Annotated in this window: 42 protein-coding genes (1 of these 42 only partly in view); 28 read left to right on the top strand and 14 right to left on the bottom strand. The window is 59.1% G+C overall.

Annotated elements, in window-relative coordinates; translation table 11 throughout:
* Positions 1 to 52: 52 nt before the first annotated feature.
* Positions 53 to 1,141: an LLM class flavin-dependent oxidoreductase gene (locus HX807_RS08415; protein WP_177049730.1), complete on the bottom strand. Its 1,089-nt coding sequence runs from the start codon at positions 1,139 to 1,141 to the stop codon at positions 53 to 55.
* A 250-nt stretch (positions 1,142 to 1,391) separates the two neighbouring features.
* Between HX807_RS08415 and HX807_RS08410 the strand changes: the two genes are divergently transcribed.
* From HX807_RS08410 to HX807_RS08395, 4 genes are all read left to right on the top strand, one after another.
* Positions 1,392 to 2,255 carry an ABC transporter permease gene (locus HX807_RS08410; RefSeq protein WP_003211316.1) on the top strand — a complete coding sequence of 288 codons (864 nt, stop codon included), beginning with the start codon at positions 1,392 to 1,394 and terminating at the stop codon, positions 2,253 to 2,255.
* 1 nt (position 2,256) lies between these two features.
* Positions 2,257 to 3,024 (top strand): ABC transporter ATP-binding protein, encoded by a 768-nt coding sequence (locus HX807_RS08405; RefSeq protein ID WP_008435484.1) that lies wholly within the window; start codon positions 2,257 to 2,259, stop codon positions 3,022 to 3,024.
* Positions 3,017 to 4,006, top strand: a complete 990-nt coding sequence (locus tag HX807_RS08400; protein ID WP_008435483.1) for an ABC transporter substrate-binding protein — start codon at positions 3,017 to 3,019, stop codon at positions 4,004 to 4,006. Before HX807_RS08405 ends, HX807_RS08400 begins: the two co-directional genes overlap by 8 nt.
* Before the next feature lie 69 nt (positions 4,007 to 4,075).
* Positions 4,076 to 4,699: a hypothetical protein gene (locus HX807_RS08395; protein WP_177049728.1), complete on the top strand. Its 624-nt coding sequence runs from the start codon at positions 4,076 to 4,078 to the stop codon at positions 4,697 to 4,699.
* Here HX807_RS08395 and HX807_RS08390 read toward each other — a convergent pair.
* From HX807_RS08390 to rfaH, 3 genes are all read right to left on the bottom strand, one after another.
* Positions 4,651 to 4,998 (bottom strand): hypothetical protein, encoded by a 348-nt coding sequence (locus HX807_RS08390; RefSeq protein WP_134326346.1) that lies wholly within the window; start codon positions 4,996 to 4,998, stop codon positions 4,651 to 4,653. The two genes, HX807_RS08395 and HX807_RS08390, sit on opposite strands and share 49 nt — an antisense overlap.
* Complete coding sequence (locus tag HX807_RS08385; RefSeq protein WP_023658750.1) at positions 4,995 to 5,303, bottom strand: hypothetical protein; 309 nt, start codon at positions 5,301 to 5,303, stop codon at positions 4,995 to 4,997. Before HX807_RS08385 ends, HX807_RS08390 begins: the two co-directional genes overlap by 4 nt.
* Positions 5,304 to 5,423: 120 nt before the next feature.
* A complete protein-coding gene (rfaH, locus tag HX807_RS08380) occupies positions 5,424 to 5,933 on the bottom strand; it encodes a transcription/translation regulatory transformer protein RfaH (protein ID WP_003211330.1) in 510 nt (169 codons plus the stop codon).
* Between the two features lie 232 nt (positions 5,934 to 6,165).
* Between rfaH and HX807_RS08375 the strand changes: the two genes are divergently transcribed.
* The 17 genes from HX807_RS08375 to HX807_RS08295 all read left to right on the top strand — a co-directional run bounded on the left by HX807_RS08375 (position 6,166) and on the right by HX807_RS08295 (position 24,279).
* Complete coding sequence (locus tag HX807_RS08375; protein ID WP_032899408.1) at positions 6,166 to 6,606, top strand: low molecular weight protein-tyrosine-phosphatase; 441 nt, start codon at positions 6,166 to 6,168, stop codon at positions 6,604 to 6,606.
* 45 nt (positions 6,607 to 6,651) lie between these two features.
* Complete coding sequence (locus HX807_RS08370; protein WP_177049726.1) at positions 6,652 to 8,880, top strand: polysaccharide biosynthesis tyrosine autokinase; 2,229 nt, start codon at positions 6,652 to 6,654, stop codon at positions 8,878 to 8,880.
* 105 nt (positions 8,881 to 8,985) lie between these two features.
* Positions 8,986 to 10,257 carry a DUF6369 family protein gene (locus tag HX807_RS08365; protein ID WP_177049741.1) on the top strand — a complete coding sequence of 424 codons (1,272 nt, stop codon included), beginning with the start codon at positions 8,986 to 8,988 and terminating at the stop codon, positions 10,255 to 10,257.
* Positions 10,254 to 11,714, top strand: coding sequence for an oligosaccharide flippase family protein (locus HX807_RS08360; RefSeq protein ID WP_177049724.1), 1,461 nt, complete (start codon positions 10,254 to 10,256; stop codon positions 11,712 to 11,714). The genes HX807_RS08365 and HX807_RS08360 overlap by 4 nt, the downstream gene beginning before the upstream one ends.
* A complete protein-coding gene (locus HX807_RS08355) occupies positions 11,711 to 12,862 on the top strand; it encodes a polysaccharide pyruvyl transferase family protein (protein WP_177049722.1) in 1,152 nt (383 codons plus the stop codon). The genes HX807_RS08360 and HX807_RS08355 overlap by 4 nt, the downstream gene beginning before the upstream one ends.
* Before the next feature lie 18 nt (positions 12,863 to 12,880).
* Positions 12,881 to 13,726: a polysaccharide lyase gene (locus HX807_RS08350; protein WP_371316459.1), complete on the top strand. Its 846-nt coding sequence runs from the start codon at positions 12,881 to 12,883 to the stop codon at positions 13,724 to 13,726.
* On the top strand, positions 13,727 to 14,269 hold the full coding sequence (locus HX807_RS08345; protein ID WP_102368815.1) for a DapH/DapD/GlmU-related protein: 543 nt from the start codon (positions 13,727 to 13,729) through the stop codon (positions 14,267 to 14,269). It abuts the gene before it with no gap.
* Positions 14,270 to 14,323: 54 nt separating this feature from the next.
* Complete coding sequence (locus HX807_RS08340; protein ID WP_177049737.1) at positions 14,324 to 15,286, top strand: glycosyltransferase family 1 protein; 963 nt, start codon at positions 14,324 to 14,326, stop codon at positions 15,284 to 15,286.
* 35 nt (positions 15,287 to 15,321) lie between these two features.
* Positions 15,322 to 15,777: a hypothetical protein gene (locus HX807_RS08335; protein WP_023658755.1), complete on the top strand. Its 456-nt coding sequence runs from the start codon at positions 15,322 to 15,324 to the stop codon at positions 15,775 to 15,777.
* Positions 15,778 to 16,254, top strand: coding sequence for a glycosyltransferase (locus tag HX807_RS08330; RefSeq protein WP_177035422.1), 477 nt, complete (start codon positions 15,778 to 15,780; stop codon positions 16,252 to 16,254).
* Between the two features lie 54 nt (positions 16,255 to 16,308).
* A complete protein-coding gene (locus HX807_RS08325) occupies positions 16,309 to 17,736 on the top strand; it encodes a mannose-1-phosphate guanylyltransferase/mannose-6-phosphate isomerase (RefSeq protein ID WP_177049720.1) in 1,428 nt (475 codons plus the stop codon).
* Between the two features lie 12 nt (positions 17,737 to 17,748).
* The gene (locus HX807_RS08320; RefSeq protein ID WP_177049719.1) at positions 17,749 to 19,092 is read left to right on the top strand and encodes a UDP-glucose/GDP-mannose dehydrogenase family protein; all 1,344 of its coding nucleotides are present in this window, start codon (positions 17,749 to 17,751) and stop codon (positions 19,090 to 19,092) included.
* Between the two features lie 179 nt (positions 19,093 to 19,271).
* Positions 19,272 to 19,556, top strand: coding sequence for a hypothetical protein (locus HX807_RS08315; RefSeq protein WP_003211359.1), 285 nt, complete (start codon positions 19,272 to 19,274; stop codon positions 19,554 to 19,556).
* An 85-nt stretch (positions 19,557 to 19,641) separates the two neighbouring features.
* A complete protein-coding gene (locus HX807_RS08310; protein WP_177049718.1) occupies positions 19,642 to 20,754 on the top strand; it encodes a polysaccharide export protein in 1,113 nt (370 codons plus the stop codon).
* Between the two features lie 14 nt (positions 20,755 to 20,768).
* A complete protein-coding gene (locus HX807_RS08305; RefSeq protein ID WP_032899416.1) occupies positions 20,769 to 21,428 on the top strand; it encodes a YjbF family lipoprotein in 660 nt (219 codons plus the stop codon).
* Positions 21,425 to 22,192, top strand: a complete 768-nt coding sequence (locus HX807_RS08300) for a capsule biosynthesis GfcC family protein (RefSeq protein ID WP_177049717.1) — start codon at positions 21,425 to 21,427, stop codon at positions 22,190 to 22,192. Before HX807_RS08305 ends, HX807_RS08300 begins: the two co-directional genes overlap by 4 nt.
* A complete protein-coding gene (locus HX807_RS08295; RefSeq protein WP_008435435.1) occupies positions 22,189 to 24,279 on the top strand; it encodes a YjbH domain-containing protein in 2,091 nt (696 codons plus the stop codon). The genes HX807_RS08300 and HX807_RS08295 overlap by 4 nt, the downstream gene beginning before the upstream one ends.
* Positions 24,280 to 24,542: 263 nt before the next feature.
* Here HX807_RS08295 and HX807_RS08290 read toward each other — a convergent pair whose 3' ends face one another.
* The 5 genes from HX807_RS08290 to HX807_RS08270 all read right to left on the bottom strand — a co-directional run bounded on the left by HX807_RS08290 (position 24,543) and on the right by HX807_RS08270 (position 29,499).
* Positions 24,543 to 25,937, bottom strand: coding sequence for an undecaprenyl-phosphate glucose phosphotransferase (locus tag HX807_RS08290; protein ID WP_087694227.1), 1,395 nt, complete (start codon positions 25,935 to 25,937; stop codon positions 24,543 to 24,545).
* Between the two features lie 220 nt (positions 25,938 to 26,157).
* A complete protein-coding gene (locus HX807_RS08285; protein WP_008435430.1) occupies positions 26,158 to 26,847 on the bottom strand; it encodes a winged helix-turn-helix domain-containing protein in 690 nt (229 codons plus the stop codon).
* A 32-nt stretch (positions 26,848 to 26,879) separates the two neighbouring features.
* Positions 26,880 to 27,635 carry an EAL domain-containing protein gene (locus HX807_RS31510; protein WP_087694228.1) on the bottom strand — a complete coding sequence of 252 codons (756 nt, stop codon included), beginning with the start codon at positions 27,633 to 27,635 and terminating at the stop codon, positions 26,880 to 26,882.
* Positions 27,628 to 28,356, bottom strand: coding sequence for a winged helix-turn-helix domain-containing protein (locus tag HX807_RS08275; RefSeq protein WP_003211381.1), 729 nt, complete (start codon positions 28,354 to 28,356; stop codon positions 27,628 to 27,630). Before HX807_RS08275 ends, HX807_RS31510 begins: the two co-directional genes overlap by 8 nt.
* A gap of 291 nt (positions 28,357 to 28,647) precedes the next feature.
* On the bottom strand, positions 28,648 to 29,499 hold the full coding sequence (locus HX807_RS08270; protein WP_003211383.1) for a helix-turn-helix domain-containing protein: 852 nt from the start codon (positions 29,497 to 29,499) through the stop codon (positions 28,648 to 28,650).
* Positions 29,500 to 29,608: 109 nt separating this feature from the next.
* On the opposite strand from HX807_RS08270, the gene HX807_RS08265 reads away from it, so the two are divergent.
* Entirely contained in the window at positions 29,609 to 30,019 is a 411-nt protein-coding gene (locus tag HX807_RS08265; RefSeq protein WP_003211385.1) for a hypothetical protein, read from the top strand.
* On the opposite strand, the gene HX807_RS08260 is transcribed toward HX807_RS08265, so the two are convergent.
* On the bottom strand, positions 30,013 to 31,008 hold the full coding sequence (locus HX807_RS08260) for a LacI family DNA-binding transcriptional regulator (RefSeq protein ID WP_177049716.1): 996 nt from the start codon (positions 31,006 to 31,008) through the stop codon (positions 30,013 to 30,015). The genes HX807_RS08265 and HX807_RS08260 overlap by 7 nt on opposite strands.
* A 167-nt stretch (positions 31,009 to 31,175) precedes the next feature.
* Between HX807_RS08260 and HX807_RS08255 the strand changes: the two genes are divergently transcribed.
* The 5 genes from HX807_RS08255 to glsB all read left to right on the top strand — a co-directional run bounded on the left by HX807_RS08255 (position 31,176) and on the right by glsB (position 36,328).
* A complete protein-coding gene (locus tag HX807_RS08255) occupies positions 31,176 to 32,306 on the top strand; it encodes a Gfo/Idh/MocA family protein (RefSeq protein ID WP_177008700.1) in 1,131 nt (376 codons plus the stop codon).
* Positions 32,307 to 32,320: 14 nt separating this feature from the next.
* Complete coding sequence (locus HX807_RS08250) at positions 32,321 to 33,373, top strand: sugar phosphate isomerase/epimerase (protein ID WP_177049735.1); 1,053 nt, start codon at positions 32,321 to 32,323, stop codon at positions 33,371 to 33,373.
* A gap of 42 nt (positions 33,374 to 33,415) precedes the next feature.
* Positions 33,416 to 34,642 (top strand): nucleoside permease, encoded by a 1,227-nt coding sequence (locus tag HX807_RS08245; RefSeq protein ID WP_087694232.1) that lies wholly within the window; start codon positions 33,416 to 33,418, stop codon positions 34,640 to 34,642.
* 104 nt (positions 34,643 to 34,746) lie between these two features.
* Positions 34,747 to 35,232: a DUF2199 domain-containing protein gene (locus HX807_RS08240; RefSeq protein WP_003211394.1), complete on the top strand. Its 486-nt coding sequence runs from the start codon at positions 34,747 to 34,749 to the stop codon at positions 35,230 to 35,232.
* A gap of 187 nt (positions 35,233 to 35,419) precedes the next feature.
* Positions 35,420 to 36,328 carry a glutaminase B gene (glsB, locus tag HX807_RS08235; protein WP_003211397.1) on the top strand — a complete coding sequence of 303 codons (909 nt, stop codon included), beginning with the start codon at positions 35,420 to 35,422 and terminating at the stop codon, positions 36,326 to 36,328.
* Positions 36,329 to 36,443: 115 nt separating this feature from the next.
* Here the strand turns inward: glsB and HX807_RS08230 are convergent, their stop codons facing one another.
* The gene (locus HX807_RS08230; protein WP_003211399.1) at positions 36,444 to 36,791 is read right to left on the bottom strand and encodes a DUF6124 family protein; all 348 of its coding nucleotides are present in this window, start codon (positions 36,789 to 36,791) and stop codon (positions 36,444 to 36,446) included.
* Between the two features lie 563 nt (positions 36,792 to 37,354).
* Here HX807_RS08230 and HX807_RS08225 point away from each other — a divergent pair.
* Positions 37,355 to 38,041, top strand: coding sequence for a M24 family metallopeptidase (locus tag HX807_RS08225; protein ID WP_087694233.1), 687 nt, complete (start codon positions 37,355 to 37,357; stop codon positions 38,039 to 38,041).
* Between the two features lie 62 nt (positions 38,042 to 38,103).
* On the opposite strand, the gene HX807_RS08220 is transcribed toward HX807_RS08225, so the two are convergent.
* The 3 genes in view from HX807_RS08220 to ehuD are tightly spaced (each overlapping or abutting the next) and all read right to left on the bottom strand, a layout consistent with a single transcriptional unit that may run on beyond the window.
* Positions 38,104 to 39,369 (bottom strand): FAD-binding oxidoreductase, encoded by a 1,266-nt coding sequence (locus tag HX807_RS08220; protein ID WP_177049715.1) that lies wholly within the window; start codon positions 39,367 to 39,369, stop codon positions 38,104 to 38,106.
* A complete protein-coding gene (locus tag HX807_RS08215; RefSeq protein ID WP_087694235.1) occupies positions 39,366 to 40,118 on the bottom strand; it encodes an amino acid ABC transporter ATP-binding protein in 753 nt (250 codons plus the stop codon). Before HX807_RS08215 ends, HX807_RS08220 begins: the two co-directional genes overlap by 4 nt.
* Positions 40,115 to 40,642, bottom strand: the 3' portion of a protein-coding gene (gene ehuD, locus HX807_RS08210) for an ectoine/hydroxyectoine ABC transporter permease subunit EhuD (protein ID WP_008435412.1). Its footprint extends 141 nt past the window's final position; the window shows 528 of its 669 coding nt (coding positions 142–669); its start codon lies off the right edge, out of view — the gene reads right to left on this strand; the stop codon is at positions 40,115 to 40,117. Before ehuD ends, HX807_RS08215 begins: the two co-directional genes overlap by 4 nt.

Below are 40,642 nucleotides of genomic sequence, written 5' to 3'. Positions count from 1 at the left end.
AACCATAAGCCGCCGTTACCGAAGAAACGGATATGTACTCGGTCCCCCTCCCTCAGGCCACTTTTCCAGCCGCCTGGCGCTCCCGCTCAGCCACCAACTGCCGAGTCAGCGGAATCAGCCTCTTCCCGTAATCAATAGCATCATTCAGCGGATCAAACCCACGAATCAAAAAGGTCGTGATACCCAGGTCGTAATAGTCGAGCAGAGCCTCGGCCACCTGATCCGCAGTACCCACCAAAGAAGTAGAGTTACCCTGGGCCCCCAGCAACCCCGCAATCCCGGTCCACAACCGCTTATCCAACCGCGACCCCTGGGCCGCCGCCGCCAACAGCCGCCGCGACCCCTCATTCGGCGGTTCACGCCTCACAAACCCATTCTTCTGCGCCAGCGCCGTCGCCTGCTCCAGAATGCTATCCGCACGCTCCCAAGCCAGCGCTTCCGTCTCTGCCAGAATCGGCCGCAACGACAAACTGAAGCGAACCGTACGCCCATGCCTGGCCGCCTCAGCCCGCACCTGGGTGACCACTTCCTTCACCTGCTCGTAGGTCTCACCCCACAGCGCATACACATCCGCATGCTTGCCCGCCACCGCAATGGCCGCCGCTGAAGACCCGCCAAAATACAACGGTATATGCGGCTGCTGCGGCGACTTCACCGTCGAAAACGCACCCTCGTACCGGTAGTAAGTGCCGTGATGGTCGAAGGGCTTTTCACTGGTCCATTCCTGCCGCACCACGCTCAAGTACTCGTCGGTGCGCGCATAACGCTCATCCTTGTCGATATGACTGCCATCGGCCCGCAGTTCACGGTCGTCGCCGCCGGTGATGATGTGCACCGCGGTGCGCCCGCCGTTGAACACATCCAGCGTGGCGAACTGCCGCGCAGCGAGGGTGGGTTGGACGAAGCCGGGCCGGTGGGCAATCAGGAACTGCAGCTTTTTCGTCACGCTGGCCGCATGGGCAGCGATCAACGTACTGTCCGGGCTGTTGGAATGGAAGGCCACCAGCGCGCGGTCGAAGCCGGCCTCCTCGTGGGCGCGGGCCACGGTCTCCACGTAATCGGGCTGCAAGGTCGGGCCGCTGCGAGGGTGGATCTCGGAGGCGTGGTGGCCGCCGATATAGCCGATAAATTCGATGCTCATGGTCAGTCCTTGTTGAGGGCAGGAATAAAGCTGCTATCGAAAATAGGGGCCGCACCCGGGCCTGTAAAATGCCGATTGGTTCTATCCTAATTATAAAAATACAGAATCATATTTTTATATCGTTATCAGTAATACGCATTTTAATCGTATTAGGTTATTCCCAAATAGAATTTCACTGAGGTTTTTTATGCGAATAGCATGAAACCGCAGCGGCGCTCCTGGCCGTGTTCTTGATGAGGAAGGAAGCCCGATGACTGAAAAGTCCCTTAACGCCAGTTCGTTTTCCGTCGACAAGGCCGAGGGTCAAGCCGGCGTTGCGTCCCGCTTGATTCCGCGCTGGCTGCGCAACTGGCGCACCCCCGATGTGTTGCTGCGGCTGGTCAGCCCGATTGTGTTGCTGTTGCTGTGGGAACTGGCCTCCGAGCTGGGCTTGATCCCGGCACGGATCATCGCCGCGCCGTCTCAGATTGGCGGCACCCTGTGGGCAATGATCGTCTCCGGAGAGCTGGGCAAGCACCTGCTGGTGTCCCTGCAACGGGCGCTGCTGGGCTTGAGCATCGGCGTGAGTATCGGGGTGGTGGCCGCGTTGATCACCGGCCTGTCGAAGCGCGGCGAGGTAATCCTCGACTCACCGATGCAGATGCTGCGCACCATTCCTTCCCTGGCTCTGGTGCCGTTGTTCATCCTCTGGTTTGGCATCGGCGAGTTCACCAAGATCGCACTTATCGTGACCGGCACCACCTTTCCGGTGTACCTCAACCTGTTCGCCGGCATCCGCAACATCGACCCCAAACTGATCGAGGCCGCCAACACCCTCGGCCTCAACCGTCGCGAGCTGATCTGGCACGTGATCCTGCCGGGCTCGTTGCCTTCGTTTTTTGTCGGCCTGCGCTATTCCCTGGGCATCTCCTGGCTGGCCCTGGTGTTTGTCGAGCAAATCAACACCACCGCCGGTATCGGCTACCTGGCCAGTGATGCGCGGGACTTCATGCGCACCGACGTGATCGTGATCTGCCTGTTGATCTATAGCGTGCTGGGCCTGCTGATCGACGGCTTGATCCGCACCCTGGAACGTTTTGCCCTGGCCTGGCGCCCATCGTTTGTGAGGAACTGACATGTCGATTCTCGAAGCTTCAACAGCACCGGTGCAGTTGCGCAATGTGGTGCGCCAGTTCGGCCAGCAGCGGGTCATCGACGGCCTGGACCTGGATATCGCCCCGGGGGAGTTCGTTGCGTTGCTGGGCGCCAGCGGGTCCGGCAAGACCACTTTGCTGCGCAGCCTCGCGGGCCTGGACAGCATCGACAGCGGCCAGTTGCGCGTGCCCAAGGCCCGGGCGGCGGTGTTCCAGGAGCCGCGCCTGATGCCGTGGAAGCGCGCCTGGAAAAACGTGATTCTCGGCCTGCGGGTTCCCGACGCCAAGGCCCGTGCGGTGCAGGCGTTGACGGAAGTCGGGCTGGCCCATCGGCTGGAGGCGTACCCGGCGACCCTCTCCGGCGGCGAGGCCCAGCGCGTGGCATTGGCCCGCGGCCTGGTGCGCGAGCCCAAGCTGCTGTTGCTCGACGAACCCTTCGCCGCGCTGGATGCGCTGACCCGCATCAAGATGCATCGCCTGATCATCGAGCTCTGGCGCAAACACACGCCGGCCGTGTTGCTGGTGACCCACGACGTCGACGAAGCGATCCTGCTGGCCGACCGCGTGATCGTGCTGGCGGAGGGCAAGATTGCCGAGCAACTGCGCATCGACCTGCCCCGTGCACGGGATACCGGCCAGGACGGTTTCCAGGCGATTCGCGCGCGCTTGCTGAGCCTGTTGGGGGTTGAAGTGGACGCCCCGGCCGCCCAGCCTGCGAACGCCAGCGTCAGGCGGTTTGCCCATGGTTGAATTCAGAACCCTTTGCCTGTTGGCGGCTGCACTGCTGATGGGCGGCTGCGACAAAGCCGCTGAAGCGCCGAAGTCTGCATCGGATCTGTCGGGTGTGACCTTGATCCTCGGTGACCAGGCCAAGGGCTTGCGTACGGTGGTGGAGGCCGCCCACGCCCTGGATGGCATCGACTACAAGGTCCAGTGGGCCAACTTCCAGGGCGCCGCGCCGCTGTTCGAAGCCTTGCGCGCCGGCGCCGTGGACCTCGGCCCGGCCGGGGATACACCGGTGCTGGCGGCTGCCACCGGAGGCACGCCGCTGCGTATCGTTGCGGTGCGCCGCAGTCAGGCGCGCAGCATTGCGATCCTGGTGCCGCCCGATTCACCGATCCACAGCGTGGCCGATCTGAAAGGACGCAATGTGGTGGTGTCGTCAGCCCGTGGGAGCATTTCCCAGTACCTGCTGATCCGCGCCCTGGCGAATGCCGGCGTGGATGAAAAGGACGTCAACGTCGGCTTCGTGCTGCCCACCGATGCATTACCTGCGTTCAACGCCGGCAAGATCGAAGCCTGGGCGACCTTCGGGGTGTACCAGGCGTTCGCCGAACAGCAGGGCGCGCGGGTGCTGATCAGCGGGGAGGGCATCAATACCGGCCTGACGTTTATTACCGCGTCCGATGAAGTGCTCAGCGACCCGCTCAAGCGCCAGGCGTTGCGTGACGTTTTGCAGCGGTTCGCCAAGGCTTTTGAATGGGCGCAGCAGAACCCCGAGGAATACGCACGGGTGTTTGCCACGGTCAACGATATCCCGCTCAAGGTTTCACAGTTGCTGCGCACATGGGGTGATGAGTCGCTGCTGCCGGTAGAGGAGCGGGATGTGCAGGCGTTGCAGCAGGTGGATGATTTGTTTGTGGAAAAGAAGATTTTCCCGCACCGGGTAGAGGTACGGAAACTGACGGATACCGAGGTGTTTTCGCCGCAATCGCTGGCTGGCGCGCCCTGAAGTCGTTGTGTTTTGCCCGGACCTGAGGTCTCATGGGTCCGGGAAAAACTTGCGGGTAGGGAACAGCACTTGATACGGGAAGAACTGGCGCAATATGGCGGTATCACCGTCATGATTCCGGCCGCAGTGGTGATCGCCGTCTGGCTCTGGTATTCCCGGCCCCAGGCGGTCAAGTGGTGGCTGATGACCATCGCCTGCACCTATTCCATCGTGGCGTTCAGCAAGTTGCTGTTCAAGGGCTGGGGCGTGGCGCTCCAGCAGCTGGATATTGCGGTGCTCAGCGGTCACGCCATGAATACGTCGTTGATGGTGCCCGTGGCGATGAGCCTGGTGGCGCGCCGGGTCAACCCCGAGTGGCGCTGGCCCGCAGCTATCGCCGGGATGTTTATCGCCGGCTGGTTCAGTGCCTATTGCGTGGCACCCTATATTCACCCACTCAACGAAGCACTGGCCGGTGGCTTTTTGGGCGGCATGGCGGCACTGGCGTTTCTATGGCGCCTTGAGGTGGTTGAAGTGCGGGTTTCCCCATCGTTGATCGGTGGGGGAATGGTGATCCTGTTGTTAAGTGCGATGGCACCCAAGTACAACGCCGAGAAGCTGCTCAACCATGTGGCAGTGGCCGTATCAGGTGCCGACCAGGCCCATCAGGAGCCTTCCTGGCGGGCCTCTTCCATGCAGTTGAACGCCGAGTAAGTGGCCAGGTCCAGGGCCAGGTTACTTTCCACCAGCAGCTCCAGCAGGACCGTCTGGCAATTGAAGCGCCGGGCATCGCCACGGCGCTGCGAACGCTTCATCTGCTTGAACAACGTGTCGGTTATGTCCTGCGGTGAGTTGCCGCGCAACTGATCCAGCCAGTGGGACATGATCCGGGTGTTGTGCGCATATTGCTCCGCCGGCAGTTGTTCGTGCGGTGCCAGGCCCACGAAACCTTCAAACGTGTTCGTCAGCCTTTTCAAGGCGTAGGCCCGTTTCAGATCCTCATAAATGCTCATGGCCGCTCCTCGGTGCAGGAAATATTCGCCAATAGTTCGGCCGTCTTCATTTGCATCAGGTGGCTGTCGCCGCGGCTCTCCACGCACAGGCAGATGGACAGGGGATTGCTCACCTGCAACTTGAAGCGCCAGTCGGCAAACACCATTGAAAGCCCGGTACAGGATTCGTCACTGTCCAGGGAATGGCCGGCGTATAACACCTGCATGCGTTCTACAACGGTGGTTGAACTATTAACCTTGACGTGAATGTTTCCCGAAGAAGGAAACAGGCCGATACGCTCTACCAATAGCTTTGAACTTTTCATGGCCGTCCCTCGCTGTTAATTCACGTATTACTTTATTCTCAAGAGGTGAAAAAGTAAGCGGATGTTATTTTTAGTCTGTTATTAAGTTGAATGTTATTTCTTGTCTGTTCAGCGCCGCTATCAGTCACTTCTTTGCACTCGGCTGATTTCTGCCAATGGCAAGTTGATGCGTTGTTCCCGTTGCAGGAAGTTCATCAGCAACACCACACGTTCCTCACCGTCCATGGCCAGGAAGACCGCTTCAAGTTCGGCAAACGGCCCTTCATTGATGCGCACGCTTTCGCCGGGCTGCAACAGGGCGCTCACCACGGCCTGGTGGTCGCGCTCCTGGAGTTCGTCCACCAGCGTGTCGCTGATGGGCAACGGGTGCGCGCCGAATGCCACCACCCGCGACACACCGCGGGTCGAGCGCAGTGAGCTCCAGCTGTCCTGCTGGCTCATTTGAATAAACAGATAGCCTGGAAACAACGATTCACGGGTGGTCCTGCGCTGGCCCTTCAACAGCCGTTCGCGTTTATAGGTAGACCGGAAGCAGGTATAGCCCTGGCGCTGGAGGTGCTCCTCGGCGCGCTCGTCCTGCCGGGATTTGCACTGGACCAGGTACCAGGCTTTGTTGGCATTTGCGCTCATGGGCGTTCCTCTTCCTATATAGGGCGATACGTGACAAGGCTGTAATTTAAAGCCGATGGGAGTGACGAAGTAATGAATGTTATAAATTGTCGGTTTGAAGGCGGTGGTTGTTATTTTTCGTCCGGAGATAATTTTGGGGGAAGTAAGGGTTACGTGTTAATAAATACTGCCGTGAAGTAATGAAGTTGAAGATGTTGCGTCATGGGGTAATGGATGGCCCGGGGATAGTGCCTTGTTTAAAAGAGTGTTGATTGTCTGTATTGGCAATATTTGCCGTAGTCCCACCGCGGAAAGTCTTTTGCGTGGCGCACTCCCGTGCTCCGATATCAAGATCAGTTCTGCAGGTATTGCCGCGTTGGTCGGCAAGCCGATTGAAACCACCGCCCGTGCGGTACTCGAAGCCCACGGTCATCCGGCCGACAAGCACCAGGCCACCCAGTTGGCGCCACAGGCGATCAGTGAAGCCGACCTGATCCTGGTCATGGAACGACAGCACATCAATGCCGTACTCAGCATGGCGCCCGAGGCACGAGGCAAGGTCTTGCTGCTGGGCAAATGGCAAAACGAGCGAGAGATCAGCGACCCGTACCGTCAAGGCAAGGCCGCGTTTGTGCACGCTTATGCGTTGATCGAAGAAGCTGTAAACGCATGGGCGCAGCGTCTTGCACGCTGATCGCCACTCCTTTTTGAATCGAAATAAAGGCTAAGAATCCGACTTATGCAGCAAACGCCAGCAGTCACCGTACAGGAAGACGATAACGGGGAGATTGATCTCCTCGGTCTGTTTGGAACACTGATCGACCATAAATGGCTGATCGCTGCGGTGACCGGTGCCTTTATGGTCACTGGCGCCGCCTATGCGGTGCTGGCAACCCCGGTCTACCAGGCGAATGCCCTGCTGCAGGTCGAAGCGAAAAAGAACGACTTGCTGGGCTTCTCGGACATCGGCGGGATGCTGGGCAAGGAGTCGCCGTCGGCCACCGAGATCGAGCTGATCCAGTCCCGCTACGTGATTGGCAAAACCGTCGACAACCTGAAACTCGATATCGTCGTACAGCCGATGTACTTCCCGGTGGTGGGTGAGTTCCTGGCGCGCCGCTTCCAGAAGGCCAACCCCGGTGCAGTCGCCGAGCCGCTGCTGGGCCTGGACAGCTTCGCCTGGGGCGGCGAGTCGCTGAAGATCTTCAAGCTGGACCTGCCCGACGGGCAATTGGGCAAGAAGCTGACCCTGACCGTGGGTGAAAACGCGCACTACACCCTGGTGGATGAAGATGACCAGGTGCTGGCGGCCGGCGAGGCCGGGCAGCCGTTCGAGCAAAATGGCGTGGCATTCCAGATTGAAGAACTGCGCGCCAAGCCCGGCACGCGTTTCCGGGTGATCCGCAATGCGCGACTGACCAGCATCCTCGACTATCAGGAGAACCTGGATGTGGTCGAGCGAGGGAAGGAGTCGGGCATGATCGGCCTGGCGCTGGAAAGCACCGAGCCGGACCAGGCGATCAAAATCCTCAATCAGATCGCGGCGATCTACGTGCGGCAGAACGTGGAGCGCACCTCGGCTGAGGCGGCGCAAAGCCTGGCGTTTCTCAAGGAGCAACTGCCGGAGGTCAAGAAGGACCTGGAAAAAGCCGGGAAGGCCTTGAATGAATACCAGACCCGCAGCAAGTCGGTGGACATCACCCTGGAAACCAAGGCGATTCTCGACCAGATCGTGGGCCTCGATACCAGCATCTCCGAGCTGAAGCTGCAACAGGCCGAGATGGACCGCAAGTTCACCCGCCAGCATCCCGCGTATCGCGCATTGCTGACTCAGATCGGCGAGCTGACCAGCAAGCAGCAGAGCCTGGCGAGCCGGGTCGAGAGCCTGCCTTCCACCCAGCAGGAACTGCTGAGCCTCACCCGGGATGTCGAGGTCGGCACGGCCATTTACACCCAGTTGCTCAACAAGTCCCAGGAACTCGATGTGATGCGCGCGGGCACCGTGGGCAACGTGCGCCTGATCGACACCGCAGACGTCAATTTCTTCAAGCCGATCAAGCCGAAAAAGATCCTCATCGTGCTGATCGCGACGCTGCTGGGCGGCTTCCTGGCGGTGACGCTGGTGCTGCTGCGCAAGGCGCTGAACCGTGGCCTGGAAAGCCCCGAGGCCATCGAGCAACTGGGCTTGCCGGTGTACGCGTCGATTCCGTACAGCACGCTGCAAAAGGTCGAAGAAGACAAAATCAGCCGCGGGCGTGGGCGTGCCGATGCCGGTTCTTCATTGCTGGCCATCAGTCACCCCACGGACCTGGCAGTGGAGGCCTTGCGCAGCTTGCGCACCAGTTTGCACTTCGCGATGCTCGAGGCGCCGAATAACCGGATCATGATTTCCGGCCCCAGCCCCGAGGTGGGTAAAACCTTTGTCTCGGTGAACCTGGCGGCGGTCATCGCGCAAACCGGGCAGCGCGTGTTGTTGATTGACGTGGATATGCGACGGGGCTACCTGCACAAAGTGCTGGGTGTGCCGGCCAAGGATGGGCTTTCCGACATCCTCTCCAATCAATGCACCCTTGAATCCGCCATCCACAAAACCGGCATTGAAAACCTCGACATCATCAGCCGCGGGCAAATACCGCCGAATCCTTCCGAGCTGCTGATGCACCGCAACCTGACCGAGCTGTTGGCGCAGGTCAGCGAACGGTATGACCTGGTGATTCTGGATACGCCACCGCTCTTGGCCGTGACCGACGCAGCCATCGTGGGACGGCAATCGGGGACCAACCTGATCGTCACCCGCTATGGCTTGAACCCGGCAAAAGAGATCGAGCACACCATGCGCCGATTTGCCCAGAACGGCATCGTGCTCAGGGGCGCGATCTTCAACGGCGTTGAAAAGAAAGCGTCGGCCAAGTATGGCTACGGCAACTATGGGTATTACCAGTACGAGTACCAGGCTGATCGGAGCTGATTCACCACTGTAATTGCAGGATAGAGGTCACGTTTTCAGGAAATGAACGAAAAATCCTGGGGCGGTAGCGTGCCAAATTCAAATCAGCATAAAGAATACCCAGCCATGTTTTACCTGTTATCCCTTATCGCGCTGTCAGCGGGTTTGCTCGCGGCGAAAAATCCAAAATACTCAATCGTAGTGTTCGGGATAATGCTGGCTGTTATTCCCACGGGTAACTCCTACAGCGAAATAATCTCGCTCAAGGGTATCTACTTCTTTGACTTTTATATCGTGGGCGGGCTGGGCGCACTGCTGATCCGGCAGGTGGCTACACAGAAGAAACAATTGACGGTGCCGGGCGGCCTGCTTTTTGGGTGCGGGCTGTATGTGGTGTTACTCGCCTGCGGCCTGCTGGAGTCCTCGAACAAGTACCTGTTGAAGGATGTTCGGCCGTTTATAATGATCCTGTCATTTATCGTGCTCTCGAACATCGCGACCCTTGCCGCAAAAACGCTGAAGTTGCAGACAGTGCTCCTGCTATTGATCGCGATGACCGCCTTCAATGTGCTGGACATTGCCTGGTTACGCTTGGGCTTGTACAAGTTTCAAGACGTCTACTATGAAGAAAACGCCTACCGCTACCTGGACGGCGGTACGTACGCTGCCGTGGCCTATCTGATTTATTACTTCATAGACCCACGGCTGTTCGAACACAGGAAAAAGCTCGCAAGCATTTGCCTGGCCACTTCATTCATCTGTTTGTTCATTGCCAACTCTCGCTTCATCTTTGTCTCGGTGTTTGCGGCGATCATCATCCACCAATACACCCGGCCGGCCCGCATGATAGGCGTTGCCCTGGCCGGGGCGGTGGTGCTGATGGCGTTCATTGGCATCAGCAATATGATCGGGGCTGATCGAATCAATGATGGTTTGTCGTCCGAAGGCATGGCCGCCCAATTGGCCACGCGCTTCAGCCCGGCGCTGGAGTTGATCCGCGGCATGAACCCGCTGCATTTCTTTGTAGGACTGGGCGCGGGCACGCCGTTCGAGATTCCCTGGTTCGAGTACCGTGGCCTCGATGACAAGAACTCGAATATCGACAGTGCCTACCTAACCTACTTCGTTAAGTACGGGCTGATCGGCGTGTACTTGCTGTACGTGTTCATTACCTCGATTACCCAGCACATGAACAGCCGGGTGGCGGTTTCGATCGCCATCTTTCTGGGGGTGATGTTCGTTGTCTCGGCCACGCCTTATCAGCCGTACGCCATCGGTATCGCGTATGGCGCGATTGTGCTGCGGGTCTGTTCCGAACACACCGCCAGGCAACGCAAAAAGATCCTCAAGCCTGGCCAGCCGCTGATAACCACACCCTTGCAGGTGAATGCCGGATGAACAGCACACTGTTGAAAAAGTTCGTGTCCAGTACGGCATGGAGTTTCGTTTCTGCCGTGGCCACCAAAGTGTCGGTGGTCATCACCGGCATCCTGGTTGCCCGGGTATTGGGTGCGCAATCGTTTGGCGAGTATGGCTTGATCCAGAGCGCGATTGTGATGCTTGCCAACGTCGCCGCCCAAGCCACCACCACGGCGACGGCCAAGCATATCGGGCAGTTCAAGGAGATCTGTCCCGAGAAGACCGGCAGGGGCATCGCGCTGACGCTGCTGTTCTCGGTTGTGTTCAGCGGGATGATCATCGGGACAGCGCTGTTTTTCCCGCACTTTTTCTCCAGCGTTATCCTGGGGGCAGACAGCCTCAGCGCCGCATCGCTGATCGTATTGAGCACCATCACGTTGATTATCCTGTCGGGATGGACCCAGGGCTGCCTGACCGGTTGGGGCCAATACCGGACAATCGCGACCATCAACGGAATCATTGCGATTGTCGCGATCCCGGCGACGTACTTCTTGACCCTGCAGTTCCGACTCAACGGTGCGCTGCTGGGCTTGGCCGGTTCTCAATTGCTGATCGTGTTCTTCAGCGCACTGGCCTGCTGGAAGACTTTGAAGGCCCGAAATACCACGCTGAGTTTCAAAGGTGCAATGACTGAAAAGCACGCAGTGCTGTCGGTTGGCCTGCCGGTATTGCTGACGGGGTTGATGGTCGCCCCGATGAACTGGTTCGCCAACAAGTTGCTGGCGGAAACAACTAACGGCCTTGCCGCATTGGGCATGTACGCCGCCGCGATGCAATGGAACGCGATCTTTTCCCATGTTTCCGTGGTGTTGGGCTCAGTGCTGGTGCCGATGCTGGCCGCCGCGCTGGGCGGTAAAAGCCGCAAGTTGGACGCCTTGAACTTTCTGTCGGGCTGGCTGGTGGTGTTGGTGATCATACAGCCGGTGATCATGTTCCCCGAGTTGCTGGCCAAACTGTATGGCAGCAGTTTCCTGGGGCGGGATTTTGAAGTGACATTAGTCCTGGTAATCCTGGGTTCGCTGCTCAGTGCATTCAAGTCCGGTATTTCAAGAAAGATGATCGTGATGAACCTGGCCTGGTTCAGTGTGATGAGTAACATTCTATGGGGAGTGTTATTCATTGCCGGAGCACTGTGGCTTCGGGAAGAAGGTGCAATCGGGATTGCCAAGGCATTTATCGGTTCGCAGTTTATTCACTTCCTGCTGGGACTGCCGTATTTCGTCTACAAGAAGATATTACCTCTGGAGTTGCTCGTATCTCCCAGGATCCTGATCTTGTGGACATTGCCTTTCATCAGTTTTATATCAAGCGCCTATGTCGAAAGTGTGCTGTATCGATTAATGATTATGGCGCTGATATTTATCTACATTCTCGCAACAACGTTTGCCTTGAATGCCGTGTTTAATGACCCCGTGGAAAATGGAAGCCCAGCATGAATGTCAGCAAAGTATATATCCGGGGGGCATACGGTCCTGGTAATTTGGGTGATGACGTATTAATGCTATGCGTGATCAATATTCTGAAAAAACGCTTTAAGGAATCGGATATAGCGGTGGGTGTCGATCATCCGCAGATCGCCAGGAACTTCAACCCGCGTATCAAGTGGCTGCACATCAAGGAGCCGGTCAAGGCTGACCTGGTGGTGTTGGGCGGTGGGGGCCAGTTCTTCTCGTTCATCCCACCGGCCGAAGAGGCGGCTGCCAACAAAGGCATCGTGGCGAAGCTGTGCAAGAGCATCAAGGCGCAGACCGACCTGAAGTCCACGCTTCTGCGTTTGTATGTCGGGTTGCGCGGTGGTGTCGACAGGATCTATTTCCACCGGCGCCTGGCGGCGTTCTGCATTGGCCTGGGCCCCTTCGATGGCGGCGGCAAGCTGCTGACCCGCGCCGTCAGCGTGATCAATCGCTGTGACTACATTTCCGTGCGGGACGGTACCAGCCAGCAGCATTGCAAGGCCTTCGGAAAGTCCGACGTCGAGGTGTACACCGACCCCAGCCTGCTTTCCGACCTGTGGATCTCCAGCAAAGACCTGGAGGTCGGCAGCCTCAAGAAGGGCAAGTACCTGTCCTTCATCCTGCGCGACTGGCCCCATGACGCGAACGGGCAACAGTTCATCAAGGCGATGGTCCAGGCCGCGGATGAGCTCGCCAAGCGTGGCGAGCAGGTACGCCTGGTCTCGCTGTACAAGGAACGTGACCAGCACCTGATCGACAAGTACCACATGTTCGAATGGTTGTGCTGGGACGCGGCGGGCGATACGCCCGAAACCTTCATGGCGAAACTGATCGTCGAGTCCGACGTGATCATCAGCGCCCGTGCACACGGTGTACTGCTGCCGGCTTCCCTGGGCTTTCCCACCATCGCGGTTGAAATCGAAAACAAGCTGAAAAAAGTCCATGAAATGCTGCCGCAGGGCACCCGGCTGGTCAGCACCCCAGACCCTGAGGTGATCAAGGCCACCATCAGCGAATTCCGGCAATCCAAGGCGCAAATGGCCGAGCACCTCAAGCAGGAGATCGCCCAGCGTTCTTCCCTTGCGCAAAAAGCGGTCGACGACTTTTTGAAATGGGTCGATGAAAAATAAAGTGGAGGGGCAACCGACGTGAAAAAGACAGCCTCGACGCTACTCATTGTGGCGTGCGCTCTGCAGGTGGCTGCCAGCGGCGCATCTGAGTTAAACGACCGTTGCGAGCCAGGCATCAAGAACATCTACCCGTCACTGCCGGACGTTTCGCAGATGGCCGACGGGCCCCAGGCGCAAAGCAGCATAAAGGGCAGGGCCAATCTGACGAACAAGGCCTACAGCCAAAAGATCAAGGACATTGCCGTGCATTTTCCGGCCGGCTCCTATGACCCGGGTTCGATGGTGCGCCTCGGGTTGCCCTACGGCGGCATTGAATTCAAATCCCCACTGCCGCAACCGGGCAGGGAATGCCTGGTACTGACCTATGAGTTGAAGTTCGACAGGAATTTCGACTTTGTAAAAGGCGGCAAGCTCCCGGGCCTCTACGGTGGCACCGGCAATACGGGCGGCAAGATACCGAACGGCCATGACGGCTTTTCCACGCGCTACATCTGGAAAGAAAAGGGCGTCGGCGCCATTTACGCGTATTTGCCCACCAGTAAAACCTGGGGCACGGCAGTCGGGTTGGGTTCCTGGATCTTTACGGTGGGGCAATGGCACAGGTTGGAGCAACTGGTGAAGTTGAATACGCCGGGGCAGGCCGACGGTGTGATTTCCATTTGGTACGACAACCAGCTGGTGCACTCGGAAACCGGGCTGACGTTTAGAGACACGCCGGAGATCACCATCGACGGCTTGCTGTTTTCGACGTTCTTCGGTGGCAATAACCCGTCTTTCGCCACGCCGGTGAGTACCAATATCCGCTTCAGGAATTTTGTGATGAGTTCACAGCGCGTAACGGATACTTCAGGGCAGGGCGAGTAGATGAAGAACCTGAAACTGAACATCAAGAAGGCCGCTGTTGCGCTGTTCAATACGCTGCTCAGCCTGGCGTTGTTTTTCAATCTGCGACGCGCGTTGCTCCGGGCAACCGGATGCCGGGTGGGCGCCCGGACCACGATCCACCGCAACGTGGTGTTTTTCTCCTTCGGCAACTTCTCGGTCGGGAAAAACTGCACGGTCAATTACGACTGCTACCTGGATAACCGGGCGGGCATCCGCATCGGCGACAACGTCAATATTTCCCATAACACCCGGATTTATACGCTGGGCCACGATATTGATGACCCCATGAGTTGCCTGGTGGGGAAGCCGGTGTTGATTGAAGACAATGCCTGGATCTTTCCCAATGTGATGGTGATGCCAGGCGTCACCATCGGAACAGGCGCGGTTGTTTATCCGGGCAGTGTGGTCACGCGCAACGTTGCAGCGTATTCGATCGTGGGTGGCAATCCGGCCAAACATATCCGCTTCAGAAACAACACTATTCGATACAACGCCGACTTTCCGATCTGGTTTGCAGTGTAAGCAATCTCACTGGCCCCACCTTTATTTATGCAGGACTCTGACGTGAAATCATTAATGATTGCATGGATTGGCTATCAACGACGCGCCGATACCATGAAGCAATACTGGGCGTATGACATTCTGCATCTGCCCAACCAGTTCAAGAAGAAATCCGCGCGGCCGCTGGATTACTTGATCAAGTCGTTTAAAACCCTGAAGACCCTGTTGGCCGGTTCGCCTGACGTGCTGTGGGTGCAGTTGCCGCCGAGCCCGGTATTGCATATAGCAATGGCCTACAAGTTTATATTCAACCGGCGGCTGAAGATTATCGCCGATGCCCACAACAGCCTGTTGCGCAAGCAATGGATAGGCTTTCCGGGCACGGTAGCGCTGTTGAATAGAATCGATGCCGTCGTCGTTCATAATTTTAAAGTCAAAGAAGAGTTGGCCGGCCTGGGCGTCAATGACACCAATATCTTTATCCTGGAAGACTTGCCGTGTGACTTTCACGCGGCGCCCGCCAGTGAGCGCGAGACACCCTATGTACTGTTTCCGTGCTCGTTTGATATCGATGAACCGATCGAGATCGTGATCAACGCCGCCCGCGAAATGCCCGGTGTCGACTTCCTGATCACCGGCAAGCATCAGGGCAAGCTCTCCGAGGAGCTCGTGGCGTCACTCCCCGAGAACATCAAGCTGACCGGCTTCCTCAGCAAGGCGACCTTTGAACAGCTGCTGTGCCACGCGAATGTGGTGCTCGGCCTGACCACCCGCGACAACGTTCAGCTGAGCGTGGCCAACGAAGCGGTCAGCGCCGGCAGGCCGATGGCGCTTTCGAATACCACGGTACTGCGCTCGTTGTTTTCCGAGGCGGCGGTGTTTGTCGACACCCTGGACCCGCTGTCCATCAAGGCCGGCGTCGCGCAGCTCATCGCCAATCAAGAAACCTATAAAGAGAAATCGGCCTTGCTCAAAGCCAAGCGAATAACCCGCTGGAAAGGCCAGGCCCAACTGTTAAGAACTGCCGCCACTATTTAATGATGTCTATTACACCTGACAGGAAGGGAACCGTCATGAGTCAATCAAGTGATGTTTTATTGATTTGTTCTGGAGGTGGGCACTGGGTACAAATGAGCAAGTTGCTGCCTGCCTTCGACGGTCAAAAAGTTACCATCGCCACCGTGGATATCAGCATTGGCTCGCAGTATCCAACCCATGCCTTCGCGCAAGTCCCGGACTTTAATCGCAGTGAACCGTTGAAGATCATCAAGGGCTTTTGCCAGATCTTTGCGATCGTTTACCGCAGCAAGGCCAGGTACGTGATCTCCACCGGGGCGGCACCGGGGTTGCTGGGGCTGGTCGCGGGAAAACTGATGGGCAAAAAGACCCTGTGGATCGACAGCATTGCCAATCCCAAGAAGCTCTCGTTGTCCGGCAGGATCGCTGTGTATTTTGTCGATGAGTTGCTGACCCAGTGGCCCACGCTGTCGCAAAACAGCCGCGCCCAATATAAAGGGAGGATTGTATAAATGATATTTTGCAGCGTTGGCACTCAAGCACCCTTTGAAAGAATGCTCGGCTACTTGCATGAGTGGAGTCATGCAAACCCGCAGGTCCCGATTGTTGCCCAGGTGGGCAATAACGAAAATGACTTGGGGCGTATTACGGCTTACAAGACCATCGCCGAGCCGCTGTTTTCCAAGAACTTCAATGCGTCAAAGGTGATTGTTTCCCATGCGGGCATGGGCAATATCATTCGCTCCCTTGAACTGGGCAAACCGATTGTTATTGTCCCGCGCGACAGTCGGCGCGGTGAACACATCAATAATCACCAGTACGACACCGCCGAAAACTTTGCAGACCTTCCCTCTGTGTTTATCGCCCATGATAAAGATGCGTTCTTTTCGGCGATTGATTCGGCGCTTAACTACAGCAGTGCCGAAAGTTCACTGGACTTTACCGAAAGGGACCGCTTGATCAGTTATGTGAAGTCATTTACTTCTTAAGTTTCGGCTGTTTGTCAATCCGCTCTTATTGCCTTTAATCATCGAGTAATCGTTATGATCCCAGTTATATTGTCTGGCGGTTCAGGCACGCGCCTGTGGCCGCTTTCAAGAGCGCTTAAACCAAAGCAGTTTATAGCTTTGCACGGTGACTTGAGTTTGTTTCAAGCCACCTTGGATCGCATCAAGAACCTGTCGATAGAGGGCGAGACCGTCAGCCCGCCGATCATTGTGTGCAACGAAGAACACCGTTTCATCGTGGCCGAGCAAAGTCGATCACTGGACGTGATCCCGCAGAAAATCCTCCTTGAGCCGACCGCCCGCAACACCGCCCCGGCGATTGCGGCGGCAACCCTGTCGGCGCTGGTGGATGGGGACGATCCGATCCTGCTGGTGCTGGCGGCGGACCATGTGATCGGCGATACCCAAGCGTTTAATGCGGCCTTGACACTGGCCAAGGTGGAAGTCAACAAAGGCAAGATCGTCACCTTCGGGGTTGTGCCCACCAAGCCGGAGACCGGCTACGGCTATATCCGTACTCAAGCGGCTGCGGTGGACGGCGCCGCGCATGTCGATGCCTTCGTGGAAAAGCCCGACCTGGCGACCGCGCAAGGCTACCTGGAACAAGGCAACTACTTCTGGAACAGCGGCATGTTCATGTTCCGCGCCTCGGTGATGAAGGCCGAGCTGGAGCGCCTGAGCCCGGAGATCATGGTGGCCGCGGAACTGTCCCTCTCCAACGCGGCCCATGACCAGGATTTCACCCGGCTCAGCCAGGTGGATTTTGTGAACGCACCCAACGTGTCGATCGATTACGCGGTGATGGAAAAGACCCACATCGCGTCGGTGGTCATCCTCGATTCGCCGTGGAGCGACCTGGGTGCCTGGGACTCAGTGTGGGAAGCGGGCCTCAAGGATCAGAACCAGAACTGCACCCAGGGCGACGTGCTGCTGCAGGACGTCACCAACAGCTATGTGCATGCCAGCCACCGCCTGGTCACGGTTGCAGGGATCAATGATGTGGTGGTCGTCGAGACCGCCGACGCGATTTTGGTGACCACCAAGGACCACGCGCAAGACGTCAAGAAAATAGTCGCGCAGCTGACTGAAAAGCACCGGATCGAGAGCACCAGCCACCGCGAAGTCTATCGGCCGTGGGGCAAATATGACTCGGTGGACCAGGGCTATCGGTATCAGGTGAAGCGGATCACGGTGAAGCCGGGGCACAAGCTGTCGGTGCAACTGCACCACCACCGGGCCGAGCACTGGATCGTGGTGTCCGGCACCGCGAATGTGCAAATCGCCGACAAGCAAGTGCTGCTGACCGAGAACCAGTCCACCTACATCCCCATTGGCGTTGTGCACTCCCTCGAAAACCCGGGGCGAATCCCGCTGGAGCTGATTGAAGTCCAATCGGGCTCGTACCTGGGCGAGGACGACATCATCCGCTTTGAAGACCGCTATGGCCGCCTCGAGCTTGTTTAAAGGAAGATTGAAATGAATGTAACTGTATTTGGAATCGGCTATGTGGGTCTGGTGCAGGCAGCGGTGCTGGCCGACGCGGGGCATGAGGTGTGTTGTGTCGACGTGGACGCGACTAAAGTCGAGAACCTCAAGGCCGGCATTATTCCGATCTTTGAGCCCGGGCTGAGTGCGCTCGTCCAGAAGAACCATGATGCCGGACGCTTGCACTTCACCACCGACGCCGCGCAAGGCGTGCGGCATGGAGAGGTGCAGTTCATCGCCGTGGGCACCCCGCCTGATGACGATGGCAGCGCCGACATCAAGTACGTGCTCTCCGTTGCCGCGACTATTGCGCTCAACATGACCGAGCCGAAGATTATCGTTAACAAGTCCACGGTGCCGGTGGGGACGGCGGACAAGGTCCGGGCGAAGGTGTCCGAGGTGTTGACGTCGCGGGGGCTCGAGGTGGAGTTCCACGTGATCTCGAACCCCGAGTTCCTCAAGGAAGGTTCGGCGGTCGCCGACTGCACCCGGCCCGACCGGATCATCATCGGCAGCGACAGCAGTTACGCCGTGGACCGCATGCGGGAGCTGTATGAACCCTTCAACCGCAACCACGAAAAGATCATCACGATGGACATCAGGAGTGCCGAGCTGACCAAGTACGCGGCCAACTGCCTGCTGGCCACCAAGATTTCCTTCATGAATGAAATGGCCAATTTCGCCGAACGCTTGGGCGCCGACATTGAGGCGGTTCGTAAAGGCATTGGCTCCGATCCACGGATCGGCTACGACTTTATCTACCCAGGCTGCGGTTATGGCGGCTCGTGCTTCCCGAAAGATGTGCAGGCGCTGGAGCGCACCGCGTCGTCGATCGGCTATCAGGCAACGCTGTTGTCTGCCGTCGAGGAAGTCAACAAGCGCCAGAAGCAGCACCTGTTCGGGCATATTCACCACCACTTCCGCGGCCAACTGGAGGGCAAGACCTTCGCCATCTGGGGCCTGGCCTTCAAGCCCAATACGGATGACATGCGCGAAGCCTCGAGCCGCGTGTTGATCGAACAACTGCGCAGCGTGGGTGCCAGGGTCCAGGCATTCGACCCCGAAGCGATGGCCGAGACCCAGCGCATTTACGGGATGAACGAAGACCTGTTGCTGATGGGCACCAAGGAAGCGGCGTTGCAAGGTGCCGATGCGCTGGTGATCGTGACCGAATGGCGGGAGTTCAAGGCCCCGGACCTGGACTTGATAAAAGAAAAACTGAGCACGCCGGTGATCTTTGACGGCCGCAATATATTTGACCCGCAGCGTATGAAAGCCAATGGTTTCGAGTATTACGGTATTGGTCGCGGGTTATCGGTACGCCCCGTTGTTTAATCCTGACGATTATTAACATTGGTGGTTTGAGCTATCCACAAGTGAGATGATTTCGAGGAGGTTAAGTGCGTGATCCAACAGGATCTTTGCGCAGTTTGCATAGCCTGTTTATCTCCGTTCCATCACTACGCCCTTATTGCATTATTTGATAAGGGGTAAATATCGAGAAGGAGTCTGATATGAGGAAAATACTGTTGGCCGGCGTGCTGGCCTTTAGCAGTACTGCGGCATTGGCGGCAGGTGAAGTCGCGAGCGAGGCCTTGAGCGATGCGGCCGGCGCGAGCGAGCCCCTGTCGTTGAGCACCCCGCTCGTGGGCGGCGTGACGCTCGGTGAAACCGTCGGGGTCGGTACCGCGGTAGTCGGCGCTGCGGCGGCGGCTTCCAACTCGGGCGGCAGTTCCAATGGCGGTACTTCCGGCACCGGCGGCACCACCGGTACAGGCGGTACCACTGGTACCAACTAATAACCCGCAATGTGTGTTGTTCAAGATCACCCGGAACTTCTGGGTGATCTTTTTTAGACTCGCCCTCGACTAGCGTAGTGCCATTATGATTCGTAGGTTACCTGTTCTTTTGCTGGCAAGTTTCAGCTTGCACGGCTGCATGTTTTCGCCTGGTCAACATATGGACACCAGTCAAATGTCCAGTGAGGGTTCTCCCGAAAGTACTCGGGTAGAGTTGATTCCCATCACCCCCAAATTGATTGCCATGGATGCCGCCACGCATGTTCGTGAATCGGTGCCGGCAGAACTGTTGTCTTATATACCCGGTGGCTATCGCGTCGGTGCCAATGACCTGTTGTTTATCACGGTTTGGGACCATCCCGAGTTGACGGCACCGTCCGGGCCGCAACAGCAGATCGACGCCAACGGGCGCCTGGTTCGCCCCGATGGCACGTTGTTTTATCCGTATATCGGCAACGTCCCGGTCGCCGGCAAGACCATCGAAGAGCTGCGGGCCTTTATCGCCGGGCGCTTGTCGCAATTTATTGAAAGCCCACAGGTTGACGTCAGCGTCCTGCGGTTTGCCAGCCAGACAGTGGTGGTGACCGGGGCGGTAATCAAGGCCGGGCAACAGCCGATCACCACCACACCATTGAGCGCCGTCGAGGCCATTGGGGCCGCCGGTGTCGACCCCACGAATGCCGACCTCTCGAGCCTGACCCTGACGCGCGACGGCCGTGAGTACACGCTTGACCTGGACAGCCTCAATCGCCAGGGCTCGCAACTGCAGGGCATCTACCTCAAGGGCGGCGACCGGTTGTACCTGCCCTATAACGACCAGAAACGTGTCTACCTGATGGGCGAAGTCAATCAGCCCCGAGCCCTGAGCTTCAAGGGCAAGTCGATCAACCTGACCGATGCCCTGGGTACCGTAGGCGGCTTGAACCAGACCACTTCCAATGGCAATGCGGTCTATGTGATTCGCGGCGTGGACAACCTGGAAGCCGAACCGGCCAAGGTGTTCCAACTCGATGCCCAATCACCTTCCGCGCTGGTGCTGGCCACCCGGTTCGACTTGCAACCCCAGGACATCGTGTACGTCGGGCCGGCCGGCGTGACGCGCTGGAACCGCCTGATCAGCCAGTTGCTGCCGACCGCCAGTGCCATTGGGATTGGTGCCCGATCGGCCAATGACCTCAGCGAAGTCAACAGCAGATAAGGCGTTATCCCGTGGTGAAAATGTTGCCTACCAGCGCCTGCCTGTCGATGGCGCTCTTGTTGTGCGGGTGTAACCCGTTGATGAGGGCGTCGTGGTACACCCTCGAAACCTCTGTGACGGGCCCGGCCCCGATCAACGTGACCCGCGCCCAGGTCGACGCGGTGCCATACCCGCAGATCCTGGTGACCACCGCCGTCAGCGAGGGCGTGATGGCCATGGCCCGGCGCCGGGGCGACCTGCAGTTTTGGGTCGCTTCCGGCAAGCAAGTGGTGATGATGCGTGACGGCCTGGTGGTACGCACTGTCGGGCTGGGTGTTTCCCTGGATGGCACGCGTTTCAGTGGCGAATCGCCGTTCAAGCGCGGCCTCCAGCATCTGCCCGACGGCTACACCGGCACACGCTGGATCGACCTCTACGACGGCAACCGAATCGGTATCGCGGTCAACAGCCGTTTCAGCAGCCACGGTATCGAGACCCTCCGCATTCTGGACAAGGATTACGCCTTGCTGCGCATCGACGAGCAGGTGGACGCTCCCACCTTGAATTTCCGCGCCACCAACCATTATTGGGTCGACCCGCAGGATGGTTTCATCTGGCGCAGCGAGCAGCATTTGACGCCCCGGTTGGCCCTGAAAATCGTGCAGTTGCGTCCCGACCGGGAGGCAGCCCGATGAAGTGTTCGAAGCTTTTATGGCTGGGCCTGTTGCTGATCGGCCCCGGCACTGGCCAGGCGGTCGTTACAGTCAGTGGCGATGTGCGCAGCCCTGGCGCCTTCGAGGTCAAGCCGGGGGCGCGTTTGCTGGACGTTATTCGTGTGGCCCAACCCAATGCAGAAAGCTACTGGTTGGGCGCCGCGTGGCTGCACCAGTCGTTGGTGAGCACGCAGGAACGCTTGAAGGCAGGGGTTTTGTTCGATCTGAAACTGCTGCAACGAGGGGCCTTGCTGGATGACCGTGGCTCCCGGGCGGACTTGAGTGCGCGTCTGTATCGACAGGTCGAACAGTTGCCGGTCACCGGCCGCCAGGTGCAAGTGCTGGACCCGATCGCCGTGGAGACGGGGTTCGCGCGCAACGCATTGCTGGATGACGGGGACCGGCTGGTCTACCCCGTGAGGCCGTCCACCGTGCAGGTGCTCGGGGCGGTCGCGCAGTCCTGTGATGTGCCGTACCGGGCCATGCGCGAGGTGCGGGATTATGTTGGCGACTGCACGGTCCTCGATGACGCCGAGCGCGATGACCTGTGGCTGATCCAGCCCGACGGCCAGGTACGGCGCGTGGGCGTGGCGGCGTGGAATCGCGAGGACGGCGTGGTGGCGGCCCCCGGCAGCAGGATCCTGGTGCCGATCCGCAGCGACGACCTTGAGACGCCGACCCCTGATCTCAACCAACAACTGGCCGAGTTTTTCGCCACTCAACCGTTGGCTGAGGTGAACCCTTGAATTTACGTTTTGCGGCTGTACTGCTGTTGCCTTGCGGGTTGGCTCACGGTGACCCCCGTTACACCCAAAATGATTTCGGCGGCGTGGGCCTGCTACAGACCCCCACCGCACGCATGGCCCCGGCGGGAGAGTTGAGCGCCAACGCCAACCGCACCGATCCCTACTCGCGCTACAGTTTTTCCCTGCAACCGTTTGATTGGCTGGAGGGTTCGTTTCGTTATACCGCCATCAGCAACCGCAGGTACGGCGCCGAGGCGTTGAGCGGAAGCCAGAGCTTCAAGGACAAGGCCATCGACTTCAAGGCGCGGCTCTGGGAGGAAAGCCGGTGGGCACCGCAGGTGGCTTTCGGTGCCCGGGACATCGGCGGTACCGGGCTGTTTTCCAGCGAATACTTTGTCGCCAACAAGCGCCACGGCAACCTGGATTTCAGCCTCGGCATCGCCTGGGGCTACCTGGGAAACCGAGGCGACTTCGGCAACCCGCTGTCGGTGTTCGGCAGCAAGTTCAACGACCGGCCCAAGAGCACTGCGGTCGTCGCCAGGGCAGGGGACGTGAACTCCAACGCCTATTTCAGGGGCCGCCCTTCGTTGTTCGGCGGGATCGCCTATCAAACGCCCTGGGAACCCCTGAGCCTGAAACTCGAATACGAGGGCAATGACTACAAGCACGAGCCGTTGGACAACCCGATCAAGCAGGACTCGCCGGTAAACATTGGCGTGGTCTATAAGCTGGCTGACAGCGTCGACCTGAGTGCGGCCTGGGAACGCGGGAATACCGCGATGTTCGGCATCACCCTGCACACCAACTTTGTCAGCCGCAAGGCACCGGTCAAGACCTATGACCCGCCCGCCGAACCGTTGCCGGCGCGCATGCCCACCACCCCGGCCGACCAGGTCAACTGGGCCAACGTCGCCGACAGGCTGCAGCAGAATGCCGGCTACAAGGTGGAGCGCATTGCCCGGCGCGGCTCGGAATTGATGGTGTATGGCGAGCAGCAACGCTACTTCTATTCAGCCAAGGCCGTGGGACGCGCCAGCCGGATTCTCGACAACAGCGCCAATCAGGATATCGACTGGTTCACCCTGGTGAACAAGCGCTATGACATGCCCATCGAAGAAACCAGCGTGCCCCGTGCCACCTTCCGCGCCGTGGTGAACAACCAGCAACCGTTGACGGACCTGCACCGTAATACCGAGGTCAACCCGGCGGTTGCCCATCGGGAAACCACGCTCTACAGCAGACAATCCGAGCCGTTCAACTATGGCCTCGGCCTGGGTTACAAGCAGAACATCGGTGGCCCCGACGGCCTGCTTTATCAGTTCACTGCCGACGCCGACGCGGAGTACCGTTTTACCCGCAATACCTGGTGGAGCGGCTTGCTCAGCGCCAACCTGCTGAACAACTACGACAAGTTCACCTACGACGCACCCAGCGGGTTGCCGCGAGTACGCACCGACCTGCGCCAATACATGACCACGTCCGATGTGACGATGCCGAACTTCCAGGTCAACCATGCGCAGCGCCTGGACCGCGACCTGTATGGCATGGTCTACGGCGGCTACCTGGAGTCCATGTACGCCGGGGTGGGCGGCGAGGTGTTGTTCCGGCCGGCGGGCAAGCACTGGTCAGTGGGCGCAGACCTGAACTTCGTGCGCCAGCGTGATTTCAACCAGGGCTTCGGCCTGCGGGATTACCAGACCATCACCGGCCATGTCACCAGCTATACCGAGCTGCCCTATGACACCCTGGCCGCCGTCAGTGTGGGGCGTTACCTGGCGCGGGACTGGGGCACCACCGTCGACATCTCGCGCCAGTTCAAGAACGGCGTGAAGTTTGGTGGCTGGGTGACGCTGACCACCGCCTCGAAGGAAGAATATGGCGAAGGCAGCTTCGACAAGGGTATCTATATTTCCGTCCCCTTCGACGAATTGATGAGCACCTCGACGATGCGTCGGGCCAACGTCGTATGGGCGCCACTGACCCGTGACGGCGGCGCACGCCTGAACCGCGGCTATTCGCTGCAGACCATGACCGACGGGCGTGACAGCGAGTTGTTCTACAACAACTTCGAGAAGATCACTGAGTGACGGTGCGGCATCTGCCGACCAGGTTGTCGACTGCCCGGCGTTGAATGCGCCGGGCAGTCGCCAAGCCGAACGCTACAGCGCCAGGTGCAATGCCGGCGCGCAACACTTGCCTGACTTTCCTCTTTGATGACTATGCGAATGGCCCGGGCCCGGGCGTTGCTGTGGGCGCTATCGTTGCGCCTTGCGGGGAGTGGTGGCGGGGAGGGCGCAAAGCGCGCCTGGTGCCCCGCGCCGCCGATGTAGCGGCACGGGGAAGGGCGGGGTCAGTAGATGTCTTTGGACAGCAGGGTAAACGGCGTCTTGAACAGGATCTTGATGTCCAGCCACAGCGACCAGTTGTTGATATAGCGCAGGTCGATATCGACGCGTTGCTGCATCTTCTCCAGGGTCTCGGTTTCACCCCGGCAGCCATTGACCTGCGCCAGGCCGGTGATGCCGGGCTTGATGCGATGCCGCGCCATGTACGCGCGAATCTTGCCCGAGTAGTAGTCATTGTGGGCGACGGCATGCGGGCGTGGGCCGACCAGTGCCATATGCCCTTGCAGCACGTTGAACAGCTGGGGCAGCTCGTCGATGGAGGTGCGGCGGATAAAGCGCCCTACGGGGGTAATGCGTGAGTCGTTGCGGCTCGCCTGGCGCACTTCGTGGTCGTCATGCACGCGCATCGAGCGGAACTTCCAGACCTTGATCACCTCGCCGTTCCAGCCGTGACGATCCTGCTTGAAAATTACCGGGCCGGGAGAGGTGAGTTTGATCAGCAGGGCGAACAGCAGCAGCAACGGGCTGAGCAGGATGATCGCCAACAGGGCCAGGCTCTTGTCCAGCAGCGACTTGCTCAGTGCGGCGGTCGGCCGGCTGGTCAGCGGGCTTTCATTGAGGAAGATCGCGGGCAATCCATCCACCTCGGCCACGCTGTGGTTGAGCAGCAGCATGTTGTTGAGGTCGGGCACCCAGATCACGTCCACACTGATCTCCAGCAGGTTGAGGTACAGCGCCTCGATGTGGGTCGCTTCCTGGAGAGAGTGAGTGATGTACAGGCGGCGGATACCGTGCTGGCGGATCAGCGCGGGAAGATCGGGCAAGTCACCGAGGATCTGAGGCTGGGTGCCGGCCTGGGGGGAGGTGGTGCGGGGACCTACGAGACCGACCAGAGGGGAGCGTTTTTGCCTGGCGAGAGTATTGGCCAAGTCGGTTGCAAGTTTTCCCGTACCAATAATCAGCGATTTCTGGCGCTCATGTAGTTGCCGGTGGTAGTACCTGGATAGACTGTGAATGGGAATGTAGCAAAGGGCTAGTATTGGATAGCTGACAGCAGCCCACAGTAGCAGGATCTCGAAGGGAAACAGCGAACTGGCATTACAGGCTATGCCGACCGCGAACAATATGCCCAGGGTCAATAACCAGCCGGTGAATAATCGTCCCAGCCCAACAAAAAAGTCATCTTTTTTGCTATAGACGTCACATAACATGTAGGCCGGTATAGAGGCCAGTATTGTAATGGCTGCCAATATCCGGTAGTGGGATTCCAATTGCCCGGTCTTGAAAAGTACCAGTGAAAACAAAAGTACAACGACCACACTCAGGGCAATTGCCCACTGTCCCCAAAAGGTCAGGCCTTTGGGTGTAAGGTTACGATGCATTCTTCTGTTGTTAAGCATACTTCTGCTCCCTGTGGTATCCACTCACGTGCTGGCAGGTTAAAGCGAGGCGTGGTTTTAATGACTATCAAATGGCAGGCGCACGCGTAGGCGTGCGTATTGATAGTAATAAATGGCAGGGAGCAATGGCTGACGACTTATAACGCGGTCATGTTGTTATAAAATGGCAGATAGAAAGGCGTTCTAATAGGCAGGGTGAATTGTAATTTTTATGAAATAATTATTGTTCTGTGACGTTTGCGCGACTGCTCAGCGGGCTTTTTATTTTTTGTGTCAGGCAGTAGCCACGGTTACGCACCGCGCGGAACAGGCGTTCGCCATCATTCACGCGCTTGAACTTGTCCTGCAATCGGCTAAGACACATTTCAAGCCCGCGATAGAGGTCGGGCTCACGTCCGATGTTGCGGATAAGTTCTTCCTTGCTGACCACACGTTCTTCATGGTTCAACATTTTCTTGATCAATGCCGACTCAATAGTGGTCAAGGAAATGCGTAGCCCACCTTTCACCAGCGCACGATCTTGCTGGGTAAGTAGCCAGACATCGGGGCCGCGTAATGCAGAGGATGAGTTAACTGTTTCCGTGGTGGTGTTATTCAGGTCCGGGTGTGTGACGTCTGATTTTAGAGCCGTGATGTTAGGTTTTTTTGATGCGTCGTAAAGTTGTCGGGTCAGTCGATTACTGGCTTCGTAAAGTCTTTTGGCGGCGACATAGTTACTGAGCCACAGATTGAAATTCTGCTCTTTGGTAACGGCGTAGGAACTGGTCGAAGCGTCCGATGTTTTTTCCACGGTTTCGATCAGCGGCCCGCTGTCGACGTCGTAATGTAAAAATGCCACATTTGGCGTGAAATCGTGCAGTGCGATTGACGGGTACGTCGATGTAAATGTGTGTTTCTTGAGAGAACTCATGGCATTCACCGATTCCAGGAAAGTACGGGGGTTCATAAACTATCAGCAGGGGAGAAGTAGGGGCCCTGAAAATAGTCAAAAGGCAAGCGTCTGGCGAGAAGTGCGCTGTCGGCGTGCTCGACGTTGTCGGCGATGAAGGAGACCCGGGTGGTGCTCATCAGCCCCAGCATCTGGTCGTAAAGCCGGTCGAACAGGCCCGAGCGGGTGTTCAGACTGAGCCTGAGGGCCGAGTCTGGAAAAGGCATTTTTATATAGTCATAAAGACTCAAGTCGATCAGCAGGTCGGTGTCTTTTGTATTTAATGTGTAATTGTTATAGGCAAGCTTCAGGTTGCTCCGGTCTTTCAGGCTATACAGTTGACGGATCATGCTCCGGCGTTCCAGCGGGCCCGGAAGGGTGTCCAGTGTGTTTTCAACGCTGACAATGAGTTGTTGTCTGTTTTTTTCCAGCGTGTGTGAAGTATCGATAATTTCCTTGAGCAGGTCCTCATTCATCAACAGCGATTGCTCAACTCGGAAAAACTTGTGGAGGCCCGGGCTTTTATCCGCGCGCAAACGTTTACTTGTGCGGGCAAATGAACTCGGCCTGGCATGTTGCAGGGCTTCGCTGTAGGCGTCTTTAAGTTGTTCGGAATAAAACGGGCAGGCGTCATCACGCGGGCTGTCGAGCGCAGGCTCGGCGTGGACGCGGATCTCACTGCCCCACAGCGTGCAACTTCGTTCAAGTATCGCTTGCCGCGAAAAGGTGAAGCAGGCTGACGCCTCACGTAATAAGGTTCCGCTATTCACGGTTCGACCGCTCCCTGACGGGGTGGATATGATTAACCGAAGCCAGCCCTCTGCTTAGTTTGTAGCCGTAACCGCGAATGCTCTGAATTATATTGCTTCCGTAATGTGATTTTATTTTGCCACGTAACCGGCTAATCGATTTTTCGAGGGCCCTTGAATCATAAAATCGGGGATTCAGCCCCATTACCACGGCGATTTCATCATGGCTGAGCAATCGATTATGAATGAGCGCTTCCAGTACTTTCATTTCGACAAAGGACACTTCGAGCTTTTTGCCACCCCCGTAGATGCACATGCGATCCTGATCGAGTAGCAAATCAGTATTACTTAGCCAGTATGTCTCGCTGAGGAACGCGGCAAACAGGGCAAGTTTTTTCTCGGGCGAGCTCTCGACGACCTTTATGCAGTAATCGGCGCCTGCGAGATAATATTTGGTTTTGCTTAGTGTAGTGGCGAAGGTGACAACCAGGAAAATGGTGCTGCCAGGATTTTCCGATCTGGTTTTTTTAATGATGTCCAGCGTTTGGGTGCTGGCAGAGGGGGTGTCGATCTCTATGATGATGGCACGGTAATGTCCATGGCTTGCATAGGGACCGATTAGTTGGCCGTAGGAGCGTGTATCGACTTTTAGATTTTTCGGTACAGTACGAACTATAAGCTCGCTGAAGTCCTCGGATTTCGATGGGGTCCGTGCAATAGCGAGGACGTTGGAAAAATGCATCACGTTGCTCCCTTTTCCGGCATGCGAGGCCGTCAATTCAATCGCTGCAGGCGTTTAGATGTTAATCGAATTGAATACGCCAAAACGTGACAAATTTTAACATTCGGCACTTTATTTGCGGGGGGTAAGGCGGATTTCAGGCGGGTGTTGAGAGCGGGTTTGTGGACCGGAGTACTCATATGCTAGTGCAAATTTTTTAGTGTGCGATAAGTATTTTAGGCGGGTTGATTTTTTTTGGCTGGAATGATTTAAGCCTTCTAGTCCCTTAGCTCTAAAAATGCTTATACGTGACTATTTATAATAATCCAGCAAGGCGATAGCGGGCGTCGTGTGCTGGGGGATGCTCGCGCGGTCGGCCAGGTAGCGCGCCGGCGGTTGGCCGATGGCCTTGCGGAACATGGTGATAAAGCCGCTGGCGTTTTCATAGCCGAGGTCCAGTGCCACCGTCTGCACACTTTCGCCTTTCGCCAGGCGCTGCAGTGACAGGATCACATGCAGTTGCCTGCGCCAGCGGCCGAAACTCAGGCCGATCTCCTCCAGCAACAAGCGCGTCATGCTGCGTTCGCTCATGCCGATGCGTACGGCCCATTCGCCCAGGGTGGCCTTGTCGCTGGGGTTGGCCAGCAAACTGTCGGCCAGGCGCCGCAGCCGAGTGTCCCGGGGCATGGGCAGGTGCAGGGCCTCCACCGGTGCCAGTGCCAGTTCGTCCAGCAGCGTGGCCACCAACCGGCCCTGGGCGCCCTCGGTGTCGTACAGCGGCGGGAAGCTGACGGCCTTGCTGATCAATTCGTGTAACAACGGCGATACCGCCAGGGTGCAGCATTGCCGGGGCAGGGCGCCGGCGGCGTCGGGGTCGACCAACAGACAGTAGATATCCGCTGCCCCCGACCCGCGCGCGGCATGGGAAAGGCCGCCCGGAATCCACAACGCGCACTGGGGGGGCACGATCCAGATACCTTCTTCGATGACGCAATGAATCACCCCGCGCAATGTGTACATCAACTGGCCCTTGCGGTGCTGGTGCGGTGCGTGCTCCCAACTCGCAGAGGTGCTTGAAGCGCTCACTGCAACCACCGCACGGGGAATTGCATCGGCGAGGGCCGGGCGCAAGGGGTCACGGGTTTCGAGGCGGTGGTTGTACATGGCGGCGCGGCGTCTTGGCTGGAATGCGAAACATTCTGGCCATTCTGTGCAATGGCGTCCAGTGATGGCATGGCTATCATGAGAAACATTCTCGTTAAAGGAGCTTCCCATGCAACTCGACAGTTCAACATTCCCCGTGGTGAAAATCGTGTTTGACGCCCCCAGCGACACCCCCCCGCAAGATACCTTTGGCGCATTCGAGGCCTTGTTGCAGCGCGAGGAACCCTTCGTCCTGCTGCACGAGAAAGCCGTGGATGAAAGCACTCACGAGCATTCACACGAAGAACGCAAACAGGCCTCGATCTGGATGAAGAAGCACAAGGTGGCCCTGCGTACTTTCGTCAAAGGCATGATCCAGGTGGAGCCCAGCGCAGCCAAGCGCCTGGCGCTCAAGCCGTTTGCCGTGATGTTCGGCAAGGCGTGGGGCTACCCGTTGCTGGTGGTGGAATCCACGGATCAGGCCTGGGCATTGGCGCGGGACGTGCTGGATACCCAGGTGTCGGATGTGGCGCACTATTGAGTGTGGGGCGCTGCCGTGCTGCCGCGTACTGTGAGTTCGAATGGCACCACTACCTGGCGCTCCGACAGCGGCGTTTTCTCGATCAGTGCGATGAGCATCTCGACGGCCTTGCGGCCGAAGATTTCGGCAGGCTGTGCAATGGTGGTCAGCGGCGGGTCGCAGTAGGCGGCGAAGGGGATGTCATCAAAGCCCACCAGGGAAATATCCTGGGGCACGCTCAGGCCCTGTTGCTTGATGCGCTTCAAGGCGCCGATGGCCATTTCGTCGTTCTCGCAGAACAGCGCAGTGGGCCGCTTGGGCAGGGCGAGCATGTTGCCTGCGCCCTCGAAACCGGCGTGCAGGGTGAAGTCGCCGTGGCAGATAAGCGCCGGGTCGCGGGGGATGCCCGCCGCGAGCAAGGCATCTTCATAACCGGCCACGCGGTCACGGGTCAGTGGGCTGCTTTTCGGGCCTTTGATCAAGCCGATGCGGCGGTGGCCGAGGTCGATCAAGTGCTGGGTCATGGCCCGGGCGGCGCCACGGTTGTCGAGGCTGATGGTGGGGTGGCGACCGTCCTGGATCACCTCGCAGGCGTTCACCAGTGGCGGTGAGTCGCTGCAGTCGCTGAATGGGTCCGAGGCCCGCAACTGAATCACACCATCGGCCTGATGGGCGTGGACCAGTTCGGCGAACTGTTTTTCGATTTCTGCCTGGCCCCGGGTGTCGCACAACAGCAACCGATAACCCGATGCCTGCGCCGCTTGCTGTGCACCGCTGATGACCCGGGCGAAAAACGTGTTGGCAATCGCCGGCACCAGGATCACCAGGTTGCCGGTGCGCCGCGAACGGAATTGCACCGCCATGCGGTTCGGCCGGTAACCGGTCTGTTCCACGGCGGCGTTGACCTTGTCGCGGGTCTCGGGCAACACGCGTTCAGGGCTGGCCAGGGTCCTGGACACGGTGGCCACCGAGACCCCGGCCAGCCGGGCGACTTCACGAATATTGGACAAGACCACCTCGTTATCAGAACAGCAGCCTGCAAGTTTACCGCAGTCGGGGTTTGACACCGCGAGCAACCAGGCCTAAATTTCCGGCACGATGTAACCGGTTACATCATGATCGGTAATTGCCCATAAAGAGAAGACTTGCGATGACGGTTGCTGTGCAAAAAATAAGAATGGGCTTTGTTGGCGGCGGCGAAGGCGCCTTCATCGGCCAGGCTCACCGCCAGGCGGCGGGGCTGGATGGGTGTTATGAACTGGTGTGCGGTGCCTTCAGCCGTGAGCCCGAGAACAACCGGAGCACCGGCAATGCGCTGGGCCTGCCCGCGTCCCGCTGTTACAGCGAATGGCAGCAGATGCTCGCCGCCGAACAGGCACTCCCGGCCGAGCAGCGCATGCAGCTGCTGGTGATCGTCACCCCCAATCATCTGCATGCACCGATTGCGACCCAGGCGCTGCAGGCGGGCTTCCACGTGTTCAGCGAGAAGCCGGCCGCGCTCAATCTTGCTGAAGTGCAGGCGCTGGCAGACGTTGTCAAAAACAGTTCCGGGCTTTATGGGCTGGCACACACCTACCTGGGTTACCCGATGGTGTGGCAGGCCCGCGACATGGTGCGCAATGGCGTGATCGGCGCGTTGCGCAAAGTGATCGTCGAGTACCCACAAGGCTGGCTCAGCCAGGACGTGGCCGGGCAGGGCAACAAACAGGCGGACTGGCGCAGCCGGCCCGAGCTGTCGGGACTGGGCGGCTGCATCGGCGACATCGGCACCCACGCCTTTTCCCTGGCCGAGTTCATCGCCGACCAACCGATCGAACAGCTTTGCGCGAGCCTGGGCATCCATGTACCCGGTCGGCAACTGGATGACGATGCCGCCATGCTGTTCAAGATGGCCTCCGGCGCCAGCGGCGTGCTGATCGCCAGCCAAGTGTGTGCCGGTGAAGAGAACCCGCTGAAGATCCGCCTTTACGGCGACAAGGGCGGCCTGGAATGGCGCCAGGAAGAACCCGCCAGTCTGATCCATCGTTCCCTCGACCAACCGCTGCGCATCCTGCGTTCCGGCGTCGGCCAGCCCTGGCTGTGCGACGCGGCATTGCAGCGCATGCGCCTGCCCGCCGGGCATCCCGAGGGTTACCTGGAAGCCATGGCCAACCTCTACCGCGACTTCGCCAAGGCCATTCGCCAGGGCACCGAGGCCGTTGGCGTACCCGGCATCGAAGTCGGCGTGCGTGGCATGGCCTTTATCGAAGCCGTGATCGCCAACCATCGCGGCGAGGCGAAGTGGACCACCCTGGCGAACCACCCATGAAGGAGACTACAGACATGCGCGGCCCAGGCATTTTTCTCGCCCAGTTCATCTCGGACGAAGCGCCTTTCGACACCCTGGCCAACATCGCCCAATGGGCGGCGTACCAGGGCTACAAGGCGATCCAGTTGCCCACACTCGGCACCCGCTACATTGACCTGGCCCGCGCTGCAGAAAGCCAGGCCTACTGCGATGAACTCAAGGCGACCTGCGCCCATGCCGGCGTCGTCATCAGCGAGCTATCGACCCACCTGCAGGGCCAACTTGTGGCCGTGCACCCGGCATTCGACACGCTGTTCGACGACTTCGCCCCGGCCCATCTGCGCGGCCAGCCCCAGGCACGTACCGAGTGGGCCATCGACCAATTGAAACTCGCCGCCCGCGCCAGCCAGCGCCTTGGCTTGACGGCCCACGCGACCTTCTCCGGCGCGCTGCTCTGGCCGTACATCTACCCCTGGCCACAACGCCCCAGCGGCCTGGTGGAGCAAGGCTTTGCCGAGTTGGCCAAGCGCTGGCTGCCGATTCTCGATTGCTTCGAGGCGGCCGGCGTCGACCTGTGCTACGAAATCCACCCCGGCGAAGACCTTCACGACGGCGCCTCTTTCGAGCGCTTCCTCGAAGCCGTCGACCACCATCCCCGGGCCAACATTCTCTACGACCCCAGCCACCTGCTGCTGCAGCAAATGGATTACCTGGGCTTCATCGACCGCTACCACGCGCGCATCCGCATGTTCCACGTCAAGGACGCCGAGTTTCGCCCCGACGCGCGCTCCGGCGTGTATGGCGGCTACCAAGGATGGGTCGACCGCCCTGGCCGTTTTCGCTCATTGGGCGATGGCCAAATCGACTTCAAATCGATCTTCAGCAAGCTCACCCAGTACGACTTCCACGGCTGGGCCGTGCTGGAGTGGGAGTGCTGCCTGAAGGACGCGCAACAAGGCGCGGCAGAAGGGGCGGAGTTCATCCGCCAGCACATGATCCGCAAGACCAGCAAGGCATTCGATGACTTCGCCGGCGTGACATCCGACGAGCAATCCAACCGACGGCTGCTGGGCCTGCCCGACGCCTGAACAGCGCTTCTGCCCCAAAATAACAATAAAACGGTGACCACAATGAAAGCGCGACTGAGCGTCATGATGTTCCTGCAATTCTTTATCTGGGGCGGCTGGTTCGTCACCCTCGGCACCTTCCTCGCCAGCAACCTGGGGGCCAGCGGCGGGCAGATCGGCATGGCGTTTTCCACCCAGTCGTGGGGGGCGATCATCGCCCCGTTTATCATCGGCCTGATCGCCGACCGCTACTTCAACGCCGAGCGCATCCTGGCGGTGCTGCACCTGATCGGCGCGGTGCTGCTGTACCAGCTGTACCGCGCGCCGGACTTCGTCGGCTTTTATCCCTACGTGCTGGCATACATGGTCATCTACATGCCGACCCTGGCACTGGTGAACTCGGTGGCCTTCCGGCAAATGAGCGACCCGGCCCAGGAGTTTTCGCGCATCCGTGTGTGGGGCACCCTGGGCTGGATTGTTGCGGGGCTGGTGATCAGCTTTGTGTTCGCCTGGGATTCGCAGCAGTCGATCACCACGGGCGCGTTGCGCAACACCTTCCTGATGTCTGCCATCGCGTCAGTGGTGCTGGGTTTCTACAGCTTCACCTTGCCGCGTACCGCGCCCTTGAAAGCCGAGGCGGGCAAGGGTGATATCAAGCAACTGCTCGGGCTGGATGCGCTGGGGTTGCTCAAGGATCGCAGCTACCTGGTGTTCTTCATCGCCTCGATCCTGATCTGCATTCCCCTGGCGTTCTACTACCAGAACGCCAACCCGTTTCTCGCGGAAATCGGCGTGACCAACCCCACGGCAAAAATGGCCATTGGGCAAGTGTCCGAGGTGCTGTTCATGCTGCTATTGCCGCTGTTCATCCAGCGTTTTGGCATCAAGGTCGCGCTGTTGGTGGGCATGCTGGCGTGGGCGCTGCGCTATGCACTGTTCGCCTACGGCAATAATGGCGAGCTGGCCTTCATGCTGTTTACCGGGATTGCGCTGCATGGCATCTGCTATGACTTCTTCTTTGTCTCGGGGCAGATCTACACCGACGCGAAAGCGCCGGAGCGCTTCAGGAGTTCGGCGCAGGGGCTGATTACCCTGGCTACGTACGGTGTGGGCATGTTGATTGGGTTCTGGGTGGCGGGGCAGGTGACCGACCACTATGTGGCGGCGGGTGGCAGCCATGACTGGCGCAGCATCTGGTTGTTTCCGGCGGGGTTTGCGCTGGTGATCTTTTTTTGTTTTTCGCTGGCGTTCAAGGGGCGGGAGCGGGTGGCAGCAGAGCCGGCTGATTGACGCATGGCGCCCGCAAAGCGGCGTTGCGCAGCGTTGGTATCGCGCTAGAATGGCCCGGCGCAGCGAGTCGACTGTGCGGCCAGAACGTTTGAAGGAGACGCTAATTGCTGTGCAACCAGTGCGAAGAAGAACACCGGATTGACGAGATGGAGCTGGCGTTTCGACGTCCTGATGCCGTTATGGCGCTATCGCAAGACGACAGAGAGAGTGGGGTCCAGGAGAACAATGACCTGGCCATCATCGGCGGTAAGCAATTTTTCATTCGTGCGTTGCTGCCATTGCCGGTGCTGGGTCGCGAGGAGGTTTTTCACATCGGTATTTGGGTCAGGATCGAGCAGTTGGATTTTGAGCGGGTTTACGAACTCTGGGATGACCCGCAGCAATCAAGCGAACCACCGTTTTCGGTGACGATTGCCAATGACATCCCGGGTCTGCCTGCAACATGTGGGCTCCCCGCCATGCTGAACCTGACTGACCCGGCTAACCGGCCAAAGGTGACGCTGATCGCGAGTAACCATCCGCTGTCGTTTGAGCAATGCCGAGGCATTACGGCGCATCGTGCACACGAATATGTGGTGTGGACACGTTGACGCCACTGCCAGTAGAGACCATAAGAAACGCTGCGACCGAATGCCCGACTCTTCATGGATCGACCAACAGTTAAAGTCTGAATAAACGAAGGCCTCGTTGTGCGCGCCTGCGCGTTTCTACCCCCTGGGTTTCAGGTATCCTCCGCGCCCGCCAATTACTATTTTCCAAACCATGCCAGAACACAACATGCAGGCCCTGTTGGAGTCGATCCTCGACGAAGTCCGTCCACTGATCGGCCTCGGCAAGGTCGCCGACTACATCCCCGCGCTCGCCGACGTGCCGGCCCAGCAACTGGGCATTGCCGTGTATGGCAATGACGGCTCGTCCTACTGCGCGGGCGATGCCCACACCTTGTTCTCCGTACAGAGCATCTCCAAGGTATTCAGCCTGGTGCAGGCCATCGACCATGGCGGCGAGAGCATCTGGGAACGCCTGGGCCACGAACCTTCGGGGCAGCCGTTCAACTCCATGGTGCAACTGGAGTTCGAGCGTGGGCGGCCACGTAACCCGTTTATCAACGCCGGTGCGTTGGTGATCTGCGACATCAACCAATCGCGCTTTGCCGTGCCGATTTTGTCCATGCGTGATTTTGTGCGGCGGCTGTCGGGCAATCCGCAGATCCTGGTCAACAGCGTGGTGGCCGAATCCGAAGCCCAGCACGGTGCGCGCAATGCGGCCATGGCGTACCTGATGAAGTCCTTCGGCAACTTCCACAATGACGTGGATGCAGTGCTGCACAGCTACTTCAACTATTGCGCATTGCAGATGAGCTGCCTGGACCTGGCCAAGGCATTTTGCTTCCTGGCGAATGAGGGGGTGTGCACCCACAGCGGCGAGCAGATTCTGACGGCGCGCCAGACCAAGCAAGTGAACTCGATCATGGCCACCAGCGGGCTGTATGACGAGGCGGGGAACTTTGCTTATCGCGTTGGCTTGCCGGGCAAGAGCGGGGTAGGCGGCGGGATTCTCGCGGTGGTGCCGGGGCAGTTTACGGTGTGCGTGTGGTCGCCGGAGTTGAATGCGGCAGGGAATTCGCTGGCGGGGATGAAGGCGTTGGAGTTGTTGAGCGAGCGGATCGGATGGTCGGTTTTTTGAAGAGACTTGATCGCTCCCACGCTCTGCGTGGGAGCGCTGCCCTGGACGCTCTGCGTCTGCCTTTGTGACGCGGAGCGTCACCGTAGGCATTCCCACGCGGAGCGTGGGAACGAGCTCAGCGCGGGCTGGTTTGCGCGCATCGATCCAGCGCTTTGTCGACCAGCATCTGCACACCTTCCAGCATCCGGCAAATGCCCAGCGCCACGTTGCGCTGGGTACCATCGACTTCGAAGGCCAGGTGAGCGGCGATGACATTGATCGACGCCAGGTCTTGCGAGGCATTGGCCAGCAAGGTTTCCGTGTCCAGGTCCGTACGCACGGTAAATAATCCATCGAACGGTAGCTCGGTGGGTTCAGGCGGTTGGGGTTGGGCGTCAGGTTTCAGATAGTGGTGAATGGCGCGGTAAGCGGCTTCTTGAAGCCGGTCGGTATGCGGTGGGGGATTTGGGCTATCTTTAATCATGGTGAAGCTCCTTTGTGAATGGAGCTGCCACGATTCGCGGTCAAACGATTAGGGTGGCAGCTATACGCGGGTTGACCGACCGGCCCAAAGAACAAAACCGGCATACCCGAAGGTATCCCGCGTACAGCTGCCGCGACACAATACATCAGGCGTAAAAAAAACGCCCAAGATCGGTTTTGGCGCAGTTGTTCTATGGTTGCGGACGGTCAAATCCGGTCGCTGAATTGGCAGCGACTGCGGGAGGTTAGTCAGCCCGGGTCCGACCGACAACCTGAAACAGTTGTCGGAAAAATCCGAGCATGTCTCCCTCAGTCAGAGACGGTCCATGTCGCACAATCGTGTGGTCCTGGCCACCGCCAAGTCGGTGCTCCGGCTATTGATCGCTCCCACGCTCTGCGTGGGAGCGCAGCCCTGGACGCTCTGCGTCTGCCTTTGTGACGCGGAGCGTCACCGTAGGCATTCCCACGCGGAGCGTGGGAACGAGCTTAAAATCCGAGTGCGTCTCCCTGTCGAGGAGAGTGCTGCTACCATCGACGCAATCCCTCATCAGTCAGAGACAATCCATGTTGCCTAATCGCGTGGTCCAGGCCGCCGCCAAGTCGGTGCTGCAGCAGCTCGTTACGCGGATCACGCCACAGTCCACCGAAGCCTCCATCGCCGAAATGGCGACGCAGATGCTCGCGGATTCCGGCTATCCGCAGACCTGGTATTACGACTGCCCGGCCTTCGTATTGCTGGGTTCGCGCAGTGCGCTTTCGGTGTCGGGACGCGACTATCGGCCCAGTGATGAAGCCGTTGGTTTACACAATCTGATCACGGTGGATTTGAGCCCGAGAGCAGGCAATGTGTGGGGCGACTGTGCCCGCTCTTTCTATGTGGAGGAGGGCGTGTGCCGGGCGGTGCCGGTGGGGGCCGAGTTCAGCAGGGGTTATGAAGTCGAGCACCTGCTACACGCGATGATGCGCACATTCGCCCGGCCTGAAACCACGTTCAACGATCTCCACGCGTTCGCCAATGACCTGATCGCATCCGAGGGTTTCGAGAACCTCGATTTCGCCGGCAACGTCGGCCACAGCATCTGCGAGCAGCGTGACCAAAGGCTCTACATCGAGGCGGGCAATCATCGGCGCCTGGAGGAGGTGACGTGCTTTACCTTCGAGCCGCATGCTCGCGAGCGAGGCGGTCGCTGGGGCTACAAGCATGAAAATATCTATTTCTTCAGTGATGAGGGAAAGGTCTGCGAGCTTTGACGAAGGCGCCGGTCTCCTGAGGACACGCGGCGCCTTCGGTTTTTTCGCGAGCAAGCTCGCTCCTACAGGGAGAGGCGATCCAGCAGGCTGTACCACGCCACGCCCGCGCCGATGTAGAAGCGTTGCAAGCCATGCAGTGGCAACCGCTGCAAAGGCGTTACCGGGTAAGCGAAGTCGGAGCGGCTGTCACACAGGCGCCCGGCCAGTTGCTGGCCGAGGCTGGTGCACAAGGCAATCCCGCGCCCGTTGCAGCCCAGTGCCAGGGTCAGCCCCGGTGCAGGCTCGTGGACGTGGGGCATAAAGTCCCGGGTGATCGCGATCCGGCCCGCCCAGCGGTACTCGAAGTCCAGCTTGCCCAGCTGCGGAAACAGCAGTGCCAGCGAGCGCTCCAGGTGCGCAAAATCTGCGGGCCCGGTGGGATCTTCGAACAACCCGCGCCCGCCCATCAGCAGGCGGCCATGGGCATCCTTGCGAAAGTAAAGCAACAGGCGCTGTGCGGTTGAGACGGTTTCCTGCCCCGGCAAAATGCTCTCGGCCCCAGGCCCGCTCAAGGGCCGGGTGGCGACGATAAAACTGTTGGCCGCGAGCACACTCTGGGCCATGCCGGGCCACAAGTCGCCGCTGTAGCCGTTGGTGGCCAGTACCACCTGGCCGGCCGACACCTGCGCGCCGCTCGCGGTCTGCAACTTCCAGCCCGCGCCCGCCTGTTGCATCGCGGTCACTGCGCTCTGCCCATGAATGCGCACGCCCGCCGCCTGGGCTGCACGCACCAGGCCCCGAGCATAGGCCAAGGGTTGGATGGCACCCGCGCGACCGTCCAGCCAGCCACCGGCAAACGCCTGGCTGCCCATGCGGGCGGACACCGCGCCGGCATCCAGGCGCTGCACCGGCACCCCGCGACGTGCCCACTGTTCGGCCCGGGCGTGCAGGCCCGCCACGCCTTTTTCGGAATAGGAAACCTGCATCCAGCCCTTGCGTGTGGGCGCACAGTCAATGCCATGGCGCTCGATAAGGTTGAACACCAGGTCTGCCGAGTTGGACACGGTGTTGATCAGTGGCTCGGCGCGCTCGGCACCGTACATCTGCACCAGTTGATCCGGGTCGTATTTGAGTGTCGGGTTGACCTGCCCGCCATTGCGCCCGGACGCGCCCCAGCCGGGCTCGTTGGCCTCCAGCACGCACACGCTGACGCCGCGTTCCGCGAGGTGCAGGGCTGTCGACAAACCGGTATACCCGGCGCCGACGATGGCCACGTCCACCTTCAATGACTCAGCCAACGCGGGTGTTTGCGGTGCAGCGGGCGCCGTCGCGGCCCAGAGTGACTTCATGGCAGGCTCCGGGTGTTGGCCGTCGGGTGCAGCACGCGGCGCAGGAAGTCCTGGGTGCGCGGTTGTTGCGGGTTGCCCAGCACCTGCTCGGCCGGCCCGCTCTCCACGATGTAGCCGCCGTGCAGGAAGCACACGCGGTCGGCCACTTCCCGGGCAAAGCCCATTTCGTGGGTCACCACGATCATGGTCATGCCTTCGTCCGCGAGGGTGCGCATCACCTCCAGCACATCGCCCACCAGTTCCGGGTCGAGGGCCGAAGTGGGTTCGTCGAACAGCATGGCGTCGGGTTTCATCGCCAGTGCGCGGGCGATGGCCACCCGCTGTTGCTGGCCGCCGGAGAGTTGTTCCGGGTAGGCATCGGCCTTGGCCGACAGGCCGACTTTATCCAGCAGCGCCAAGGCTTCTTCCCGGGCCTGTTGCAGCGGTTCGCCCTTGACGTACACCGGGCCTTCCATCACGTTTTCCAGCACGGTGCGATGGGGGAACAGGTTGAAGCGCTGGAACACCATGCCCATGCGGCTGCGCAGGGCGTGTACGGTCTTGCTGCCACGTTGCACGGTTTCGCCGAACACGTTGATGGTGCCGCCGTCGTAGGCTTCCAGGGCGTTGATGCAGCGCAGCAGGGTGGATTTGCCCGAGCCGGACGGGCCGATCAGGCACACCACTTCGCCCTTGGCCACGTCCAGGTCGACGCCGTGCAGCACGCGATGGGTGCCGTAGTGCTTTTGCAGTTGGCGAATCTCGATCATGCTTTTTTCCTCCGGCCCAGGTGCTGTTCCATGCGGCGCAGGCCATACACCAGCGGCAGGCTCATCAGCAGGTAGAGCAGGGCGACCAGGGTGTAGACGGTCATGTTCTGGAAGGTGGACGAGGCGATCAGTTGGCCCTGGCGCGTCATCTCGGCCACGGTGATGGTCGACACCAGCGATGAGTCCTTGAGCATCATCACCAGGGTGTTGCCGTAGGGCGGCAAGGCGATGCGAAACGCCTGGGGCAGGATTACCCGGCGCATCATCAGCACCGAGCGCATGCCCAGGGCTTCGGCGGCTTCACGCTGGCCCTGTTCGACGGCGATGATGCCGGTACGGAAGTTCTCCGCCTGGTACGCCGAGTAGGCGATGCCCATGCCGATCACACCCGCCTGGAATGCACTGAGGTGCACGCCCATGTCCGGCAACACGAAGTAGATGTAGAACAGCTGCACGATGATCGGCAGGCCGCGAATCACATTGATCACGGTGCTCGCCGCCCACGACAGCGCCTTGATCGGCGA

This window comes from Pseudomonas sp. D8002, assembly GCF_013385695.1.
Taxonomy (GTDB): domain Bacteria; phylum Pseudomonadota; class Gammaproteobacteria; order Pseudomonadales; family Pseudomonadaceae; genus Aquipseudomonas.
This window is presented reverse-complemented; position numbering and strand designations above follow the sequence as displayed.

Coding starts and splice junctions, on each gene's coding strand:
- HX807_RS08415 (WP_177049730.1), bottom strand. CDS start 1,141: ATGAGCATCGAATTTATCGGCTATATCGGCGGCCACCACGCCTCCGAG.
- HX807_RS08410 (WP_003211316.1), top strand. CDS start 1,392: ATGACTGAAAAGTCCCTTAACGCCAGTTCGTTTTCCGTCGACAAGGCC.
- HX807_RS08405 (WP_008435484.1), top strand. CDS start 2,257: ATGTCGATTCTCGAAGCTTCAACAGCACCGGTGCAGTTGCGCAATGTG.
- HX807_RS08400 (WP_008435483.1), top strand. CDS start 3,017: ATGGTTGAATTCAGAACCCTTTGCCTGTTGGCGGCTGCACTGCTGATG.
- HX807_RS08390 (WP_134326346.1), bottom strand. CDS start 4,998: ATGAGCATTTATGAGGATCTGAAACGGGCCTACGCCTTGAAAAGGCTG.
- HX807_RS08385 (WP_023658750.1), bottom strand. CDS start 5,303: ATGAAAAGTTCAAAGCTATTGGTAGAGCGTATCGGCCTGTTTCCTTCT.
- rfaH (WP_003211330.1), bottom strand. CDS start 5,933: ATGAGCGCAAATGCCAACAAAGCCTGGTACCTGGTCCAGTGCAAATCC.
- HX807_RS08370 (WP_177049726.1), top strand. CDS start 6,652: ATGCAGCAAACGCCAGCAGTCACCGTACAGGAAGACGATAACGGGGAG.
- HX807_RS08365 (WP_177049741.1), top strand. CDS start 8,986: ATGTTTTACCTGTTATCCCTTATCGCGCTGTCAGCGGGTTTGCTCGCG.
- HX807_RS08360 (WP_177049724.1), top strand. CDS start 10,254: ATGAACAGCACACTGTTGAAAAAGTTCGTGTCCAGTACGGCATGGAGT.
- HX807_RS08355 (WP_177049722.1), top strand. CDS start 11,711: ATGAATGTCAGCAAAGTATATATCCGGGGGGCATACGGTCCTGGTAAT.
- HX807_RS08345 (WP_102368815.1), top strand. CDS start 13,727: ATGAAGAACCTGAAACTGAACATCAAGAAGGCCGCTGTTGCGCTGTTC.
- HX807_RS08340 (WP_177049737.1), top strand. CDS start 14,324: ATGATTGCATGGATTGGCTATCAACGACGCGCCGATACCATGAAGCAA.
- HX807_RS08335 (WP_023658755.1), top strand. CDS start 15,322: ATGAGTCAATCAAGTGATGTTTTATTGATTTGTTCTGGAGGTGGGCAC.
- HX807_RS08330 (WP_177035422.1), top strand. CDS start 15,778: ATGATATTTTGCAGCGTTGGCACTCAAGCACCCTTTGAAAGAATGCTC.
- HX807_RS08325 (WP_177049720.1), top strand. CDS start 16,309: ATGATCCCAGTTATATTGTCTGGCGGTTCAGGCACGCGCCTGTGGCCG.
- HX807_RS08320 (WP_177049719.1), top strand. CDS start 17,749: ATGAATGTAACTGTATTTGGAATCGGCTATGTGGGTCTGGTGCAGGCA.
- HX807_RS08315 (WP_003211359.1), top strand. CDS start 19,272: ATGAGGAAAATACTGTTGGCCGGCGTGCTGGCCTTTAGCAGTACTGCG.
- HX807_RS08310 (WP_177049718.1), top strand. CDS start 19,642: ATGATTCGTAGGTTACCTGTTCTTTTGCTGGCAAGTTTCAGCTTGCAC.
- HX807_RS08300 (WP_177049717.1), top strand. CDS start 21,425: ATGAAGTGTTCGAAGCTTTTATGGCTGGGCCTGTTGCTGATCGGCCCC.
- HX807_RS08290 (WP_087694227.1), bottom strand. CDS start 25,937: ATGCTTAACAACAGAAGAATGCATCGTAACCTTACACCCAAAGGCCTG.
- HX807_RS08285 (WP_008435430.1), bottom strand. CDS start 26,847: ATGAGTTCTCTCAAGAAACACACATTTACATCGACGTACCCGTCAATC.
- HX807_RS08275 (WP_003211381.1), bottom strand. CDS start 28,356: ATGCATTTTTCCAACGTCCTCGCTATTGCACGGACCCCATCGAAATCC.
- HX807_RS08270 (WP_003211383.1), bottom strand. CDS start 29,499: ATGTACAACCACCGCCTCGAAACCCGTGACCCCTTGCGCCCGGCCCTC.
- HX807_RS08265 (WP_003211385.1), top strand. CDS start 29,609: ATGCAACTCGACAGTTCAACATTCCCCGTGGTGAAAATCGTGTTTGAC.
- HX807_RS08255 (WP_177008700.1), top strand. CDS start 31,176: ATGGGCTTTGTTGGCGGCGGCGAAGGCGCCTTCATCGGCCAGGCTCAC.
- HX807_RS08250 (WP_177049735.1), top strand. CDS start 32,321: ATGCGCGGCCCAGGCATTTTTCTCGCCCAGTTCATCTCGGACGAAGCG.
- HX807_RS08245 (WP_087694232.1), top strand. CDS start 33,416: ATGAAAGCGCGACTGAGCGTCATGATGTTCCTGCAATTCTTTATCTGG.
- glsB (WP_003211397.1), top strand. CDS start 35,420: ATGCAGGCCCTGTTGGAGTCGATCCTCGACGAAGTCCGTCCACTGATC.
- HX807_RS08230 (WP_003211399.1), bottom strand. CDS start 36,791: ATGATTAAAGATAGCCCAAATCCCCCACCGCATACCGACCGGCTTCAA.
- HX807_RS08225 (WP_087694233.1), top strand. CDS start 37,355: ATGTTGCCTAATCGCGTGGTCCAGGCCGCCGCCAAGTCGGTGCTGCAG.
- HX807_RS08220 (WP_177049715.1), bottom strand. CDS start 39,369: ATGAAGTCACTCTGGGCCGCGACGGCGCCCGCTGCACCGCAAACACCC.
- HX807_RS08215 (WP_087694235.1), bottom strand. CDS start 40,118: ATGATCGAGATTCGCCAACTGCAAAAGCACTACGGCACCCATCGCGTG.